This window comes from Pseudomonas sp. QS1027 (assembly GCF_002814235.1).
Taxonomy (GTDB): Bacteria; Pseudomonadota; Gammaproteobacteria; order Pseudomonadales; family Pseudomonadaceae; genus Aquipseudomonas.
Genome location: NZ_PHSU01000017.1, coordinates 115,344 through 171,862, shown reverse-complemented (window position 1 = coordinate 171,862; position 56,519 = coordinate 115,344). Strand labels below are relative to the sequence as shown.

At 58.9% G+C, this 56,519-nt stretch carries 51 protein-coding genes and 2 pseudogenes (2 of these 53 cut by a window edge); 19 read left to right on the top strand and 34 right to left on the bottom strand.

Annotated features, from left to right (window positions below; all coding sequences use genetic code 11):
- Nucleotides 1-592: the 3' end of a sialidase family protein gene (locus CWE01_RS17125; RefSeq protein WP_100941724.1), read on the top strand. 1,889 nt of this gene lie to the left of the window's left edge; 592 of the gene's 2,481 nt are visible here — the last part of the coding sequence; the start codon falls outside the window, past its left edge; the stop codon is at nt 590-592.
- Between the two features lie 13 nt (nt 593-605).
- Here CWE01_RS17125 and CWE01_RS17120 read toward each other — a convergent pair whose 3' ends face one another.
- The 5 genes from CWE01_RS17120 to CWE01_RS17100 form a co-directional block, all read right to left on the bottom strand.
- The gene (locus tag CWE01_RS17120) at nt 606-1,277 is read right to left on the bottom strand and encodes a bifunctional 2-polyprenyl-6-hydroxyphenol methylase/3-demethylubiquinol 3-O-methyltransferase UbiG (protein ID WP_100941723.1); all 672 of its coding nucleotides are present in this window, start codon (nt 1,275-1,277) and stop codon (nt 606-608) included.
- A 79-nt stretch (nt 1,278-1,356) separates the two neighbouring features.
- The gene (locus tag CWE01_RS17115; protein WP_100941722.1) at nt 1,357-2,547 is read right to left on the bottom strand and encodes an FAD binding domain-containing protein; all 1,191 of its coding nucleotides are present in this window, start codon (nt 2,545-2,547) and stop codon (nt 1,357-1,359) included.
- A 146-nt stretch (nt 2,548-2,693) separates the two neighbouring features.
- Nucleotides 2,694-4,922: a molybdopterin cofactor-binding domain-containing protein gene (locus CWE01_RS17110; protein WP_100941721.1), complete on the bottom strand. Its 2,229-nt coding sequence runs from the start codon at nt 4,920-4,922 to the stop codon at nt 2,694-2,696.
- On the bottom strand, nt 4,906-5,388 hold the full coding sequence (locus tag CWE01_RS17105) for a (2Fe-2S)-binding protein (RefSeq protein ID WP_100941720.1): 483 nt from the start codon (nt 5,386-5,388) through the stop codon (nt 4,906-4,908). Before CWE01_RS17105 ends, CWE01_RS17110 begins: the two co-directional genes overlap by 17 nt.
- Nucleotides 5,385-6,656, bottom strand: coding sequence for a cytochrome c (locus tag CWE01_RS17100; RefSeq protein ID WP_100941719.1), 1,272 nt, complete (start codon nt 6,654-6,656; stop codon nt 5,385-5,387). The genes CWE01_RS17105 and CWE01_RS17100 overlap by 4 nt, the downstream gene beginning before the upstream one ends.
- Before the next feature lie 220 nt (nt 6,657-6,876).
- On the opposite strand from CWE01_RS17100, the gene CWE01_RS17095 reads away from it, so the two are divergent.
- The 3 genes from CWE01_RS17095 (at nt 6,877) to CWE01_RS17085 (ending at nt 9,852) form a co-directional block, all read left to right on the top strand.
- Complete coding sequence (locus tag CWE01_RS17095) at nt 6,877-8,094, top strand: MFS transporter (RefSeq protein WP_100941718.1); 1,218 nt, start codon at nt 6,877-6,879, stop codon at nt 8,092-8,094.
- Between the two features lie 115 nt (nt 8,095-8,209).
- Nucleotides 8,210-9,109 (top strand): LysR family transcriptional regulator, encoded by a 900-nt coding sequence (locus CWE01_RS17090; protein WP_100941717.1) that lies wholly within the window; start codon nt 8,210-8,212, stop codon nt 9,107-9,109.
- Between the two features lie 104 nt (nt 9,110-9,213).
- Nucleotides 9,214-9,852 (top strand): DsbA family protein, encoded by a 639-nt coding sequence (locus tag CWE01_RS17085; RefSeq protein ID WP_157815239.1) that lies wholly within the window; start codon nt 9,214-9,216, stop codon nt 9,850-9,852.
- On the opposite strand, the gene CWE01_RS17080 is transcribed toward CWE01_RS17085, so the two are convergent.
- The 4 genes from CWE01_RS17080 to CWE01_RS17065 all read right to left on the bottom strand — a co-directional run bounded on the left by CWE01_RS17080 (nt 9,853) and on the right by CWE01_RS17065 (nt 12,949).
- The gene (locus tag CWE01_RS17080) at nt 9,853-11,316 is read right to left on the bottom strand and encodes a GDL motif peptide-associated radical SAM/SPASM maturase (RefSeq protein WP_100941715.1); all 1,464 of its coding nucleotides are present in this window, start codon (nt 11,314-11,316) and stop codon (nt 9,853-9,855) included.
- Nucleotides 11,317-11,460: 144 nt separating this feature from the next.
- Nucleotides 11,461-12,042: a DUF1842 domain-containing protein gene (locus tag CWE01_RS17075; protein WP_100941714.1), complete on the bottom strand. Its 582-nt coding sequence runs from the start codon at nt 12,040-12,042 to the stop codon at nt 11,461-11,463.
- 52 nt (nt 12,043-12,094) lie between these two features.
- A complete protein-coding gene (locus CWE01_RS17070; RefSeq protein WP_100941713.1) occupies nt 12,095-12,727 on the bottom strand; it encodes a DUF1842 domain-containing protein in 633 nt (210 codons plus the stop codon).
- Nucleotides 12,728-12,760: 33 nt separating this feature from the next.
- On the bottom strand, nt 12,761-12,949 hold the full coding sequence (locus tag CWE01_RS17065; protein ID WP_100941712.1) for a DUF1843 domain-containing protein: 189 nt from the start codon (nt 12,947-12,949) through the stop codon (nt 12,761-12,763).
- A 607-nt stretch (nt 12,950-13,556) separates the two neighbouring features.
- Here CWE01_RS17065 and CWE01_RS17060 point away from each other — a divergent pair.
- Nucleotides 13,557-14,468 carry a LysR family transcriptional regulator gene (locus CWE01_RS17060; RefSeq protein WP_100941711.1) on the top strand — a complete coding sequence of 304 codons (912 nt, stop codon included), beginning with the start codon at nt 13,557-13,559 and terminating at the stop codon, nt 14,466-14,468.
- A gap of 86 nt (nt 14,469-14,554) precedes the next feature.
- On the opposite strand, the pseudogene CWE01_RS17055 reads toward CWE01_RS17060, so the two are convergent.
- The 4 genes and pseudogenes from CWE01_RS17055 to CWE01_RS17040 all read right to left on the bottom strand — a co-directional run.
- Nucleotides 14,555-15,400: pseudogene (locus tag CWE01_RS17055) on the bottom strand (AMP-binding protein); the annotation flags it as partial.
- 238 nt (nt 15,401-15,638) lie between these two features.
- Nucleotides 15,639-16,109: an arsenate reductase ArsC gene (locus CWE01_RS17050; protein WP_100941709.1), complete on the bottom strand. Its 471-nt coding sequence runs from the start codon at nt 16,107-16,109 to the stop codon at nt 15,639-15,641.
- A 101-nt stretch (nt 16,110-16,210) separates the two neighbouring features.
- The gene (locus CWE01_RS17045; RefSeq protein ID WP_157815238.1) at nt 16,211-16,561 is read right to left on the bottom strand and encodes a metalloregulator ArsR/SmtB family transcription factor; all 351 of its coding nucleotides are present in this window, start codon (nt 16,559-16,561) and stop codon (nt 16,211-16,213) included.
- Between the two features lie 233 nt (nt 16,562-16,794).
- Complete coding sequence (locus tag CWE01_RS17040) at nt 16,795-18,201, bottom strand: sodium:solute symporter family protein (protein WP_100941735.1); 1,407 nt, start codon at nt 18,199-18,201, stop codon at nt 16,795-16,797.
- Nucleotides 18,202-18,464: 263 nt separating this feature from the next.
- On the opposite strand from CWE01_RS17040, the gene CWE01_RS17035 reads away from it, so the two are divergent.
- From CWE01_RS17035 to CWE01_RS17015, 5 genes are all read left to right on the top strand, one after another.
- Complete coding sequence (locus CWE01_RS17035; protein ID WP_100941707.1) at nt 18,465-19,106, top strand: LysE family translocator; 642 nt, start codon at nt 18,465-18,467, stop codon at nt 19,104-19,106.
- Nucleotides 19,107-19,208: 102 nt separating this feature from the next.
- A complete protein-coding gene (locus CWE01_RS33320; RefSeq protein WP_157815237.1) occupies nt 19,209-19,652 on the top strand; it encodes a hypothetical protein in 444 nt (147 codons plus the stop codon).
- Between the two features lie 705 nt (nt 19,653-20,357).
- Nucleotides 20,358-21,185: a hypothetical protein gene (locus tag CWE01_RS17030; protein WP_100941706.1), complete on the top strand. Its 828-nt coding sequence runs from the start codon at nt 20,358-20,360 to the stop codon at nt 21,183-21,185.
- A 341-nt stretch (nt 21,186-21,526) separates the two neighbouring features.
- Nucleotides 21,527-23,341: a hypothetical protein gene (locus tag CWE01_RS17025; protein ID WP_157815236.1), complete on the top strand. Its 1,815-nt coding sequence runs from the start codon at nt 21,527-21,529 to the stop codon at nt 23,339-23,341.
- A 780-nt stretch (nt 23,342-24,121) separates the two neighbouring features.
- Nucleotides 24,122-24,565, top strand: a complete 444-nt coding sequence (locus tag CWE01_RS17015) for a hypothetical protein (protein WP_100941704.1) — start codon at nt 24,122-24,124, stop codon at nt 24,563-24,565.
- Nucleotides 24,566-24,866: 301 nt separating this feature from the next.
- On the opposite strand, the gene CWE01_RS33315 is transcribed toward CWE01_RS17015, so the two are convergent.
- Both CWE01_RS33315 and CWE01_RS17000 read right to left on the bottom strand, forming a co-directional pair.
- A complete protein-coding gene (locus CWE01_RS33315) occupies nt 24,867-26,138 on the bottom strand; it encodes a hypothetical protein (protein WP_157815235.1) in 1,272 nt (423 codons plus the stop codon).
- 643 nt (nt 26,139-26,781) lie between these two features.
- Nucleotides 26,782-27,627, bottom strand: coding sequence for a TIR domain-containing protein (locus tag CWE01_RS17000; RefSeq protein WP_100941701.1), 846 nt, complete (start codon nt 27,625-27,627; stop codon nt 26,782-26,784).
- 485 nt (nt 27,628-28,112) lie between these two features.
- Between CWE01_RS17000 and CWE01_RS16995 the strand changes: the two genes are divergently transcribed.
- From CWE01_RS16995 to CWE01_RS16980, 3 genes and pseudogenes are all read left to right on the top strand, one after another.
- Nucleotides 28,113-28,826 carry a hypothetical protein gene (locus CWE01_RS16995; RefSeq protein WP_100941700.1) on the top strand — a complete coding sequence of 238 codons (714 nt, stop codon included), beginning with the start codon at nt 28,113-28,115 and terminating at the stop codon, nt 28,824-28,826.
- 1,103 nt (nt 28,827-29,929) lie between these two features.
- Nucleotides 29,930-30,373: pseudogene (locus tag CWE01_RS16985) on the top strand (hypothetical protein).
- Between the two features lie 125 nt (nt 30,374-30,498).
- A complete protein-coding gene (locus CWE01_RS16980; RefSeq protein WP_100941698.1) occupies nt 30,499-31,044 on the top strand; it encodes a DUF2867 domain-containing protein in 546 nt (181 codons plus the stop codon).
- Nucleotides 31,045-31,317: 273 nt separating this feature from the next.
- On the opposite strand, the gene CWE01_RS16975 is transcribed toward CWE01_RS16980, so the two are convergent.
- Nucleotides 31,318-31,710, bottom strand: a complete 393-nt coding sequence (locus CWE01_RS16975; RefSeq protein WP_100941697.1) for a 4-oxalocrotonate tautomerase — start codon at nt 31,708-31,710, stop codon at nt 31,318-31,320.
- A gap of 103 nt (nt 31,711-31,813) precedes the next feature.
- Between CWE01_RS16975 and CWE01_RS16970 the strand changes: the two genes are divergently transcribed.
- On the top strand, nt 31,814-32,686 hold the full coding sequence (locus CWE01_RS16970) for a LysR family transcriptional regulator (protein ID WP_256579371.1): 873 nt from the start codon (nt 31,814-31,816) through the stop codon (nt 32,684-32,686).
- A gap of 236 nt (nt 32,687-32,922) precedes the next feature.
- On the opposite strand, the gene CWE01_RS16965 is transcribed toward CWE01_RS16970, so the two are convergent.
- Nucleotides 32,923-34,500, bottom strand: a complete 1,578-nt coding sequence (locus CWE01_RS16965; RefSeq protein WP_100941695.1) for an aldehyde dehydrogenase (NADP(+)) — start codon at nt 34,498-34,500, stop codon at nt 32,923-32,925.
- A gap of 18 nt (nt 34,501-34,518) precedes the next feature.
- Complete coding sequence (locus tag CWE01_RS16960) at nt 34,519-35,154, bottom strand: isochorismatase family cysteine hydrolase (protein WP_100941694.1); 636 nt, start codon at nt 35,152-35,154, stop codon at nt 34,519-34,521.
- Between the two features lie 279 nt (nt 35,155-35,433).
- Here CWE01_RS16960 and CWE01_RS16955 point away from each other — a divergent pair, with 279 nt between their 5' ends.
- The 3 genes from CWE01_RS16955 to CWE01_RS16945 all read left to right on the top strand — a co-directional run bounded on the left by CWE01_RS16955 (nt 35,434) and on the right by CWE01_RS16945 (nt 37,527).
- Complete coding sequence (locus CWE01_RS16955) at nt 35,434-35,931, top strand: helix-turn-helix domain-containing protein (protein WP_100941693.1); 498 nt, start codon at nt 35,434-35,436, stop codon at nt 35,929-35,931.
- Nucleotides 35,932-36,062: 131 nt separating this feature from the next.
- Entirely contained in the window at nt 36,063-37,070 is a 1,008-nt protein-coding gene (locus CWE01_RS16950) for an NAD(P)-dependent alcohol dehydrogenase (RefSeq protein WP_100941692.1), read from the top strand.
- A 262-nt stretch (nt 37,071-37,332) separates the two neighbouring features.
- On the top strand, nt 37,333-37,527 hold the full coding sequence (locus CWE01_RS16945) for a hypothetical protein (protein WP_100941691.1): 195 nt from the start codon (nt 37,333-37,335) through the stop codon (nt 37,525-37,527).
- A 92-nt stretch (nt 37,528-37,619) separates the two neighbouring features.
- On the opposite strand, the gene CWE01_RS33880 is transcribed toward CWE01_RS16945, so the two are convergent.
- Nucleotides 37,620-37,751, bottom strand: a complete 132-nt coding sequence (locus tag CWE01_RS33880; RefSeq protein ID WP_256579370.1) for a hypothetical protein — start codon at nt 37,749-37,751, stop codon at nt 37,620-37,622.
- 206 nt (nt 37,752-37,957) lie between these two features.
- On the opposite strand from CWE01_RS33880, the gene CWE01_RS16940 reads away from it, so the two are divergent.
- The gene (locus tag CWE01_RS16940; protein ID WP_100941690.1) at nt 37,958-38,965 is read left to right on the top strand and encodes an Ldh family oxidoreductase; all 1,008 of its coding nucleotides are present in this window, start codon (nt 37,958-37,960) and stop codon (nt 38,963-38,965) included.
- 42 nt (nt 38,966-39,007) lie between these two features.
- On the opposite strand, the gene CWE01_RS16935 is transcribed toward CWE01_RS16940, so the two are convergent.
- From CWE01_RS16935 to CWE01_RS16865, 15 genes are all read right to left on the bottom strand, one after another.
- The gene (locus tag CWE01_RS16935) at nt 39,008-40,588 is read right to left on the bottom strand and encodes an aldehyde dehydrogenase (NADP(+)) (protein ID WP_100941689.1); all 1,581 of its coding nucleotides are present in this window, start codon (nt 40,586-40,588) and stop codon (nt 39,008-39,010) included.
- Nucleotides 40,589-40,837: 249 nt separating this feature from the next.
- Complete coding sequence (locus CWE01_RS16930) at nt 40,838-41,755, bottom strand: dihydrodipicolinate synthase family protein (RefSeq protein WP_100941688.1); 918 nt, start codon at nt 41,753-41,755, stop codon at nt 40,838-40,840.
- 134 nt (nt 41,756-41,889) lie between these two features.
- Nucleotides 41,890-42,918, bottom strand: coding sequence for a proline racemase family protein (locus CWE01_RS16925; RefSeq protein WP_100941687.1), 1,029 nt, complete (start codon nt 42,916-42,918; stop codon nt 41,890-41,892).
- 159 nt (nt 42,919-43,077) lie between these two features.
- Nucleotides 43,078-43,800, bottom strand: a complete 723-nt coding sequence (locus tag CWE01_RS16920) for an amino acid ABC transporter ATP-binding protein (RefSeq protein ID WP_100941686.1) — start codon at nt 43,798-43,800, stop codon at nt 43,078-43,080.
- Complete coding sequence (locus CWE01_RS16915; protein WP_100941685.1) at nt 43,793-44,443, bottom strand: amino acid ABC transporter permease; 651 nt, start codon at nt 44,441-44,443, stop codon at nt 43,793-43,795. Before CWE01_RS16915 ends, CWE01_RS16920 begins: the two co-directional genes overlap by 8 nt.
- A gap of 10 nt (nt 44,444-44,453) precedes the next feature.
- A complete protein-coding gene (locus tag CWE01_RS16910; RefSeq protein WP_100941684.1) occupies nt 44,454-45,119 on the bottom strand; it encodes an amino acid ABC transporter permease in 666 nt (221 codons plus the stop codon).
- Nucleotides 45,112-46,893 carry an aconitase X gene (locus CWE01_RS16905; RefSeq protein WP_100941683.1) on the bottom strand — a complete coding sequence of 594 codons (1,782 nt, stop codon included), beginning with the start codon at nt 46,891-46,893 and terminating at the stop codon, nt 45,112-45,114. The genes CWE01_RS16910 and CWE01_RS16905 overlap by 8 nt, the downstream gene beginning before the upstream one ends.
- Nucleotides 46,894-46,903: 10 nt before the next feature.
- On the bottom strand, nt 46,904-47,722 hold the full coding sequence (locus CWE01_RS16900; RefSeq protein WP_100941682.1) for a transporter substrate-binding domain-containing protein: 819 nt from the start codon (nt 47,720-47,722) through the stop codon (nt 46,904-46,906).
- A gap of 376 nt (nt 47,723-48,098) precedes the next feature.
- On the bottom strand, nt 48,099-48,848 hold the full coding sequence (locus CWE01_RS16895; RefSeq protein ID WP_100941681.1) for an AraC family transcriptional regulator: 750 nt from the start codon (nt 48,846-48,848) through the stop codon (nt 48,099-48,101).
- Nucleotides 48,849-48,922: 74 nt separating this feature from the next.
- The gene (locus CWE01_RS16890; protein WP_100941680.1) at nt 48,923-50,179 is read right to left on the bottom strand and encodes an FAD/NAD(P)-binding oxidoreductase; all 1,257 of its coding nucleotides are present in this window, start codon (nt 50,177-50,179) and stop codon (nt 48,923-48,925) included.
- Complete coding sequence (locus tag CWE01_RS16885) at nt 50,176-50,412, bottom strand: (2Fe-2S)-binding protein (RefSeq protein WP_100941679.1); 237 nt, start codon at nt 50,410-50,412, stop codon at nt 50,176-50,178. Before CWE01_RS16885 ends, CWE01_RS16890 begins: the two co-directional genes overlap by 4 nt.
- Nucleotides 50,405-51,520 (bottom strand): FAD-binding oxidoreductase, encoded by a 1,116-nt coding sequence (locus tag CWE01_RS16880; protein WP_100941678.1) that lies wholly within the window; start codon nt 51,518-51,520, stop codon nt 50,405-50,407. Before CWE01_RS16880 ends, CWE01_RS16885 begins: the two co-directional genes overlap by 8 nt.
- Nucleotides 51,517-52,449 carry a 4-hydroxyproline epimerase gene (locus CWE01_RS16875; RefSeq protein ID WP_100941677.1) on the bottom strand — a complete coding sequence of 311 codons (933 nt, stop codon included), beginning with the start codon at nt 52,447-52,449 and terminating at the stop codon, nt 51,517-51,519. The genes CWE01_RS16880 and CWE01_RS16875 overlap by 4 nt, the downstream gene beginning before the upstream one ends.
- Before the next feature lie 114 nt (nt 52,450-52,563).
- Nucleotides 52,564-53,235 carry a GntR family transcriptional regulator gene (locus CWE01_RS16870; RefSeq protein ID WP_100941734.1) on the bottom strand — a complete coding sequence of 224 codons (672 nt, stop codon included), beginning with the start codon at nt 53,233-53,235 and terminating at the stop codon, nt 52,564-52,566.
- A gap of 99 nt (nt 53,236-53,334) precedes the next feature.
- Complete coding sequence (locus tag CWE01_RS16865; RefSeq protein ID WP_100941676.1) at nt 53,335-54,822, bottom strand: PLP-dependent aminotransferase family protein; 1,488 nt, start codon at nt 54,820-54,822, stop codon at nt 53,335-53,337.
- A gap of 78 nt (nt 54,823-54,900) precedes the next feature.
- Between CWE01_RS16865 and CWE01_RS16860 the strand changes: the two genes are divergently transcribed.
- Nucleotides 54,901-56,519 carry the 5' portion of an NAD(P)H dependent flavin oxidoreductase family protein gene (locus CWE01_RS16860; RefSeq protein WP_100941675.1) on the top strand. Its footprint extends 52 nt past the window's final position, so the window shows 1,619 of its 1,671 coding nt (coding positions 1-1,619); it begins with the start codon at nt 54,901-54,903; the stop codon falls past the right edge of the window.

Sequence of the window (56,519 nt, the reverse complement as noted above, 5' to 3'; positions counted from 1 at the left end):
TCCGCCCATCTACTCCGGCACTAACGGGATCCCCAAGGGGCAGGCCGGCCCGATCCGTGTCGTGCAACCGCAAACTGCCTATTCCGAAGTCACGGCGGTCAACAACCAGGTCAAGCAGCTCATGGACGGCAGCAGTGCGTTCAACAATTCGGTCTGGAAGCACTACCGGCTTAAAGGGGTGCAGGCCATCCCGTCGAGCACGGAAACCGACCCGGATTATTACCTGGCCAATATCCTGGTCGAAAGCAGCCAGCCGGGGATTCAACTCTTTCGCGGCGGCAATAAATTCCCCCAGGACACCCCAACCCTGACCAATATGCGCATGATGAAGAACATCAAGGTGCCGGATTACGATCACAGCACGGGAAGCCAGACCATGGGCGGCTGCATGGGGTGCCACGGCATTGCCCAGAGCTCGCTGAAACAAGGCTTCAGTTTTCTGTTTGATGCGATCAATACCGCGGGCGGCGTCACGGGTTTTGCGAACCCGGAGACCATCGGTTTGCCGGATCCGCAAACCCAGCAGAAACGGGCGTTGAAATACTCTCTCGGCTTTCAGGGCAAGGACCCAGCCGAGGAGACGGGCAAGTAGGCAGCCGTGTGGCTTACTCCCGTTTCTCGGCCACCAACAGCAAGGACTGCGGTACGGGACTTTGCGGGTGCTGCGGCTCTTGCAAAGTGCCCAACCGAAAACCGGCCATGTCCAGCGCATTCAGCCAACTGGACAAGGTACGGAAATACCAGGGCATGGCTTGCCACTGTCCCTTGAATCCATCGAAGGTCTCGTTCCGCCAACCATCCTGATAGTCGCCCGCCGCCGCGGTCCACGGATGCAGGGTCTGGATCACCAGCGCGCCGCCGGGGGCGAGCAGGGCGTTCATGGCGGCAAGCAGAGGAATGATGTCCTGATGCAGCAGGGCAAAGTTGGCGCAGATCAGGTCGTAGTCGCGGCCGATATCCACCTTCGCTTCCACCAACGCTTCATAGCTCGCCAGATGCACCGGCGAAGAGCCCGCCGCCCGCGCGGCTTCGACCAGCGTCGCATCGCCATCCACTCCGACCGTGTCGATGCCGCGTGTCGCCAGTGCCCGCAACAGCCAGCCTTCGCCGCAGCCCAGGTCGAGCACACGCTCGGGCTGGCGGCCCAGCACCGCCAGCAGGATGGCCTGGTCGGTGACCTGGCGGCGGCTTTCGATGGCGCCGCCGCGAACTGCTTCAATCCAGGATTGGGCGTTGTGCTGCCAGCTTTGCAGGAGGGCGGATTCGGGGGCGGGCATTTTGATGTCCGGAGTCGGTGGTTGGTTGGATGGAAGGATAGAACATCTATCCGCCTGCCTGATGGACTTCATCGGTCATTCAGCGCCTGCCAGTGTGAAGGGTCGGACGGTGGAACATCAGGTGATCGCCCATGGCTTGGCCCTGGGCGAGCAGGCGTTGCCCCAAGGCAATCTGTGCCGGTTCCCAGTTCGCCAGGGCGCGATCCGTGTCGTCTGGGGCCTGGCTCAGGCACCGGGCCAGTTCGAGTGCGTTGAATGCCGCCTTGGAGGTGCTGGCGGCGGTGTGCGGCCGGGGAATGGCGGCCGCATCGCCGAGTAGGACCACCCGGCCATCAACCATCCGTGGCATCGCCAAATCGCGGATGCTTTGCACGAAAGGCTGTTCGGTGGCTTGCACCACCTCCCGAAAAGCGGGGGGCAGCAGGCTGTCGGCTTCCCTCCAGACATGCTCGCGCCACGCCGGCGCGAGAAGCCCTTCCGGTACCGAATAGTCGCGCTTGTGCCCATTGGCGTCGGTCATGAGATCGCCGATGAGTGGCTCCTCGACAACCCGATACCAAACCCAGTTGTAGTAGCGTTGTCCGGGACGAATATCGTTGTGTTCACCGGGTACCAGGTAGCCCAGGATGTGCGAGCCGCCGGCGTTTGCGAAACCGAAGTCACCCGCCAACACCTGGGCCGGCAACTCGGGCAAACGGCTTTCTGGCAGGAGGCCGCGCCAGGCAACATAGCCGGCGTAGCCAGGCTGGTATTCTGGCCAGAGCAATTGACGTACCTGCGAGTTACCGCCATCAGCGGCGACGAGCAAGTCAGCCTCGATGCGTTCGCCGTCTTCGAACACGGCCACCACCCGGCCGGCTTCTGGCTGATCGAGGTCCACCAGGATTTTCCCCTGGTGGTAGCGCTCATTGCCGAAGGCCTGGCGCAAGGTTGTGTAAAGCAGTGACCAGGACGTCTGGACTTGCGGGGCCAAGGTTTTGCTTTGGACACGGCCGTCCGGATACAGCACGGTGCGGTACTGCGAGCGAACGCCCATCTCCAGGTGGGTCAATGGAACGTTCAGCTTGCGAAACGCTTCGACCACCTCCGGCTGCAGCACTACGCCGCCGCCTCGACTGTCGAGGTCGTGGGAAGAACGCTCGAAAATATCGACGTCCCAGCCGATCTGGCGCAGCAGATTACCTGCGAAAAGCCCGCCCAATGATCCGCCAATCACCAGGGCACGAGGTGCCCCGGCAGGTCGTTGAGGGTGAGTTGTAAACGTGCCCATGGTAGGTCCTCCTTTTCGACCTACTCTAAGGGCTGGACCGGACGCTGATAATCAGCACTCTTCGCCAAACCGTATTGCGTGAGTTGCAACACCGGTCTGGGTCGAGGCCACCAGACCGCGCTCACGCTCGGTCATGGTGGCCGCATTCAAAGCGACCGGGTCAGGGGCAGTTGCAAAGGCCGTCGGCCAGTGGCGTGGGCCAGGGCATTGCCGAGGGCTGCCGCCATCGGGCCTTGCACGATCTCCGCGGCGCCCAGAAATGGCTGGCCTGGCTGATCGAGCAAATGCACTTCGACACGCCGTGGCAATTGTGGAAAACGCAGGATCGGATAACCGCTCCAGTCATAACTGCGGACGCCTGCGGCATCAAAATCGACGGCTTCGAACAACGTCCAGCTGGTGGATTGCACAATCCCACCCTCTATCTGGTTTCGCAGGCCGTCGGGGCTGACGATCTGTCCGACATCCACGGCCGTGACCACCCGATCAACCACGATGTCACCGGTTTGAGGGTGAACGTTGATCTGCACCGCCAGGGCGCAATACCCCATGATGTTTTTGTACCGCGCGAAGGCAAAGCCGACCCCCACGCCCGGCTTGACGGGCTGGGTTGTCCAGCCGAAGTCGTCCCGCACTCGCTCTATCACCGCTCGAGCGCGAGGGTCATCCAAATGGGCGAGGCGCAAAGCGACGGGGTCCACGCCGGCGCGCGCCGCCAGCTCGTCCATGCAGGCTTCGATCGCGAAGACATTGATGTGCGCACCCAGGGAGCGCATCGCCGAGGTGCGAAATGGCATCAGGGTGATGAAGTTCATGTCGATACGGGTCGAGGCCGTGTTGTACAGGGGCACGGCGTTACGGTCACCGTCGCCTTCCGGTTGCGCGATAGGCACCGATGGGGCCGAGGTGAAGGGTTTGGAGAGCAAGCGTGCCGGTAACAGGCGACCGGCATTGACGATGCGTTCGTTGTGCGGGGTCGTCCACAGTTCGTAGGCCCAATCCTGGATCCGGCCGTCTTGATCCAGGCTTGCCTGCACCTCGGTGATCATGGCCGAGCTGTAGGGCTCCCAGAGGTTTTCCTGCTCGCGCATCCATTGAACCCGCACGGGAGAGCCGGACACGCCCATGGCAATCAGGGCGGCGTCCGCCGCCGCGTCATCCGCGCCGTTATGGCCGTAACAGCCGGACCCTTCGGTATGGATGCAGCGAACCCGTTCCAGGGGTAACCCGAGCATTTGCGCGATACCCGCGCGTAGCGGATAGACACCTTGGGAGTGGGTCCAGACAGTGAGCACGTCATCCTTTAACCAGGCCACCGCGCAGGACGGGCCGATAGAACCGTGCATGAGATAGTGCTTGGTCACCCGTGCCCGATAACCCGATCCCGGGACCGCCGCCGGACTGCCCGTGTGGCTGATGGGGTAACGGCGCGACGGCAAGTGCGGGAGCAACGCATGGATGCTGCGTGCGTCGGGCAGCGCAACGCCTTCGCTCCATTTCGCCTGCGCATACCCCGCGCGCATCGCCTTCACGGCCTGCCATTCGTCCTTCGCAACGACGGCCAGGTAGTTGCCGTCATGAACGACCTGCACCACACCAGGCAGGCTTTGCAAGGCGTCGGGATCAAACGACAGCAGTTGGCAACCTGGCCTGGGTGGCCGGATGAGTCGGGCATGCAGCATGCCTGGCAAACGCATGTCTTGTACGAATGCGGCACCGCCACTGACCTTGGCCGGGATGTCCAGGCGAGGCAATGAGTGCCCGATCAGGCTGAATTCTCCAGGGGCCTTTGTTGGCGATTTCGGCAGCGCATGGCGATGCAGATCCACGCCGCCGACGGCCTCGAAGTAGCTCATGCGCTGCCCGTCGGGCCCTTGAATCAGCGCATCACGGGTCACCAGCCCATCAGGCTCGACGTGCCAACGCCTGGCCGCGGACTCCACCAGCAATTGGCGCACCTGGGCCGCGGCATTGAATAACGCCGTGCCACTGTCGACGATGGTGTGACTCCCCGCGGTATAGCCTTCATCGGGTGTCAACGCGGTGTCGGCAGTCAGCATGTTGATGGTGTCGGGCGCCACTTCCAGACGCTCGGCGGCGATCTGCAACAAGGCGGTTTTCACCCCGGTACCCAGTTCGGCCTTACCGGTGTAGACGGTTATTCCCTGCGCATCGACGCGTATCCAGGCATCCAGGTAAGGGTTGCTGCGCAAGCTGCCGGCCAGGTCTGGAGCCAGGACCAGCGTACCGAGGGTATCCACCTCGGTGTCGGCCCATGCATTGCCGGCAACCGGTAGCAGCGAGAACGCCACCAGCAAGGAACCGTTGCGCAGGAAGGCGCGCCGCTCGAGATCGACGTTAGCGTTGTTCTTCATGGTGTGCTCCCGACGCGGCGACGGCACGGATGGCGTCGATGATTCGCAAATGTGTACCGCAACGGCAGAGGTTCGGCGCCATGTGAGTGGTGATTGTCTGCTCGTCAGGGTTGGGATTGCGCTCCAGCAGTGCCTGGGCGCGCATCAACATTCCGGCGATGCAGTAGCCGCATTGTGCGGCTTGTTTTTCGATAAAGGCCTTTTGCAAGGCGCCGGGCTGATCGGCTGTACCCAGGCTTTCCACGGTACGGATTTTTTTGCCCTGCACACTTGAGCAAGGGGTGACACAGGAGAAGATCGGCTTGTCGTCGACGATCACCGTGCAGGCGCCACACTGGCCAAGCCCGCAGCCATACTTTGCGCCATTGAGCTCAAGCTGGTTGCGCAAGGCATAAAGCAGGGGCGTGTCGGCGTCGATGTCCAGCACGTGGGACGCTCCATTGACATTCAGGGTCATGCGGCTCATTGCGCATCCTCGCGTAAGTCGTCGATAGTTTCTGGGAGGTCGGCCCAGGGATGATCCGGCTCGGCGCGAGCGCGCAGGTATGTCGCCAGCACCGTGAGTTGGGCGTCGTTGAGAAGGGCGGCAAACGCCGGCATGCCGGGGCCTGAAGCGCCCGGGGTCATGGCGATGCCCTCCCGTACCGTCTTCACGAAGTTGCGCGAACTGGCGGAGCGCAGGGCTGAGGTGTCGGCAAGATCAGGACGCCCGTCGATCGAACGCATGGGGGCGCCTGCTCCATGACAGCCGGCGCAGGCCGCCTGGAAGAGGGCGGCCCCTTCATTGCGTGCCGTCGGATCGAGGGCTTGGGTGTCAGGCGTCGGCGAGGGTGTTTCAACTGGAGTGTGCGCACCCAGGCTCAGCAGGTATTCGGCAATGGCCTGCACATCACTGACGGGCATTTTTCCCAGGCCCAGGCTGACCGGTCTCATGGGGCCGGCCGCCGCCCCATGATCGGCCACCACCTCGCCACGCAGATAGTCCACCAGTTGTTGAGTGTTCCAGGGCTTGCGCGCTTGGGCCAAACCCAGCAGGGAAGGCGCCTCCCAGCCATCGACCGTACCGCCGGCCAGCGATTGCCCGGACTTTTCGGCGCCCAAAAGGTTGAGCGGTGAATGGCATCCCGCGCAGTGCCCGGCCCCTTCGACCAGATACCGCCCTCGATTCCATTGTGCCGTTTGCCCCGACTCCGGCTGTGCTTGTGCGCCATGAAGGAACAGCAGGTTCCAGAACGAAACCAGCGGCCGAATGTTCATGGGGAAGTTCATCTGGTTCGGCCTGGCGGGCGAGTCCACTGGCGGTCCGCTCATCAAATAGGCATAAGCGTCTTTCAGATCGTCTTCGCTCATGCGGCGATAATGGGCATAGGGAAACGCCGGATACAGAAAATGCCCATCACGGGATACGCCGTGACGCATGGCCCGCTCGAACGCCTCCAGGGACCATTGACCCATACCCGTGCGATCGTCGGGTGTGATGTTGGTGCTGTAGAGCGTGCCAAAGGGGGTCACCAGCGGGAGTCCGCCGGACAGATACTCGCCACCCGGGCGCGTATGGCAGACCGCGCAATCGCCGGCCTCGACCACCAGCGCTCCGCGCCGGATCTGCTCGGCATTGCGCGGCGCAGGTTGCTTGACGGGGGGCAGGGAGGGTCGCCACATCAGTGCACCGGCTAAAGCGGCGCCACAGACGGCGAGGGTAAGCCCACCTAGCCACAGACCTTTCTTGTTCATGCTTGCTCATCCTTCGCCAGCGTTGTGCTCGAAACGGGAAGGGTAGGCAGGCATGCCGAAGCGGGGTATCACCTCGCCGCGCAACGGTGTGTTGCGCCAACTGCAGCTGCGCCGAGCATTGCGCCTCGCGCATCGTAGTGTTGCTCCGCCGCCTGATTCCTAAGTTGCAAACAGGCACCTAGGCTAGCGACATCCATTCAACCCCTAATGAGGTGTGGCCATGTCCCTTGGCAGCTCCACAACGTCTGATCTGAAGGCGACGCCTGTCACGTCGCCAACCCTGTCCACCACGATGGTCGTTTTGCTTGCGTTCTGTTGCGGCGCCGTCGTTGCCAACCTGTATTACGCCCAGCCCATCGTTGAACTGATTGCGCCCCAGATTGGCCTGTCAAGCGAGCACGCCAGCCTCATTGTTGCCTTGACTCAGCTCGGCTACGCATTGGGTCTGTTCTTTTTGGTGCCCCTGGCCGACCTGATGGAAAATCGTCGGCTGGTGGTTGGCTTCTCGCTGGCGGCTTCCTTGTGCCTGGCCGGTGCCGCGCTGAGCCAGACGCCTTCAACCTTTCTGATCTGTTCGTTGCTGATCGGCCTCACGTCGGTGGCCGTGCAGATCCTGGTGCCACTGGCGGCGCACATGGCGCCGGAAAAATCCCGCGGCCAAGTGGTGGGCAACATCATGAGTGGCTTGCTGTTGGGGATTCTGCTTTCCCGCCCGATTGCCAGCACGCTCACCGAGTCGTTCGGCTGGCACGGGGTGTTCTTTGGTGCGTCCGCCCTGATGGCGATGATCGCGCTCTTGATGGGGGTTGCCCTGCCGCAACGAATGCCCGCTCACCGTGCCAGCTACGGGGCGTTGATCGGTTCGATCTTCAGCCTCGCGCGCCGTTATGCCGTGCTTCGCGAACGCTCTTTGTATCAAGGATTGCTCTTTGCCAGCTTCAGCATTTTCTGGACGATTGCGCCTGTCGAACTCATCCGTCATCACCATTTCAGCCAAACACAGGTAGCCCTGTTTACCCTGGTGGGCGCGGTCGGGGCGATAGCGGCTCCGATTGCAGGACGCCTGGCGGATGCCGGTCATACGCAGCGGGGTAGCCTCATCGCCCTGCTACTGGCGCCGGCATCGCTATTGATTGCGGCACTGCCGGCCTCGGGTTACCTGTGGCTGGTGGTTAGCGCCGTGCTGTTGGACTTTGCCGTTCAACTGAACATGGTGCTGGGACAGCGTGAGGTCTATGCTCTTGATCCGCAGAGTCGCGCTCGCTTGAATGCGGTCTACATGACGAGTATTTTCCTTGGCGGAGCCTTGGGCTCAGTGCTGGCGAGCCCGCTTTACGAACGCTTGGGATGGAATCTGTTCGTCTGCCTGGCTGCTTTGATACCCGCCGTGGCGGCCGTGCTGTTTTTCAGCCGCCTGCGCATTAGTGCGAAGTTGTGAGGCTTGCCAGCACAACCCTTCAAGGCAAACACGCGAGGCTTGTTCAGAATGCATCCAACCAGGTATATCGGTTGAGCCACTGGGTCCAGTCGCTCACAACATCGGAGTTTGGGCCATGGACAAACTGCTTGCGTTGAGTATGTTCGTCGAAACCGTGCGCTGCGGTGGCTATTCTGCTGCGGCGCGTAAACTCGGCGTTTCAACCTCATCAGTCACTCGCCAGGTCGCCAGCCTCGAAACGGAGCTGGGCGCGTCATTGCTCAATCGTACGACGCGTAATACCAGCCCCACCGTCGCGGGACAAGCGTACTTCGAAAAGGCTCTTTTTATCCTGGATGCCCTCGCCGAGGCAGACACGGCCGTTGCCGACCGCAACGCCGTGGCCCGCGGGCGCCTGAGGGTCAGCGTACCGGTCGAGTTTGGCCGGCGGGTCATAGCCCCGCACATAGGGCGCCTGCTTGCCCAGTACCCAGAACTCGACGTGAGCCTGTCGCTGAGCGACCAAATGACCGATCTGTTGAAGGAGCGAATCGACCTGTCCGTTCGCTTGGGCTCCTCATTGGCCAGCGAAGACATTATCAGTAAACCGATCGGCCGGTTCGAACGCTGGATCGTTGCAAGCCCCGACTATTTGGCCGGAGCCGGCATTCCCTTGCAGCCACAGGCGCTTTTGAATCACGAATGCTTGCGCTTCGATTACGAGGGCCTGCATCAGGGCTGGGTTTTTCGCAGCCCGGAAGATTGCATTCGCATCAATGTCCAGGGACGGCTAGAAAGCAACAATGCCGATATCCTCCGTGAGGCGGCCTTGAGTGGCCGAGGCATTGCGTTGCTGGCGGATTGGCTGGTGGCCGAGGATGTACGACAAGGACTTCTGACCCGCGTACTCGCCAACTACGAGGCCAACCCGGGCGAGGCCAATGGCATGATCAACGTGTTGTATTTGCCAAACCATCGAGGATCCAGCCGGGTGAAGGTTTTTATCGCCTTTCTCGAGGAAATCCTCAGCTACTGAGGGGGATGACAGCGCCCACGCAACACTGCATTGCGCTTCGGATATCTACTCGGAGCGGGTCATTTCACCTAAAGTCGGGTCACTGGACATTTCGGTCGATCCACATGAAAAACACGTTCATCGCCTTGGCCTTTGATTTCCTCAATCCCTGGTGTTGGGTCGGTGAAAAACGCCTGCGCCAAGCCATGGCTACCACCGGGGTCATCCTGCCTGTCGACTACCAGGCGTGTCGGTCGCACCCGGCAGCCCAGGTCGGCATGGACTATCGCACCTACCGGGAGAATCGCTTCGGCAGCCAAGCCAAAGCCCATGAAGAAGCCCTTTCCCTTGCCGCCGCGCAGTTCGGTATTTCGTTGGACTTCAGCCGGATCACCACGATGCCGGATACGGAACGCGCGCTTCGGCTCATGCGGTGGCAGAGGGATAGGGGGCAATGCACCCAAACCCTGTTTGAAGGCATTTACCATGCGCTTTTTTGCGAGGGCAAAGACATCAGCGATCCAGCGTCGCTGGTTGCATTGCTCCCGCAAGACACCGAAGAGCGGCACCTGGCGATGAACTTTCTGCGCAGCGAAGACGGCGTCAAGGCGCTTGTGGAGGCCGAACGCGAAACCAGCGCATGGTGTGGGCGCCTGACACCGGCCATCCAGTCCGGCGACACGGTAATCAGCGGCGCGCAGCCATCCGCCATCTTGGCAACGCTGCTCAAACCTCCCCGTAGCCAGCACCTCGTTGCGCCATAGCTACATCAAGGTGCTAGGTGCAATCCCCAGGAGACCCGTCAGGGTATTCATGATGGCCTGTTGTCTGGTGCGGTTGGCCTGGTGTTCCGCTTCTGCGGCAGCCACATCCGCTTGGCAGTGCGGGCAGGTCGACTCGTGGGGATAGATGTATTGCAAACAGCCACGGCACAGGGCCAGTTGCACGGGAATACGTCCTTCATCCGGCGATTTCTGCCCTTGATTGGCCCAGGCCAGTTTGATCACCTGACCGCTATCGCTGACGCTGCTGACTTTTTCACCGGTGTCGATACGCTCGGTGATCAGGTCGAAACGCCCGACCGCGAAGGAGGCCTGCGGGGCGTCCTCGATTTTCACGATTCGTTCTCGCAGCCCTTGTTTTTCCAGGTCCAGCGCACGGTAATGGCAGTAAGGGTTGTTGCCTGGCTTGCCCAGCAAGGAGTGTGAGGTCCAGGTGCAGCCACCGCGGCACACATCGTTGTAGTAACAGCTGCGGCAATAACCCCACAGGTCCTCGACGCCGCGCAGGCGCCCGAAGTGCATGCCTTCACTGTAATGCCAGATGTCGTGCAGATTCATGTTGCGCACGTTCCCGCCGGAAAAGCCGACGGTGGCCAGGGAAGGGCAGCCTTTCACCGTGCCATCGGCCTCAAGTGCCAGAACCGTTTGGCCGGCGGCGCAGCCACTCCAATGCACGCGCTCGTCACCAAAGCCGCGCCAGAGATGTTCGTAAGGACCGTAGTAGCCAATGTTGTTGCCCACGTTCATCAGCAGGCCGCGATCGACCCCCTCCCGGTAAAGCCGCGCCAGCAACGGCATCACCTCAAGCAACTGGCTGGGTTGTAGCAGTAGCTCCGGGTGATCGACGGCATTGCCCATGGCGACTGTGAGCTGGATCTGCCAGTGAGTGGCGCCCAGCTCGATAATGGTGTCCATGAGCGCCGGCAAATCCGGCAAGGTGGCCGCGCCGATCTGCGTGTTGACGCTCACGGCGAGCCCGGATTGTTTGGCGCGGCGCAAGGTGTCCACGGCCTTGTCGAAGGAGCCCGGGACGTTGCGTACCGCGTCATGCAGCGGGGCAAGACCATCGAGCGAAACGCCGACGCCATTGAGGCCGGCTTCGACCGCGGCCTGCATCTTGGCAGGCGTCAGGTTACGTCCGCCTGTTTGTATGGCGCAGTACATGCCGTGATCGTGGATCGCCCGGATCAACTGCGTCCAGTCCTTGCGCAAATAGGCTTCGCCACCGATCAGGGTGATCTCTCGGGTACCGAGAGCCGCCAGTGAGTCGATCACCTCCAGGCATTCGCGGGTGTTCAGTTCATCGGGACGTCGATGGCCCGCGCGTGAGCCGCAGTGCAGGCATTTGAGGTCGCAGGCCAGGGTGATTTCCCAGACCACATGAACCGGTACGTAGCGTTTGAGGTCGGCCTCGCTGAGGTAGCGGGCAGGGCGGCTGTCTGACATGGGAAATCCTTGCGCGCGGGCACGGCGCGATACGAGTCCATCGAAGTGTTCGCGCCTTCCCTAGCGTCGATGGCGCGGTTGGATTTGCCTCTGGTTGGAAAGACCCGGGAGAGACCAGAATCGGCCTCGCCCGGGCAAAACGGACTAGCGTGCTTCCAGGCGCGCGATTTCAGCGTTCAATTGCTCGAGGGCGCTTTGCAGCACACCGTGATGCGCCAGTTGCTGCTCTCCCAGGTGGACAACGGATTTCAGCTGCGCCAGATCGCCACTGGCTTGTGCCTGCTGCACCGCCACGGCGTAGAGCGGCAGTACGGGATGCCTCACAGGCTCGTGCTGCTCGACGGCGGCCTGGCTGACAGCGGCGTGCCTGACGTAATGCTCTTGGCCATGCTCGACGTAGTTATAGTCGACAAACTCGCTGGCCCAATCCGCGCCGAGGATCCCCTTGAGATGAAACGTCTCGGCGATCTGGCTGGGCGGTCTGCTTGGGCCACCCTCCAAGGTGAGGACAATGTGGTTCTCCACCGAGGCTGTCAGTTTGGCCTCGGAGTAATTGCCCCAGACCTTGGCGCGGAAATTAACCGTTGGGTAGGTACTGGCGAACACACTGGCAATTCCGGTGACGGTCTTGCGAGCGGTATCGACCAGCAGATCGAGGGTAAGTACCGGCGCACCCAGCAGTGGGGTATGGGTGATGAGGCGGGTATGAAAAAGTCCAATCGACATGGTGCAACTCCCTTGATTGTATGCGGACAGTTCAGTCTGATCGCGCCGCCAGTCAGCGCCGCTCCAGCCTGCTGATTTCGCCCTTCGCGGCTTCCAGTGCGCTCTGCAACTGGGGTTGCTGCTCCAGTTGCTGTTTGGCGAGGCCGGCCAGGTGTTTCATCTGGGCCAGGTCGCCGCTGGCAATGGCGCTCTGAATCGGCGCGGCGTACAGGGGCATAATCGGTGGGTAGGGCAGAATGACCGGGCCAGGGCCCATGGGTGGGAAGAAGCGGGATTGCACCGGTTCATTGAGGTGGGCGGGGACGTTGTTGACGCTGACCCGGTGCTGGCCATCCTGGTAGTGGTAGCTGGCCACGCCTTCTTTCCAGTCACTGCCCACCACCAGGTGCAACTTGAAGTTCACGGCAGTGTTCGCAGTGGGGCCGCCGTGGTTGCCTTGAGCGGTAATCAGGATTTTGCTGACGGCCGGTGACATGACCGTCATGTAGGTGTATTCACCCCAGACATCCGACTGTAGATCGAGCGGCGGGTTGATCGCCTGGGTGACGATGGCAGTACCACTGACACTCTGCTCGGGCGTAAAGACCAGCAGATTGAGCGTCAGGCTTTGTGCCCCGGGGGCCGAGGTGCCAATTCGATAACTGAGTGGGAACAGGCCGACAAGTTGCTGAGTAGAACCAGACATAGTTATTGCCTCCATTGCATTGAGAGAAAGGCCCTAAAGCTTCTCTAAACGGGAAACTTCCTTGGCCAGCTTTTCATACGCGGTTTGCAGGTCTTTCGAGTGCGGCGTCGTTGAGTCACGTTGCTTCAGCAAAGCCTTCATCTGCTGCAGATTGCCCTCCTCGATCGCGCCTTGGATGGCGGTCCCGTAAGGAGGTAAAGCGTGGGGCGTTGAACGATTCATAACGATGGATCCTTCCGTGGTGTTGCCAAACCCTCCTTCCGGGAAGGGGGGCACCCTTATGCACGCTGACCCCGTTTCGTGGCGATGTTTTGCCCGTCGACAATGGCCGCTTGCAATTGCGCGTTAGCGAAGGCACCGGTGGTGGGCGACGATTCAATCGCGCCGTTGAGTTGCCCACGCTGACTGTGTAATGTTCGGGGGCGTGTTGATGACCGGATTGTGATGATCGGCGGCCAGGAGGGGATGTGAAAAAAACGTGCGAATCGATTGTACGTTGGTCATCTTTCTATCCTTGAGAGAAAACAACGAAACGCAGGGATCAACTCGTCACTCAGGGCGAGCGAATACAGGATCGCAAGCACAAACCATCCCTGATTTTCTTGGGTACTAGCTGTCAGTAACAGCAGGTTTTCCGATACTCGCAGACTGGCATTTCGCCAGTTACGTAACCCTAGATATGAATTTTCGATCGCGCCAAAAAAAGCGCCGAACGGTCATGTCAGTTCATTTTTCAGGAAGCGTGCGCTGTGAGCCGTTGTTTCAAAGGGCGCCCTATAGACCGCAAGGTACACGACAATCGCCAGCTCACCTTAGAGGGCATCAGCCCATGGACAGTAGAACTTTACGCAACCTGATGCGCATCGTGCAGACCGGCTCGTTGTCGGCCGCCGCGCAGCAGTCCAGCTTGACGGTGCAGGCCTTGGCCGCGCAGTTGAACAAGGTCGAGGAACAATTTGGTTTTCGCCTGTTTCGACGGTCCAACAAGGGCCTGACCCTGACCCCGCAGGGCGCGGAGCTCACACCCTATATGGACAAGGTGTTGGTCGCCACGCGGCAGATGGACGAAAAAGTCACCGCGCTGAAGGGGGCCGGACAACGCACGCTGAAGGTGGCGTTGAATACCACGCTGTCGGAGGACTTCAATCGGAGAATGATCGGGCGTCTGATTGAGGCGTTTCCCGACCATCAGCTGGAGTTCAGCTACGCCGAGTCGATGGAAAACCTCAGCAAGCTCAAGAATGAAGGCTTCGATCTGGCGGTGCTGATCGGCCCGCAAAGGCCCGGGTTGCCGAGCATCGTGCTGCCGGGTGTGCATATTCAGGTGGTGGGCGCTCACTGCGGTCATGAGAGCGATACGTTGGCGTTTCTGGGCGACAAATTCCTGGTTCGTCCGGCGGATGATTGTCCGTATTCCCACAGTTTCTCGCGCTTTCTCGACGCGGGCCTCGGAAGCCATGAGTCCGCTCAGCGAATGGTTTACTCCGGCAGCGAAACCCTGACCCTTTCGCTGATCACGCAGATGGACGGCCTCGGCATGGTGTCCCGCGAGGCGGCCCAGCGTAATGGGTTGAGCATTTTTCCCGGTTTCGAGGATCTCCTCGAAGTGCGGCTGGCGGTCAATAACCCGGATTTGTCGGACCAGGCCTTGAGCAAGGTGATCGACCTGCGTCTACCTGAACGAGCCGAGCACCCTGTACGCAGTCGTTCCAATCGCAGCCTCGAGAATGCGCTTCAGTGAGCACAGGTGTCATTGGCGCTGGCCTTCAACCACAGACGCAGCTCCGTCTTGAGGAGCTCGCCGTAGCTGTTCTTGAGCAGTACGTTGCGCAGGTCTGTCGGGTAGATGGGCGCGTCGCCATAGATGATGGTCTTGATTTCCCCGCCGTTGTAGCCTTGACGGCGGGCGTGCTCGACCATGCTCGTGAACATGGCGGGGGCCACGAACAACGCGATATTGCCGAATCCGCTCGCCAGCCCGAACAGTTCGTCGACCTTGAAGTCGCGAGATTCCGGGACGACATGGCGCGCGGCCCGACGCACATGGATCAGGCTGTAGAGCCCGGCACAGTGGGACATCGGCGCGGCATAGACCACGGCCTCATCGGCGTCGATCGGATCGACATCGGGCGAACAGCCCTGTGACATGACCGTCAAGTTGCCGTGGCTCAGCATCACCCCTTTGAAGCGATCATTGGGGCCGCAGGTGTAGAACAGCCAGGCGAGGTCATCGGCCTGCCGTGGATAGGGGGTGTGCGGCGGCGAAGTGATCGAGGTGAGGGCCCCCATGTCCTCTCGATCCAGCTCTCGACATACCGGGGGCAGGGCCCCGGGCGCGAACATTTGACCGCCATCGGTAACGATCAGCCGGGCCTGGGCGTTGCGTACGATCCAGGCGGCCTCGACGGGATGCAGCTTGCAGTCGATCGGCACCGCCACGGCGCCGGCCCACCAGATGGCATAGAGCAGTTCGAGGTACTCGCAACAGTTCTTCATGAACAGGACGACCCGGTCGCCGGGGGCAATACCATGCTCGTCGATCAGATAGGCGGCCCGGTGCCGGACCAGGTCGACAAAGGCGCGGTAGTTGGCGACGGGCCGCCGTCCCTCGAACAAGGCCGCCCGTTTCGGGTGGTGAAGGCCCGCTTCGTCCAGCCAGTTGGCGATATTCATGCTCGGCTCCTGAGTGGCTGAAGGATATGCGCACACTAATCAGCCTGATGGGGCCAACGGCTCTGCATTAGCGGTCTCCGCCGCATTGAGCGGCATAATCCATGAGGGGTGGATTGGCGTCCATGAGAAATAACTTCAGGCATATCAAGCGTTGTTTGAAGCGCTGCCCAATGTATTCTGGCGTCGACTTTTATATGAAGACAGCTTCCCTATGGGGAGGCGTGTGGGCCGTCCTCCATCAGCGCTCACCAATCCGGTCCAGCGCCTGCTTCAACTCGGTTGGGTTGAGCGCTTTGAGATTGAGAGAGAAAAGCGCGGCGAATCGCTGACGGATATGCGCAACCGTCGCGTCAAATGCGGCCTGGACCTCTTCATCCGTGCCGCTGACCTCGGACGGATCGGACAGGCCCCAGTGGCTCTTGATGGCGGGGCCGAAGTACACCGGGCAGGGCTCGCCGCCGGCCTTGTCGCACACGGTGATCACCAGGTCCGGCGGATTGTCGGCAAAGCTTTCCGAGCCCTTGCTATAGAGTCCCGAAGTGTCCACGCAAAGCCCTTGCAAGGTGCTTACCGCGCGAGGGTTCAAGTGCCCGCTGGGGAAGCTTCCGGAACTGACGGCCGTCATCCCTTCAGGCGCCATCAGGTTGAACAGGCCTTCGCTGAGCACGCTACGGCAGCTATTGGCGGTACACATGAACAGAACTTTCATCGTTGTCTCCTGGGCTTGGATGCTCAACCGCAGGGCCTGGGGTATGAGCGGGATGGGAAGTGTGAGAGGGCGGCCAACCTTTGATTGTCTCAGGCGCGGGCTCAGCAGCAAGCGGCCTGGCGAACAGGACGGTCTGCCATGGAGGTAAGGCGGTCGGTGCTCCGGTCGACCCAGGCTCGATTGGCCTTGAGGGTCACCTGGAGAATGTCCTCGACCCACTCCGGCAACTGCGGGTGCAGGCGGTAATAGATCCATTGCCCTTGGCGGCGATCTTCCAGCAGTCCGCAGGTGCGTAGCTGGGCAAGATGACGAGAAATTTTCGGCTGGCTATCGTCCAGCGCCCAGATGAGTTCACAGACGCAAAGCTCTCCCTGTTCGCAGAGCATCAGCATGATCCGAGCGCGGGTCTCGTCACCGAGGCACTTGAAGACAGTGGCGGGGGAAAGGCTCATGGTGGCGTCGCGCAATACATATGAATATTCGTATATTCGAATATACATATTTACTGGTCTTGGTGAAAGGGGAGGTTCAATGACGACATCGGCGTTGACCATGTCGATCTTGCCGGAGGCGATGGCACAGCGGGCGGTGGCGCCGTCAAGACGTGTGGTGCAAGCATTGCTGCGCTGAGAGAGATCAAGCCCGGGGCGGCTCGATCTCTCGGGGTTTGACTAGCGCGCCGGGATCAAGGCAGTTCAAGGGTTTTGAGGGGCGAGCCATTCGTGCCGCGTGGCATCAGGTGGCCGATGCTCATGATCACCAGCGGCGTGAACAGCGCGATATAGGCATTGTCGATGCCCCACGGATTGCCGGCCAGGAACCATCCGACGGTCGCCACCAGGGAGGCGATAATGCTGATGAACGCGGCTTTCGGCGTACCGAATTTGGGCGCGTAGAACACCATCAGCACCAGCACCGCCAGGGACGCGCGTAGGGCTTTGCCGAGGAAGGCGATCATCAGCACCTTGTCGGAGGTCAGGGCCAGTGCGATCGGCAGCAGGCCGACGACGACGGTTGCCAGCCGGACAAAACGCAGGGATTTGACGTCGCTTTTTTCCGGGTTGAACCAGGGCTCGTAGAAGTCCCGCAGCAATAACGTGGCCGAACCCATGCTCACCGCCGAGATGGTGCCGAACAGCGAGCCGGCCAAGCCCGCCACCACCAGGCCCGCGGTCAATTGATCCATGCTCGCAATCAGGCGCGGAAAGGCTTGCAGCGAATCCACCTGGGGAAACAAGGCGGCGCTGCACATGCCGATCAAGGCCGCGCCGATACCGAAGGGAATCATCAGGCCCGCGCAATAGAAGCACGCCCGTTGCGCCTTGCCCGCGTCACTGACCGTGTTCACCGCTTGAATCACATATTGGGTGGAGAAGATCGAGCCGATGCCGGCGATCATCCAGGCGATGATCTGACCCCAGCCGATGGCGGTCCAGTCGAACATGCTGGGCGGCAGTTGAGTGCGCAGGGCGCTGATGCCGCCGACCTGTTTCAAGCCGAACCACAGCGCCAGCCCGACGCCGAGGTACTTGAGGCTGGCGTGGACGAAGTTGGTATAGATAACCGAGCGCATGCCGCCGATGCTGACGTACAGCACCGACACCACACCGACAATGATGATCGCCAGCGTGCGATCGACCTGCAGCACACTGGCCAGCACCGCGCCGCCGCTGGCATAGATGGACACCGCGACGATTTCCAGGGCGAAGATGGTGATGATCGAGGTGGCAAAACGGGTTTTCTGCCCGTAGTTGCGCGACAGCACGCCGGAGATAGTGTTGTCGCCCAGGTCCTTGTATTTGCGCGCCAGCAGCCAGGCGAACAACACAAAGCCCAGGGCCAGGGCGAACAGGTTCCAGGCGGCGGAGATGCCGGTTTTGAAGCCGGTTTGCGCGGTACCGATACTGACGGCGGTGCCGATGAATTCCGACAGCATCAAAAAGCCGATCAGAAACGCCGGAAAGTGCCCGCCGCCGGTGGTGTAGTTATTGGCGCTACGCGAGTGTCGACGCACACCGAAGCTGATCAGCGCGAGGCTGAGCATGTAGAAGGCAGTGATGGAAAGGACGATCCAGGAGGAGTGGGACTGCATGTTCATTACCCGATCAACGTGAGGAAGGTTGAGGGGAATGCTGCAGGAGCGCGTTCGCAGGCTGGGTTCATGGTGATGCTCTTTAAGTATTGTTGTTGTGCGTTTTAGCTTCCTACCTTTGGTTTGTGGTGTCTAATATTGAGTAAGTATTGCTGAATACCTTAAAGGTATCGGCGTGTGCCAAAAGACGTTGAACTATTGGGGATGAAACATTCTGATTACCCTTGTAGGATCGGTCCTTCAACTCCCGACGAGTCAGAAAAATGGATGTTCACTCGGTTCTTGCCTTCACCCTGGTTGCGGGTATTGCCATCGCCAGCCCGGGTCCTGCGACATTGATGGCATTGAACAACAGCATCACCTACGGTCCGCGCTCCACCCTGTGGTCGTCACTCGGTAACGCCAGTGGTCTGTTCTGTCTGTCGGCGGCGGCCATGCTGGGTCTCGGGGCGCTGCTGGCCAGTTCCGAATGGATGTTCAACGCGGTGAAGATTGCCGGTGCCGGTTATCTGTTCTATCTGGGCGCCAAGCAGTTGTTGAAAAAGGCCCCGGTGCTGGTAGGCGAAGCTCAAGGCCAGCCAACCCGCCACAGGCCGTCGCGCAGCAAACTGTACAAGTCGGCGTTCCTGACTGCGGCGACCAATCCCAAGGCGACGATGTTTTTCACCGCACTGTTCCCGCAGTTCATTGATCAGAGCGCCGCACTGCTGCCGCAATTTCTGATCCTCACGGCGATCTTCATGGCCCTGTCGCTGACGTCCTTGAGTTTGTATGCCGCACTGGCCTCTCGCGCCAAAGGCCTGCTGATTCGTCCCGTATTTTCCAAATGGTTGAACCGGGTGGTGGGGTCGACCTTTATTGGCTTTGGTGCGGCGGTACTGAGCATGCGTCGGCAGAGTGTTTAGGAGCGAAAGGTGTCGCCCATGGCCGGCGGAAATCGGCCAGGAGCGGACAGTGGAGATAATTATGGAAATGGGTAGCGTCACCTAACCTACAGGGAGATAACAATGAGAAAATTTGCGTTTTCTGTGGTTTTAGTCTGCGTTGCGTTATCTGGTTGTACACGTAGTGCTCACTTATATCCCGCAAATGATATTGCTACTGCTACAGGTGTCCTTACGGCAGATTTTAAGTCTTATGGTTCAGGCCACGGAGATATTAAAGTTATCATGCCAGACGGAGAGTTATTGATCGGTGAGTATTCTTTAGTGCGCGGCGGTACTATTGGCTTTGGTAATGTGTACGGTTCGGTTTATGGTTCTTCTGGTTTATCTTCGTTTTCTGGAAACTCAAGCTCATATGTAATGCCCGGCGGCAGCCCTGGTACTGCATCACTGTTTGGCGATAAAGGAACAAGCATGTTGTGTGAATTTTATAATGATAATTTCAGTGGTCATGGTAACGGTGGATGCAAGAGCTCCAGAAACGCACTATATCGCCTACAATTTTAAATCTCACAAGTTGTTTGTTGGACTGGGTGACTGTGGGGAGGCTGCGGTTAGCCGAGGCCAGATTCTGCGTAAAAATGAATCTGTCCCACTTTTCTCACCGCACAATAAGCACCTACCAACCACAGGAGTCAAAACAATGAGCTTTCAAGAAAAAGACAAGTCGCTGCAAAAATAAAATCTCGAACAGCTTACACAGCGTCTAACCATCAACATGAACAAAGAAACCAGAGTAGCTCACCTGCCGCCTGATCACAAGAATCGAGTAAATCCATCCGTGACGGTCATCTCTCAATAAATCAAAGAACGCATTGGTCGCGACAAAATTCGCGATGTCGTTATCGATGAGTATCAGAAGGCGCTGACAATGCCGGGGATAGTGGTTGAGCGGAAAGACAACGACCTTACGGTGATTGTTCTCCCCACCCGGAAAAGCTCGAATGACTATAAGTCTCTGTCTGAGCTAGTAAGGAAGAACAATTCGGAAATCGCAGAGGATCCAGATCTCGCGGAACCATATTTCTGACTCAAGGAGTCTTTGGGTCGATTGCAGTCGTCCGCCCGATGATCGCTATCGACCCCAAAGCAGGTGCTCGTATCTACCCAATCGACCAATTAAAATTAGATGACTGCTTGAAGCGATTGCATGCTTCCCAAAAGCGCCTTTGTATGGCACGGTCTTCAAGTCATTTCCACTCAAGAGGACGTATGGAAAAGCTCAGGAGTTTCGTCGGCAATACGCTTGGTACGGGCGCGGTAGCGGTTGGCCTGTGGGTTGCTACAGTGGATCATGTAGCAGCAGCAACCGCCTGCTTATCGGCTGGCGTGCTCATTTTGTTGATTGCCAACATCAATCACTTTGAATTCATCAAGGGGTTCGGTTTTGAAGCCCGGACTAAAAAACTGGACGAAAAAATAGAAGAAGCCGACAGGCTTTTTACGCAGTTGAAACTAGCGAGTCAGCTATTCGCTGATATTTCTGTGCAAGTAATGTCACGTACAGGCCGTTGGGCAGGCCCCATTCCAAAGAGTGAGACTCAGGATCTCGTTACCCGCATTGAGACGTTACTCAAATCGTTCGGAGTCGACCAAATCGGCATTAATAAAAGCCTTGACCCGTTCCACCGAATAATGCTTCGAGGCTTGGCAATACCCTGTATCCATGCATTTTTTTCTGAACTCGATCGTCACGCACAACTTGTGAACATTGCTATGGGAAAGCGCTCAGCCGATGAGCAGGCTAGGACGGGGTTGCCTATTGTGGCTGATGACCCTCAATACAAAGCACTCCAAAATGATTGGCAGGTGATGCAGCAATTCATAAAAGAGATGCGACAAACCTTGGATAATTCTGACCCTTTTGCTTTAGGGCCACTTCTAGAGCAATCGGTAGCAGACGCTCCAGGTTGGACAGACTATGAGCGCAGCGCATTTCTTGCGTCTATCAAAAAAAATATCGACGAATGGAAGTTCTATGTAAAAAACTTACGCTTGAATGACGTTCCTGCGTGGCTGGCTCGGGAATGGGGGCACTAGGGCACCTCTGTAATAGGGGAGTATACGCTCGTGATTACCAGAATCGATCCATACTTGACTATCTTTCGAGTTTGCAAACCACCCTAAATGCCTGTTTAAGCTCGATGCCGACCAATGGTCAAAACTTAGGGATTTGAGCAGAACGAAAATTAATTCGCCGTCATAGATGGACTGGGAGTGAAGAATTTTTAGATTGCTCCATAAGGTTATACGTCTATAGTGACTTTAGAGGTCTCATCAGTTGAAGATGATTTGTTGCCAGTTACCAAAAAGTCAAATGCACTAAGATTTAGACAAATATTTATTTTTTTTGGACAGCGCTATCATTGGGGGTGACTCATATGGGAAAAAATGTATTCGTGCGTGGCTATGCCCTGGAATCTTACGAACGATTGATTTTGCAAAAATATAATATTTTTTTTGATGGATTGTGGGAGTTTGAGGATTGTTATTATGTGTTGATTGGTGAGGCGAGCACGAATCTACCTGATCAAGAACTTGCTAATTTGATTTCTTGGTTTGATGAGTCATGCAGAGTAATCGGAACTCCTGTGAAAATTGTTAAAAAGCTTCCTGTGGGGGCAGTGTCAGTTCCGGCGAGGTCAAGCTCTCAGCTTTCCCAGTACCACGGAGTGCCATTTACCACCCCTGAATTTAACAAGCTTCTTAAAAATGTGCTTTCTAAAGATTTTCCAAGGGTCGCTGCATATTGTGATCATGGCGGGATCAAGCTGATTGTAGAGTCGACTATAACAGCAGAACAACGTGCTGAGGTTGATATTGCATTAGCAAATTTAGGTTTTGATGTGGAAGCTGAAATTGTCGTTAAGACATCTGGTTGGGCGGAAGACGCTAGCGATAATATATATATCGAGGGAGATACAAAGAAAGCGCTTCCAGCTGCTTTACGCTTGGCGCTCGAAGCGGATGAAGATTTCTGGGTAGACAGCAGGCTTTCTCTTTTTGCGGAGGGAAGTATAGACAGGTGTCATTTTTTGGATTCTAAGCTTGCCATGGAGGCTTGCTCTTGTTTTGTAAATAGCATGGCGTTGATACCAGGCAACTTAAGAGGCTACCTAACTCTTTATAAAGTCGTATGGATTGCTCTACCCTTAGAGGGGTTCAGTGAGGCGGTGTTTGAAGGGTTTAATGTAAACGAGGGTGAGTTGTTGGAGCTAGCCGCCAAGGGGCGGGTAGGCTTTGTGTTGCCTGGCAAGATTCCGATGTATTCTATTGGTTTTCTTGCTAAATTATTAGAGGTCGCACCAAAGTCGATAATTTTTTCTAAAAGGCTTGCTGCGGCTTCAATTGCAGAATCAAGGAGGCGAAATCCGTTGCTGTTCCCCAGCTTGAATAACGTTGAAAGACGGGCTGTTCTAGATTTGCTATCTGCTACGAGCGGTGTTGGAGCAAACGAGTTACCAGGGATTTTTGTCCAGCACTTCTCTGAGGTATGGCCTTCGCTGGAGTATAGTTTTAACGATCTCGGGGCATTAGGCATGTTGCGAAATGGCTTGAGTCAAATAGCCACGGGTATCGCGAAAAAGTACCATGCCATTGATCTAGCGCCAGCTATTCAAGTTTCTATGGCGTCAGTTGAGTGGGCGGCGGCGCTAGGAGCAGTATACAACCCTATTAAAACTCCGGATTTTGATGAAGGGCCTTTTGCCGAGTTTTGCGGTAGTATCATGACGGGAGTAAAGCAAGATAGTATTGTTGCACCCGTATGTGATATGAGCGCCCTAATAGAGGGGGTGCTCTGCTTGGATAATGATGCACCTATAATTGAAGTTTCGGAGGTTTTTGACGGCTCTGACATGTCATCATTGCAAAAGTTGATTCAAGAAAAATCTGTTTCTAACACGGATTTTTCTGAGTATGTAAAATCACTGAATGGCAAAGTTAAAAGATTTGAAAAAAATCAAGCAAAAGTTCAGCTGTTGGATTTGGTTGGGCTGGCGGGAGGTTTTGCAGCAATTGCGTCAACGAGTGGAGTAGCTAGTTATGTGCCTATAGGTGCATGGGTTCTCCAGAAAATTTTTATGCAATCTGATTCATTTGTGCACGGCCCGGTATTGGATTGGGTTAGAGCTAAAACATACATGACCACCCAGGACGTAGTTTTAGTTAGTCGTTTACGTAAAAAAATGGATTGATTGGACGATTTAGATAATACCGTACCAGTTTGATCGATTCTCGAAGGTCAGCCCAATAAAAAACTGCTGTTGGTAAGTAAAACGTCATGAGATAGGCTGTTTTTGGCCGATTCTGTTGAAAAAGTCGACCAGGGCGACGGTCCATGCATTGAGCGATGAAAACGTAATTTTTGCACGCTGCTACGTGAAATCTGAGTCCTGCACCCTCTGCTCAGGACACGGATTTCAATCTCAGACGCTTATTTTTCTGTCGTGAAAACCGAAACCGACTTTTTCAACAGAGTCGGCCGATAGCAGCCGATCACGTAAGGCTGCTCTCAATAGACCGGGCCGTTGCGTACGGTGAATGAGTGGGGAGAGCTTTTCAGCTTCCTGGCGGGCAATTCGCTAATCATCCCAGTCCAGTTCCCTGTCGGGCGTTTTGTCTTGTTCGGGGACGTCTGGTACTCTCCCTTAAAGTCAATTCGCGAAATAGCCTTCCAAAAAAACTCATATTTCCTACGCGTTTCAGGCATGAGAGAATATTGCGTGCGCCAAACGTCGAGGCTACTGTTCAAGTGTCGCTGCAAATTCAGCGACACGGGTGTGGAAACCCGTAAAGGAATCGGCGCACATTGCCGCATAAGCGGCTTTTTTGTCTTCGCTTTATGGCGGGCTGTGCGTGGGACACCTATGGTGTGCCGGGTTCCTATTCTCCGGTTTTCCACCCCGCGCACAGTTCGCCACCCTTCGCGTGGAAACGAAAATGGCGAACTCCTAAATTTGAATAGGGAGGTCACCATGACCAAGAAAATTACCCCCGATCCGCCGACCGTTCGCAAAGCCCTCAGCACCGCTGATAGGGCGACGTACCTTCGCAAACTCTCTGATACGCCATCCAACGAGCCCGAGCCAGCCCCGGCCGACACGCTACGTTTGGTCGATACCCTCGCGCTCACGAGCTCCAAACCCGTCATCCCCGAAGCCCCCTACAAACCCACGCTATTCGCCATCCAGCCCGGCATCACCGCCCAGGACGCTCTGGTCTACGTTTCCAATCTGCTCGAAACCGCGGAACTCAATGGCGACGAAATCAGCCTGCACACCAACCCGGTAGAACGGGCGTTGTTCTGGGGCATGCTGCATTCGGTGGAGGTGGCGCGTGCGGTGGTGGATGCCTTGTTGGAGGGCGAATCCCCGTCTAATCAGCTATCGTCAGCGTTGGGCAACCCTCCGAATGGTTGAGGTTGCCAGCCAATAAAGCGCCCCCCGTTCCCAAGGCGATGAGTACGGGGCGAAAAGGGGATGTATTTATTGAGAGCAAATAGATACGTCTGCCTTTTGGGGGGGAATCCTGAAATTGCCTTTTTTTAAGTGATGTGTTCTGTCTGCAAAGGCTACGTTTTGGCCGGTTGTGACTGTCAGCAATCGGCCAAAAGCTGACATTCATACACCCGATGATTGACCGTATTGCTCGAGCATTCATTCCCGCCAACGCCTTCGATTGCTATTATTGGGGCTCACGAGCCGAACCGCAGTTAAACCGTCACTTGTTAATAATTAGGTACTCATAGTAATAAAGTGCCTTAATAAGATGATGTAAATAATGCATTTCGCGAAACTGAATTAGTATCATCCGCATAAAATTTAAAAAATTTATCTCTACCTTGTTTTCTTGGCGTAGCCCCTCTTTGCTAGGGTAGCAAGTGATCATCTGCGTTGAATCATCATACTCAAAGGTATAGTGAGCAATTGAATTTCTAATATCTGTATCCAATAGCCCCTCATCAAGTTTGTACCAACAGTCATCCAGGTATTTCAGTTTTTCGGAGAGAACTTTATTTGCGAATTTGTCGAGACTGGAAAGCGCCGGACCATCTTTGCTTGGCAAGAAAGAGTTATGGTCGCCACGATGAATTAGATTGTTTATTCCGGCCACCAAAGCTAATTGTCTCCCAACTATCTCCGATAGGTCCTTATACATATCTTTGCAGCTATCAAATCCTAGTTTGGAGATTTTTGCAGAGCTTTTCTTGCTCTCCTGACCTGTGCAGAAATCAAGAAATATGGCTGGTCGCAAATAAAGTTCAAGCTCAAAAATACGTCCATAAAGACTTAGGCAGTCGCGCTGGAGACCATTGAGGAATCCTGTCTCTTTTATATATCTATAAAACTCATCAAACTTCTCGCGGCGAGTTTGTGCAAGGTGAATTATTATTTCAGGATAGCGACCGGCGACTTCGCGGACAGTTTCCTGCTCAAGAAAAGCCAGTGAAACCCTTGAAAGTACGGTATAAAGTAGAGCATTAATATCCTGAGGCGCTAAAGAATTAGTATGTTCTCCCTCCAGAAACTCTATTGCCTTTTTCCTGAAAAGTTCTTTATTGTTTCGAGGGTACAACTTAAGCAGTTGCTTAACTTCGTTAAATCTTTCGCCAAAATAATTCAAAAAGTCGAGTCTGATTCGAAATATTTCTACAGCTGGGACTCCATTGATATGGATTTTGTCTTTGTCGACCATTCCGCATGCTACCAAATATGGGGTTTTACCCATCACGTAGGTTTGGCTCCAGATTGGAAAATCTAAATGCAAATCAATGAAAAAGCGCTTTTTTTGTTCGAGAGAATCTCGTTCGAATGGTATTTCTTTGGCATTACGCAAAGCGGTACCAACCATATCTTTAATATCTATCTCAATAGCTACGCCACACCCTTCACATAGAAAAGATAGAGGTTGAAATCTTCTATTAGACATGCCTATGCGGCAATGAGTCTCAGCCCCACAGGTATCACAAACGATCATTGTATTTGTATTCATTGGGATATTACTTGTCCTTAAGATTATCTAGAGCAGAAGAGAGAATTATCGAAGCCCTTGGAAAGCACTTAACAGTACGGCCTGACTTGGAGATTTATTCGGAGATGAAGTGCTAGGCTTCTCAAAAAGACCGTTGAATCTCTGCATTTGACTAAAATAAGCCGAACGTATCAGGCACAAAGTGAAGTAAATACGCTTTCGTTGTTTATTTCGCTGGCCACATTCTGCCTTCCTGCCCGTAATTATTGGTTTTTACCACATCCTTGGATCGCCCCTCAATTATATGGCGTATCCGTCTCACTGGTTTTGGCTTAAATCGGCCCGGATCTGCCCGTCTGCTTTTGGCCCAAGCTGTGTGAAAACGTTTTTGAGCAGGTTTGACAGTCAGGACTGGAACGAAAATCGCGTTCCTACGCAAATTCCCGGTCTGCTGAGTAACCAAACGCTGGCAGATTTTACATAGCAACGCAGACTTCAAAACGGCACATGCGTTTTCACACAGCCTGGGCCGATAGCTGCCTGTCGTCATTGGCAGCTGTCGGACTAACCACCGCCGGGCGCTCGGCGTGTCGGAGAGTCTGTCCCGGCAGCACTTCACCGCGCTTTTCCTGTACGGCTCTCACGGTGCCTGACAGACGTAGATCTAGAAGCTTGTTGATATCTCTATATTGTGAATTTCAATGTATTCAATTAGCTTGCGGTAAGATTTGAGAAGAGTAGCCCTGCTGGACCAATTATTTTCCTCATCTAGCACTTTCGGATTTATAAAGCTTCCGTTGTGCTTGATAAAGTGCTCGCTATCTTCCAAGCATAGCTTGGTATGATCCCAATCATCTTCGAATACTGCGTTGAAGGAGGATAAAAAATCAGATATTAATTGATTTAGCTCTGTATGTGTTTTAAATCCACCAGATTTTTGGATGGCTAAAGCTCGTGATAAATTCAATATTTCTTCCAATACTTCACGATCTGTACGAACATCGGATTTGTTTCCGCTGGCTAATGGTTCCTGCTTGGTTATTTCTCTAACTTGTTCTTCTAGCACGGGCCAGAATGTTTCAAATACAGTATGAAGTACTGTCTCCTCTAGTGTGTTTTCCTTATTTGCCTTATTGAGATCAGAAACGAGCCGCTTGAAGTCTGACTTGTTAAAAAGTGTGGTCTGAAACTGCGTCAATGGGCCATTGATGTCAGAGTTATCTAGCTCAATCAAAATAGGGCATACCAATGACTGTTCAACCTTCTTTGAAATCGCTCCCGCTTCAAACATAAGCCATTGGCTGAATAGATTTTCTCTGGTTACGCAAAAAATCCCAGCCATGGAATCGTCTAGTTCCCTAGCTATGTCCGATGACCACCGCGTACCTTTTTCAATGTCGCTCGGTGTAAAATATGGCTTTACCGTTTGCAGCACTGTAGGCAACCAATTCCTAATGGCTTCTGCTACTTTTTTGCTGGTGTCACCCGACCAACTTATAAATACTTTCATAGCGCCTCATCGTTGAAGTAAGAAATCTAAAAAATAGATGCAATAGCAACATGTGAAAATTCACGGCCGCTCAGCCGATCTGGATTTTGCGTAGAAACGGGACTTTCAGTCCAGAACATGGCCCCAATCGCGCTGAAAAACGTTTTACACTGCCTCGTCCGGAAGCTGCCGGAGGCACAATACTGTGCCGCGGTGGCGCGCTGCAATGGCCGCGCGAGCAACGCAAATTTGTCCTTTACTGGCCGACGCGCCGAGTAGCTGATGCTGAACGGCGGCTTCTTCCCGAAAATGTCCGGTCCACCGTGGCGTATGCTAAGAGGCGAATGACGTACTGCGCTTTGACTTCAGCGGGACGTTGATGGGCTATAGCAGAGGGTCGATGCCTTCCAGTCGGTCCACAAGCGTCGGTTCGGCCATCCAGGTGGCGTCGCTGGTACACTATTTCTACAGCGGCCCTTTAGGCCGCCCATAAGCTGGGTCGTGAGATGGATATCAAAGAATTTTGCATCGCTCACGGGTTCGATATGAGCAAATGCGCAGTATCGTCAGGTGGTGGCAGCTTCGAAATGACGGAGCTGAAAACTTCACCTGTCGAGTTCTTGAGCTTAGCGGAAGACGATTTTGAACGGGGTGGTTTGTCGGCCCTTGTCAATGCAACGACTAATGCAAAACGAGCGATTGTCTGTCAGCTTGATCAGTTGCTGATCTCGTTTGGTTATCCATCACTCAGATGGAATGTGCCGAAGAAAATAGAGCGACTGAAAGCGCTCGGCTTATTGGCGCCAAGCCTTTTGCGCAAAGTTGTTAACATGCGGAACATCCTTGAGCACGAATACGAAACCCCTGAGCTTGAAATAGTTGAGGAGGCGCTGGATATTGCGAGTCTATTTGTAATGTCCGCTTCTGCTATGTTCATCCCTTTTGATGATGTCTTGGAGTTTTTGCTGTCTGACCATGCTGCTGGGGGTAGCCCTGTAACGCATATTACGGTCGGATTAAACCGAGAGTATCGTGGTGTTTTCTATACTGTCTATGCATATGAACCCGGCGGATATGGCGGGCGATGTGTTGGTCAATGTGAAATTCCATCAGGACACGAGCTTTTCGAGGCTATGGTCAAGCTGTCCGCATCGCTGATGCTTCGATACAAGGTCAACCAAGCTTTTAGAGATTTCGACACCGCCTACGCGCATCTATGAGCGCCAAAAAGGGGACCAAAAAGGGACAGACTTATTTTTCTAAAATCGCGCATCTGGCTTAGCGCGATTATGGTCTCACTTTCGCATATAACTCTTCCGCCTTCCCGGTGTCAGGCAATAGTCCCTATCACGAGATCCGGTGCAAAAGCACGCACATTCACTAAAAGAGTAAGCAAAGCGCTGAAGGGAGGAAGTGGCCTGTTCACGAGAGTCGCCTGAGATGCCGAGGTAGGCCACGCAACTGCGCTTCGATCCACTGATTGGGCGGTAATTGCAGAGAAAAAGATCCTCATCGCAACGCGCGATACCACCCGTACTGCCAGAATAAGGCGTGCTGCCGGCGTACGCCTGCTGGGATAGCGCAGCGAGCGCCAGAGCGATGAGGCAAAGTAGGGGGAGCGATACGGGCACTTCGAGCATCCTTGCGAGTGATGGCGCGATGCTATCTCTCAAGACTGTCCTTGGACAAGGAATTTGCCTAGAGCTTTTACCTTCGTTGGATGTTCCGGTCAGTGCCGCTATAGCTGCGGACCCGGTCGGAGGCAAAGGTTTGCGGTTCTCAGGCGAGGTTGGCCTCGAAGCTGACGCGCTCGAACGGCAGCTATTGGCCGATAGCATCCGGTCACGCAAGGCTGCTATCGACAGACCGGGCCGTTGAGTACGGTGAATGAGTGGGGGAGAGCTTTGCAGCTTCCTGACGGGCGATTCGCTAGTCATCCCAGCCCAGCTCCCTGTAGGGCTTTTTGTCTTGTTCGGGGGAAGCCCGTCTGGCTCTCCCCCCCAATGAACACGCGAAATTACCTTCCAAAAAAACTCATATTTCCCACACGTTTCAGGCATGGGAGAATATTGCGTGCGCCAAACGTCGGGGCTACTGTTCAAGTGTCGCTGCAAATTCAGCGACACGGGTTTGAACGCCCGGAAATGAATAGGCGCACAGCGCCGCGAAAGCGGCTTTTTTTGGCTCGTGTTATGGCGGGCTGTGCGCAGGAGGCTTCGGCCTGCCGGTTCCTATTCCCGGTCGTTCAACCTGCGTACGGTCCGCCACCTTTTGTTTGAACGCGGAAAGTGGCGAACTCCTGAACTCGAATAGGAATGCCGCTATGGTCAAGAAGATCACCCCCGATCCGCCTGTCGTTTGCAAAGCTCTCAGCACTGCGGATAAAGAGACATACCTGCGTAAGCTCCCGGACACGCCATCCAACGAATCCGAGCCAGTCCCTGCAAACACCCCCCGTTTGCTCGAAACCCTCGCATTCACCAGCTCCAAACCCGTCACCCCCGAATCCCCCTACAAACCCACGCTATTCGCCATCCAACCCGGGGTAACCGCCCAGGACGCCCTGGTCTACGTTTCCAATCTGCTCGAAACCGCGGAACTCAATGGCGACTAAATCAGCCTGCACACCAACCCGGTCGAACGGGCGTTGTTCTGGGGCATGCTGCATTCGGTGGAGGTGGCGCGTGCGGTGGTGGATGCCTTGTTGGAGGGCAAATCCCCGTCTAATCAGCTATCGTCAGCGTCGGGCAACCCTCCGAATGGTTGAGGTCGCCAGCCAATAAAGCGCCCCCCGTTTCCAAGGCGTTGAATATGGGGTGAAACGGGGGCCGTCACGCAAGCGTGCCGGTCAGCTCGGCGTTAGACCTCAGAAACGAATCATAGGCCGCCTACATGTCAACCGAACACCATCACGCAACCTCGGTGTCGCTTCCTCCAGAGTCGGCGATTGCTAAAGCCTACGCATCGATGAATCTCGCCGATGCTTACTCGATCGAGCTTCCCACCGGAGCGTCAACCAATCCTGAATTGTTGGCGAGGTTCATCTTCGCTCACCAAGCGCCTTGGGTCAGCAGACTCATGGCGGTTCGAGACGCGATCGTCGCCGGTTTCGGCCTCAAGACAGCCAAGCATCTCGCCTCACTGGATGCGCAGAGCGGAGCGGGCCGACTCGGCATCTTCAAGCTCTACAGCACAAGTCCAACTGAAGTTGTTCTTGGTGAAGACGACAAGCACCTGGACTTCAGGCTCTCTGTTCTGTGTTCCGGTCAGTCGTCGCCGGGAGCTAAGCGTCACTTGACCCTGTCGACTGTGGTTCATTGCCACAATCGCTTGGGTCGTCTCTATATTTTTCTCATTGCCCCGTTTCATCGCTTGGTTGTTCAGTCCAATCTTCGTAGCGCGGCACGGGTCGGCTGGCCGTCGGCGACGGAGGCGTAAGCCAAAGTCCAAATCATCATGCGCGGCCGACTGAGGTCTCACCCTTCCTCAACCCGGACCGCAACCGAATTCTGCCGCTGCGCGGCATAGGTTGCGGCCTGTTAGCTCGGCGTTGAACGCCAGCTTCCGGGGAGCATGACCGACGGCAAAGGGCCGATAGCGGTCCTGCCGTGACCGGCTGCTCCCGACCCATGGAGGTCATCCCACTGAAGTCATCAGACAGGTATCGATACCTATGTAAGCTCGAATTGCGCCGGCCACGATGAACCGGGGTCAAGGGTGGTGGAGTCTGTACTCCTGGCTCAAACCGCCATAGCCGTAGGCACTGGCACGGCAGTCGATCACATGGATGTTTGAGTGAGGGTGAACATTGCCTATTTCTTTGGCCAGCAATTCGAAAGCCTCATGGTGGTAGCGCGCTTTCTGGGCCTTGGTATTGGTTTCATCCGTGATAGTGACTTCCAGGCGGAACGAGTTGCGTCCTTGTTCGGCCAGCGAACGGCTGTCGATGAACCACTGTTCAGGAGGCAGGAACTGCACCATCACCAGGGTCTGTTCCGGTCGCTTTTCCAGTAGTTCACAGGTCAGAGTGGTGAGTTTCGGGACGATGCTGTGGACCAGTTCAAGGTTCGGCTCGCCAGAAATCTTGAGTGTTATACCGGGCATGTTGAACTCCTTTGCGGGCAATGAATGTCCAGCGCAGAGTAAGAAGTTGCGTTGTTGCTGAAAAGCCGGAAGATGTGCATCTATCTATCGGGAAAACAGCAGGATGAGCATGCGCCCCTTTGACCTTGATCTCTTGCGATCTTTTACCGTTGCCATGGAATCCGGCAGCCTATCGGAGGCCGCGCCGCGACTGTGTCGGTCGCAATCAGCGTTGAGCGAACAATTGCGCAAGCTCGAAGCGTTCACCGGGGTAACGCTGTTGGAACGGGGAAAAAAGGGTGTCCGGCCTACGCCGGCCGGGGAGCGCCTGATGGTGCATGCACGAGAACTGCTGGCCTTGAGTGATCGCGCCCTTGAAGACGTGCGCGGAGTGACGTTTGCCGGCGAATTGAGATTGGCGATCACCGACTACTTTTTGCCTGGCTCGATTGCCGAGTTGTTGAAGCAACTGCGCCTGAACTATCCACGCCTTCGACTGCATGTGTCGGTGCGAAAGAGTCTGCAAATAGAAAGCGGGGCAGATACGGGTAACTTCGATATCGGCCTTTCAATGCGCATACTCGACGGCCGCAGCCTTCCCGAGGGCATCCCGGTGCGTCGGGAAGCATTGCATTGGGTATCTGCTTCGGGGTTTGAGCCGAGGAACGAAGAAGATAACGCGTTGCCACTTTTGGTGCTGCCACAGGGATGCAGCCTCCAACGCCTCACCCGAGAGACGCTGGAGGCACACAACGTGCCGTATGTGATTGCCCATTCCGCGTCCGGAGTGGCAGGGCTGCAATCAGCACTGATGGCAGGGCTGGGCGTCGCTTGCCTGAATACCTCGGCGGTGCCGATGGGCGCAGAGATTTGCCGGCCGGCCTTCCCGTTACCGCCTTTGCCCGACGTTGAGTTCAGCCTGTTACCTGCGCGTGCTGGCGAGGCTCATTTGGTCGGTGCTGTGCGGGAAATGCTTGCCAGCAAATTGGGCGGATGAGTGACACATCTCTGAAGTGAAAACGCCGGGTTTGGGACTCAATGGTGGTGGTCATGAAAGAGGCTGCTTCTGGCGGGCGATTCGCTGATCATCCCAGTCCAGCTCCCAGTAGGGCGTTTTTTCTTGTTCGGGGAAGTCCGTCTGGCTGAAAAGGGGACGTATGCCTGGTCATAAAGTAGCCCGCGAGCTTGCGACGTGCACAAGTCGCGGAGTGCTTGTTTTTATGCGGTCGCGAATCAAGCTTTCGACAACTCGCCATCGACGACGCGCCAGAGATCGCGCGGGTTGTCATGCTTCAACGCTTCGGGCAGCAGGTCGTCTGGAAATCCCTGGTAGCAAACAGGACGCAGGAAGCGTTCGATCGAGCTCATGCCGACTGACGTGAAGCGGCTATCGGACGTCGCAGGAAACGGTCCGCCATGAATCGACGCATATGACACTTCTTGCGGATGTGCGAACGCATTGACGACGATGCGGCCTGTGCGACGTTCAAGAATCGGCAACAGGCGCGCGGCAAGCGCATGATCGGGTTGATCGATCTGCATCGTCGCGGAAAGTTGCCCACGGAACTGCTTTGCGATCGCGATGAATTGCTCGATATCCTTCACGCGCACCAGCAGTGCGGCAGGACCGAACACTTCCTCCGATAGCGTTGCATCATCAAGCATGTGTGCACCGTCGACTTCGAAGAGCACCGATTGCCCGTCCCACGCGCCTTGTGATTCACCGCCTGCGGCGATGCGCCGGGCGCCTGCTTCGGCCTGCCGCTCGACATTCTTGCGGTACGCGTTATTGATGCCGGGCGTCAGCATGGTGCGCGCTTGCATGGCTTCGACGCGGGCAATCATTGCGTCCTTCAGTTCACTATAGCCGGGGCCATCGATAGCCAGCAGAATCGCAGGCTTCAAGCACGCCTGGCCGACGGTGACCAGCATACGTTCAGCGAACCCGTCACCGATCACAGCACCGCGTGCGGCGAGCGCCGAGGGCAGCACGAATGTGGGGTTGACGCTGGTCATTTCGGTGAAAACGGGAATCGGATCAGGACGCAGTTGTGCGCGCCGGAACAGCGCCATACCGCCAACTTCCGACCCTGTGAAGGTCACCCCCTTGATGAGCGGATGGTCCACCAGCGCCTCGCCGATTTCATTGCCGCCACCGCGAACGAGCGAGAACACGCCCTCGTGCAGACCCGCGTCTTTGACAGCCTGCTGGATCACGCGCCCCATCATTTCCGATCCGCCAGGATGAGCGTTGTGCGCCTTCAGAATGACCGGGCAGCCAGCCGCCAGCGCCGACGCTGTATCACCGCCTGCCACCGAATAGGCGATCGGAAAGTTACTCGCGCCGAAGATTGCAACCGGACCCAGCGCAATCTTCTGCAAGCGATGATCCATCCGTGCGCGCGGTTGACGGTCGGGTTGAGCGGGATCGATGGTCGCCTGTCGAAAGCGCCCTTGACGGACGACAGTCGCGAACTGGCGAAACTGAATCGCAGATTTCGCCGCTTCGCCCTCGAGTTGCGTCACCGGCAGGCCGCTTTCAAGTGAGATGCGTTGCGCCAGTTCGGGCGCGATCGCATCAAGGCCGTCAGCGATACGCTCCAGGAAGGCGGCACGCTCGGCGAGACTCGTATTGTTGTAGCTGTCGAAGGCGTCGTCGGCGAGTTGAGCGGCACGCTCGACTTGGGCGACGCCGCCGAACGCGAACGACGGTTCAATCTCGGTATTGGTTGCAGGGTTCAGCGCCTTCATCGTGCCAGCGGTTGCGGACACTTCCTGGGCGCCAATAAGCAAGTTGCCAGTGAGTTTCATCGTGGTTCTCTTCAAGAATCAGGCGGCGGTGCCAGTGTTGAGGGCAGCGATGAGATCGGCTGTCGTCAGGATTTCGTGGGCGAAGGTGGGGCCGTTCAGTTCATGTGCGGCATGCATCATTTCCTTCTTGAACGCGGCCGTTGCGTCGCGCACCAGCGTGACGTGGTAGCCCAGTTCCATCGCAAAGCGACTCGTTGACTCAATGCAGGTATTGGCAAGCAGACCGATGACGATCACGTGCGTGATGCCTTGCTGCTTCAGTTGGAAGTCGAGATCGGTGTTGGCAAAGCCGCTTTGGCCCCAGTGTTCCTGAACGATGATGTCGCCGTCCTGCGGAACGAAATCGGGATGCCATTCACCGCCCCACGTGCCCTTGGCAAAGGTGTGGCGTTGCTGCACGAGACGCTGGGTCGGGTTCGGATGATCCCAGTTGTCGTAATCGCCCGGCTGCCAGCGACGATGCGGCACGTAGAACACCTGGATATCCCTCGCACGGGCGGCGGCGACGGTGTTGCGCAGGTTCTCCAGCAAACGGACGTCATCAGCGACTTCCTTGAGCATCGGGAACAGCTTGCCGCCGTCCGAGAGAAAGTCGTTATACGGATCAACCAGCAGCAGACCAGTACGTTCCGCGCGATATACGGGATGAGTCATTTCGTTCTCCAGTCAGAAGAGAGTTGCGAACAGTGTCGCGTTTCACACTCGACCCCGGACCGCGTTGGTCGGACGTTCGGGGTGTCTCACACATCGAATGCGCTGAGCAAAAGCTATCACTATGAAAATCATAGTGTCAATGGGTACGGGTTCCTGACGCTGAATTTGTCGTTTGCGACAGAGTGAGCCCCGTCGTCATTAGAGACGGGTATCCGACCCGTGCACATCCGATTTGGATCGTGTTACTATGAAATTAATAGTAAGTCTGGGAGGCAAGTTGTGACACTTCAAACAGAAGCACCCGACACGGTGTGTCCGGTAGCGCGGTCGTTGGATATCGTCGGCGATCGATGGACCCTGTTGGTCATTCGCGAGCTGTTCATGGGCACCAGTCGCTTCGAAGAAATTCAGATTCAGACGAAAGCGACGCCGCAGATGCTGACGGCGCGCTTGAAGTCGCTGGAAGCGAACGGGATGGTCGAACGTCATCCGTATAGCGAAAAGCCGTTGCGCCATGAATATCGTCTGACCGAGAAAGGCAGGGCGTTCTATCCCGTCATCTATGCCTTGAGGGGATGGGGCGAAACCTGGTCCAAGGACAAGAGCGAGGAGATCGCCGTGCGTTTCGTTCATCGTGCATGTGGCCACGATATGGGCCTGGGGTCTGTATGCCCCGGATGCGGGGTTCAGGTTGAACGTAAAGATCTGGAAGCAACCATGAGCGATCAATTTGCAGCCGAACGCGCAGAGCGGCGTGCGGCGTTCAAAAGTAAGTAAGGGGTTGCGAAGTTTTCGCAGCTCGATCCGACCTGCACCCTTCGACGATACAGGTGCTGCGTGAACGACCACCGCAGCTATCGCGGCGGGCCCCTCATGCGTGCATCAATCGACCATCAGGAGTTGTTTTCATGAAAGCCATTACCTTGCGCCAGCCCGCCGGCCTGGCAAACCTGATACTCACGAATCTTGCCGACCCCGGTGAGCCGGCGGCGGGTGAGATCCGCGTGCGCATCCACGCGAGTTCGCTCAACGCCCATGACTTGGGTGTCGTCACTGGCCGCTTGCGCACCGACGATGGTCGCATTCCGATGTCGGATGGCGCGGGTATCGTCGACGCAATAGGCGACGGTGTAACAGAGTTCGCAGTGGGCGATGCCGTTGTATCGACCTTCTTTCCGTCCTGGCTCGACGGTGGCCCGACGCTCGCGGATTTTTCGACAACACCGGGTGATGGTGTCGACGGATACGCTCGCGAAATCGTCGTTCGGCCCGCGCAATGGTTCACGCATGCGCCCCAAGGCTACAGCCATGCCGAAGCTGCGACTTTGACCACTGCCGGGCTGACCGCGTGGCGTGGACTGGCTGTAGACTACTCGCTTAAGGCCGGCGACACCGTGCTCGTTCAAGGCACGGGTGGCGTCTCGATCTTTGCGCTGCAGTTTGCAAAGCAGATGGGGGCAAAGGTGATCGCCACATCATCCTCCGACGAGAAACTGGAGAAGGCCCGGGCGCTCGGTGCCGACCACCTCATCAACTACAAACGCGATACCGACTGGGCCTCGAAGGTACTCGAGATCACCAGTGGTCGGGGTGTCGACAACATTATCGAAGTGGGCGGCCCGGACACGCTTGGCCAGTCGATCCGCGCTTGCCGCATTGGTGGTCACATCGCACTAATCGGCGTATTGACCGGCCTCGCCGGGCAGGTGCCGACGGGTGAACTGATGCGTCGTCAGCAAACAGTGCAGGGGCTGATCGTTGGCAGCCGCAGGCACCAGATCGACATGATCCGCGCAATCGACGCAAACGGCATCAAGCCTGTAATTGACCGCACGTTTGCACTCGACGAGATTGCCGACGCATTCCGTCACCAGGCAGCCGGCAAGCATTTCGGCAAGGTTTGTTTGTCTATCTGACAGGAAGGGCGCAGCCCACTCTCTTAAAAGCAAGGTCAATCAGTGCTGGAGACGTCCAAGGTGGGAACCCTGGTTGCACTCCAACTCACCATCCCGTCTAGAGTCTCCCTCTAATCAGCTATCGTTAGCCTTGGGCAACCAGGCGATTGGTTGAGGTCGCGAGCCAATAAAGCGGCCCCCGTTTCCAAGACGTTGAGTGTGGAATCTTGGGAACAACAGGAGTAAAAAATACCTTACCTGCCTCAACCCAGAGGATGTGCCAATGGTTATTACGGTCAAAGAACGCGATGAGGATCACATGTCCCATGACGCCAATAACGCAGGCGTCAGGATGTGGGATGTCTACCAGGGCGATGTGCTGGTCGGCGTTTATCACAGTGAAGCGGATGCGTTGAAGTACAAGGCTTTGCTGGAGAGCGGTCGATTGGATAGCCTCAAGGCGCCTCCAAAAGGCTGAGGCCAACACAATGACAAAGCCCAGCTCGATGCTGGGCTTTGTTTTTTGAGGACAAAAGGGGAGGTGGGCCAGATGAAACGCCGATCACCCGATCAAACCCTGTTATCGCCCTGGGCTTGCCGCGCGGCTTTTTCCTTCTTGTGGTTCTTCATGTCCTGCCTGATACCCCAGGCGATGAGAGCGATGCCAAAGAGGGCCATCAGAATGATTTGTTCGGTAGGCATAGCCTGCTCCTTGCAGAAAACGCTCATTGAACGTGCTACCGATGCTCCTGCCAAATTGGGTGGGTTACAGAATGTTTCGATGGGCGGCTAATACGGTCGCTATTGTGCAACCGGGTATGCCGAATTCGTCACCGACCCCGCCTAAAGCGATCAAGCCGTGAGCTTTGGAATGGACCAGTCTGGACAGTCTGTTCAAGGAGCTGATTATGATCCGACTGTCCCTGGCTGAAGCTCGTGAGCTGGCCGAATCGATCCTGCTGCACAACGGTTTCAACCTCGCCCATGCCCAGGCGGTGACCGATACGGTGATTGCCGGCGAGCGCGATGGCTGTGCCTCCCATGGCCTGTATCGGGTGCTGGGCTGTGTGAATTCACTGAGGAACGGCAAGGTGGCCGCCGATGCCGAGCCGCAGGTCATCGATCAGGCGCCGTCCATCGTGCGTGTCGATGCGGCGGGTGGTTTCTCCCAGTTGGCATTCCAGGCGGGCTTGCCCTTGCTGCAAGAGAAAACCCGAGCCAACGGGATCGCAGCCCTGGCGATCAATCGCTGTGTGCATTTCTCCGCGCTATGGGTCGAGATCGAGCAACTGACCGCTGCCGGCCTTGTTGCGTTGGCCTGCACGCCCAGCCATGCCTGGGTCGCACCGGCCGGTGGGAATCAGCCGGTGTTCGGCACCAATCCCATCGCCTTCGGTTGGCCGCGCGCAGGCAACAACCCCTTTGTCTTCGACTTCGCCACCAGTGCGATTGCCCGTGGCGAGATCGAGCTGCATCGGCGTGCCGGCAAGGCCATTCCCGAAGGTTGGGGCGTGGATGCCCAAGGGCAGCCGAGTACCGATGCCAACGTGGTACTCGATAGCGGCGCGATGCTGACGTTCGGCGGGCACAAGGGCTCGGCGTTGGCGGCCATGGTGGAGTTGATCGCCGGGCCGTTGATCGGTGACCTGACCAGTGCCGAATCCCTGGCCTATGACGCCGGCAGCAAGTCATCGCCGTACCATGGCGAACTGCTTATTGCCTTCGATCCGCAGCGCTTTCTCGGCGCGGCTACAGAGCAGCATCTGGCCCGCGCCGAAGCCGTGTTCGAAAGCATTCAAGGGCAGGGCGCACGCTTGCCATCGCAACGGCGTTATGAGGTACGTGCGCGCAGTCTGGTGGAGGGTGTGCAGATCCCTGAGGCGCTGTACAACGACCTGAAAGCGCTGCTGGCCTGAGTGAATAAGGGCGCCATCGATCCACTCGATGGCGCCCGGTTTTTACAGCGGTGTGCGTTGGCTGTGGCCATCGACCAGACGATTGATGCCTAGCGGGTTGGCGTTTTGCAGCGCTTCGGGCAACAAGGCATCCGGGCAATTCTGGTAGCACACCGGGCGCAGGAAGCGCTCGATGGCCAGGCTGCCGACTGAGGTGCCCCGGGCATCGGAGGTGGCCGGATAGGGCCCGCCATGGACCATCGCATCACCCACTTCGACACCGGTCGGATAGCCGTTGAACAGCACCCGCCCAACCTTTTGCTCCAGCAGCGGCAGCACCTCGCCGTAGCATTGCAGATCGCCGGCCTCGGCAATCAGCGTGGCCGTGAGTTGACCGTGCAAACCCTGTAGCGCTTGTTGCAACTCGGCGTTGTCGGCCACTTCAACGATGACCGTGGTCGGGCCGAAGACTTCTTCCTGCAACAGCGGATCGCCATTGAGCAGCAGGCGGACATCGGCCTTGAACAGTTGCGGCTGTGCCTGGCGGCCCTCCTGTGGCTTGCCGGCCAGATGGTTGACACCTGAATGATCGAGCAGGGCCTGTACGCCGTTGCTGTAGCTGCGCAGCGTGCCGGCGTTGAGCATGGTTTGCGCCGGTTGTTCGTTGATCAAGGCACCGAGCAACGCGGTGAACGCCGTGAACCTTGGCGAAGCGATGCCGATCACCAGGCCCGGATTGGTACAGAACTGACCGCAACCCTGCACCACTGACGCCACCAGTTCACGGGCGATGGTTTCGCCGCGCAGTTGCAAGGCTTCAGGCAGCACCAGCACCGGATTGATGCTGCTCATTTCGGCGAACACCGGAATCGGCTGGGGTCGTGCGGCGGCCATGTCGCAGAGTGCGCGTCCCCCGGTCAGTGAGCCGGTGAAGCCGACGGCCTGAATCGCCGGGTGCTTGACCAGGGCCTCACCGACCCCGGCACCGTAGATCATGTTGAACACGCCCTTGGGCATGTCGGTTTGTTCGGCGGCGCGGATGATCGCATCGGCCACCTGTTCCGCCGTTGCCATATGCCCACTGTGGGCCTTGAATACCACCGGGCAGCCCGCGGCCAGCGCGGCTGCGGTATCGCCACCGGCAGTGGAGAACGCCAGCGGGAAATTGCTTGCGCCGAACACCGCGACCGGGCCAACACCGATTCGGTACTGGCGCAGATCGACCCTTGGCAGTGGCTGACGTTCGGGCAACGCGCGGTCGATGCGCGCGCCATAGAAATCACCCCGGCGCAGGACTTGCGCGAACAGGCGCATCTGGCCGCTGGTGCGTGCCCGTTCGCCCTGGATACGGCCGCTGGGCAGGGCCGTTTCCCGGCTGACCAGGGCGACGAAGTCATCATCCAGGGCATCCAGTTGCGTGGCGATGGCCTCAAGAAACGCCGCGCGCCGGCTGGCTGACAGTGAGCGAAACGCCGGGTAGGCAGACGCGGCAGCCCGGGCGGCGGCGTCCACTTCAGCGGCGGTGGCCTGGGTGAAAACGAAGGGCAGCGGCTCACCGCTGCTGGCGTCATGGCTGTGCAGGGTGACGGTGCCGGCGGCGCTGCGCGCACCGCCGATGTAGTTGTGGCCGATGATTTTTGGCATGAAAACTCCTGTCAGGAGGAAGGGCGGTCTGTTGTAGCGCTGGCGCGTCGAACGCAAACCTGTGGCGAGCGGGCTTGCCCGCGCTCGGCTGCGAAGCAGTCGTAAAACCTGTGACTGCGTTCTGTCTGACACAATGAAGTCGCTAGTTTTAGGGCCGCTTCGCGGCCCAACGGGGGCAAGCCCCCTCGCCACACGTGTGCATCCAGCTGACTTTGATTGAGCTCAGGCCGGGGGCGGCAGGTTCGAGTTTCAGAGACCCACGTCCGGCAGCGACGGCCGGTTGGCCATTGCCTTGGCCATGATCTGCTCGACAAACACTCGGTCGGCTTCCGGCAAGGCCAGGCGTGGCGGACGGGTCAGGGCGCTGCCGCGACCGGCGATGGCTTCGCACAACTTGATGCATTGCACCAGGTCGGCACGGGCGTCGAGGTGCAGGATCGGCATCAGCCATTCGTAGATCGGCATGGCCTCGGCAAAGCGCCCGGCCTTGGCCAGGCGGAAGATGGTTTCGCCTTCAATCGGGAACACGTTGGACATGCCCGAGACCCAGCCCTCGGCCCCCACTGCGATGCTTTCCAGCACCACATCGTCGAGGCCGGCAAACAGCACAAAACGGTCGCCGACTTCATTGCGCACGTCGATAAAACGCCGGGTGTCGCCGGAGGAATCCTTGAAGCACACCACGTTGTCGCAGTCGGCCAGGGAAATCAGGATGTCCGGGGTCACGTCGTTTTTGTAGATCGGCGGGTTGTTGTAGACCATCAACGGCACGTCGGCGTTTTTCGCCACGTAGCGGTAGTGCTCGGCGGTCTCGAAGGGCTTGGAGCCGTAGACCAGCGCCGGCATCAGCATCACGCCGTCGACGCCGACCTTGCGCACCGCGTTGGCGACCTTGGCCGCTTGCACGCTGGTGAACTCGGCCACGCCACAGATCACCGGCACGCGACCGCGGGAGGCATCCACCGCGACTTCGGTCACGGCGATCTTCTCTTCGGCGGTCAATGAGGTGTTTTCCCCCACCGAGCCACAGACCACCAGCCCCGAGACGCCGTCACGGATGACGTTGGAAATCACCTGGTGGGTCTTTTCCAGGTTGATGGTGAAGTCGTCGTTGAATTGAGTGGTGACCGCCGGGAAGACGCCGCTCCAGTTGATGCGTTTGCTCATGATGCACTCCAGTGGTTTAACGTATTTCGTATACGATATTTTAAGTGAAAAATTTAGACCAGTGTTTTTTCGTCGGACGCCGTCAGGGCGCCCCCGGTTTTTCTCAATCAGCCGTCTAGCGGTGGCGTTGGCGCTCAGGCACCGGGCCAGGTGTCCGACAACCGGTAGCCTTGGGGCCAGGGATCGGCGGGGTCGAGCAGCAACTGGTGGGTGCCGGTGATCCAGGCTCGCCCGGACAGGCACGGGTAGATCGCCGCACGTCCGGCCAGTTCGGTCAGGGAATCGATGCGGCAATGGAATTCCGAGCCGATGATCGAGCGACCGATAAAACGCTCGCCGACCTGCAGCACACCCTTGGCCTGCAACACCGCCATGCGCGCCGAGCAACCGGTGCCACAGGGCGAGCGGTCGATCTTGCCGGGGCGGATCACCACGGCGTTGGCCCCGGTGGCGACGCCGTTCTCGTAGACCAGCGGCGCGGCGATCTGGCAGAAGGAGATATGCGACCAGTCCGGGTTCAGCGGGTGGACGAAGCCCAGTTGCTCGTTGGCGGCGCGGGTGATCTTCAGGCCGATCTCGACCATGTCCCTGGCTTCATCGGGCCGAATGGCAAACCCCAGGCGCTGGGCATCGACGATGGCGAAGCTGTCGCCGCCATAGGCGGTGTCGACCTGGATCGAACCCAGGCCCTCGACTTCGATCCAGGCGTCGAGGCGGTCGGCGAACGACGGCACGTTCTTGATTTCCACCCGCTGGACCTTGCCGTCCTTGCACTCGGCCACGGCTTCGATCAATCCGCCTGGCGCCTCAAGCACCAGTCGGGTCTGGGGCTCGGTCATCGGCAGGATGCCGCTGTCGAGCAGCACGGTGGCCACGCACAACGAGTTGGACCCGGACATCGGCGGGGTATCGGCCGGCTCCATGATGATCCAGGCCATCTGCGCCCGCGGGTCCTTGGCCGGCACCAGCAGGTTGACGTGGCGGAACACCCCGCCGCGGGGTTCGTTGAGGACGAAGTTGCGCAGGGTTTCATCCTCGGCGATCCAGCGCGACTGTTCCCACACGGTGGCCCCGGGCGGCGGGGCGACGCCGCCGACAATCACATCGCCGACTTCACCTTCGGCGTGGCAGCTGACCACGTGGACGATTTTTGAAGAACGCATTGCAAACTCCTCCTGTGACTGTTCGCGGACCTTGTAGGAGCCAGCTTGCTGGCGATGGTCGTCAACGATAACGCGTGGCATCAGACTGATCGCAGTGTGGCGACATTCATCGCCAGCAAGCTGGCTCCTACAGGAGCGTGTTTTATTCAGGGATCATGTTTATTTCACGGACTTGAGGAACGCCGCCGTTTCCGGCTGCACGGGGTTGCCGATGACCTGGTCGGGCGCGCCGATCTCGTGCACCAGGCCGTTGCGAAAGAACGCCACGCGATCGGACACGTCGCGGGCAAAGCGGATTTCATGGGTCACCAGGACCATGGTCATGCCGTCTTCGGCGAGCATGCGCATGGTGTCCAGCACTTCACCCACCAACTGCGGATCAAGGGCCGAGGTGGCTTCGTCGAACAGCATGTAGTCCGGCGACATGGCCAGGGCCCGGGCAATCGCCATGCGCTGTTGCTGGCCGCCGGAGAGCTTGCCGGGGAAGGTCTTGAGCTTGTCGCTCAGGCCCACGTGGGTCAGTTGCCGGACCGCCAGCTCCTCGGCCTCCTGCTTGCTTTTGCCGAGCACCTTGCGCGGCGCCAGCATCACGTTTTCCAGCACGGTGAGGTGCGGGAAGGCGTTCCACTGCTGGAACACGATGCCGATCCTCTGGCGCAGGCGGTTGAGGTCGGTGGCCTTGTCATGGACCTCGATGCCGTCGACGCGCACGCTGCCTTTGTGAATCGATTCCAGGCCGTTGATGCACATCAGCAGGGTCGACTTGCCGGAGCCTGAGCCGCCGATGATCGACACCACCTCGCCCTTGTTCACCGTCAGGCTGACGCCCTTGACCACTTCCAGGTCGCCGAAGGATTTGTGTACGTTGTCGATCTCAATCATTTTCTTGCCACCTTCTTTCCAGACGAGCGCCGAGGCGGGCGACCACCAGGCTCATGACGTAGTAGATAAGGCCCGCGATGCACAGCACCAGCAGCGGTTCCTGGATGCGCGTGACGATGGTTTGCGAGGCACGCAGCAGTTCGACGATGCCGATCCACATCACCAGCGCGGTGTCTTTCATCACCCCGAGTACCAGGTTCAGCCAGCCGGGGAAGGCCACCCGCGTGGCCATCGGCAGGACGATCCAGCGCAGGTCCTGCAGGAAGCTCAAACCCAGGGAGCGACTGGCCCGGCGCAGGGTAAGGGGCACCGAGAGCACGCCACCACGGACGATCTCGGTGAAGTACGCGGCGGTGTAGACCCCGAGCACGATGCAGCCGACGCTGAAGGCGCTGATGTTCAGGCCGACGATGCTTTTCAGCGAATTGAACAGCACGAACTGGATCAGCAACGGCACGCTGCGAAACGCGTCCAGCACCCAGGCCAGGGGCAGGCTGGCGCGGGGCAGCAGCGCCCGCAACAAGCCGAACAGCAGCCCGGCGACAGAGCCGAGGAGGATCGCCCAGAAGGTCAGTTGCAGGGTGACCCAGGCACCGCTGAGCAGGAAAAGCAGGTCATTCCAGGAAAAACTGGTGGAAAACATGGTCACCTCCTCAGTAGCGGAACAGTCGCCAGGCCATCAGCCGGGCTGCCGCGACGATCGCCTTGGCAATCAGGTAATACAGCACCGCTGCAATGGCGAAGAACTCGAAGGTGCGGAAGGTCTTGACGTTGTATTCCTGGGTCACCCCGGTGAGGTCATTGTTCAGGCCGACCACCACCCCCAGGGAGGTCATCAGCACCGCCCAGACCATTTGATTGCTCAGCGGATAAAAGACGATGCGCAGCAACTGCGGGACGATGATCATCCGGTAGGCCTGGAACGCGCTCATGCCCAGGGAGCGCGCGGCGCGCACTTGGGTATCGGGCACCGCCTTGAGGCCGCCGCGAAAGTTTTCCGCGAGATAACCGGCGTTGTTGAAGGTGATCCCGGCCAGCAGGGCGAACCATGAGCTGACATGCAGGTCCAGCGAGCCGAGGCCGAAGTAGAGGATGTAGATCTGGAACAGCGAAGGGGTGTTGCGGGCAATCGACACCCAGCCGTTACCGATGCCACGCAGCAACGGATTTCTGGTTTCGCGCATCACCGTCAGGGCCAGGGCGATCAGCACCCCGAAGATCATCGACAAGGCGGCGGTCTCGAAGGTGACCAGGGCGCCGTTGAGCATATCCGGCAAGGCGCGCAGGGCCGCGCGCCATTGGAAGGTGTAATCAAACATGCGCGGGGTTCTCCTGTGGGACGGCCGGTGCCAGCCAGGCCGGCAAGCGTCCGCTGGCGTTGGCGGTGCAGGCGGCGTCGACGCATTCGGCCAGGCTGGCGAAGTGCACCTTGCGGCCCACCAGGCCGGGGGCGTAATGGGCGTATTTGCCCGAGTTGGTCATCAGGGTTCTGGCGGCCGGCGGGATCACCGGTTCGCCGAGCATGCACCAGCAGGTATCGGTGACCAGGGTCGCGCCGAAGGCTTCGATCACCGCGCCATGCCCGGCGGCGCGCGCCTGTTCCAGTACCGCGCGCCCGCAGGTGATGGCGAGGACCACGTCGGGGTGCTTGCGTCGACCCTGGCACAGGCGGGCCAGATGGGCGAACTCGCTGAGGGAAAAATGCGGGTTGCCCAGGGACACCACCTCCACCCGTGGGTCGCGGGCACTGTTGAGTTCACGCCAGCTCAGCAGCAGGTCTGGCAGACGGATCTTTTCCACCGGCAGCACAACGCCCGGTTCCAGCACCTGGGTTGGATCGAGTGCTTCCGGGGTCACTCCGGCGATATGAAACAGCGGCGCCGCGGAGGTGGTGGCAAAGGCTGCGCCAAAGGCTTTCAGATCGTCGAGGCTTGGCTGGCGCTGTTCCAGCCCGAGCACCAGCGGAATCCGGCTGCCGGCCAGGGCACCGATGTGATAACCGAGCAGCGGGTAGAACGAATCGTCCAGTTCGCCCAGGGCGGGCAGCTCGATTTGCAGTTGGGCCTTGCGCTGGGCGTCCAGATGGCAACCGATCAACGGCGCGCGACCGGTCAGGGCAATGCAGATATCCAGGTAGTCCGGGTACTTCTGGGTACGGGCGCCGAGCACGCTGTTGGCGTAGACCACGGCGTTGGATTCGGCCCAGACGATCTGTTCGCCGGCCTTCGGTGCGCTGTCGAGCAGGTAGGGCGCACAGGTGAAACTGAGCTGCGCGCCCATCGCCATATAGGCATCGCCCAGGGCACTGGCGGGGACACCGAGAGCCGGATCGACGCCCAATTCGCGCCAGCGGCGCTGGTCCACGGAAATGGAATTGAGGGTGGTCGGGACGCGAACGCGCGCGCCCCATTGCACCAGTTGTTCGGCAAAGCGCAGGCTCGCCGGTCCCGTATAGATACAGCCGTCGATATGCGCCTGGGTCACGTCCAGCAAGGCGGGTGCACCTTGCAGTTCGGCCATTTGCAGGATGATCCGCATGGCCACCTGGGCGGCCTTGCCATACTGGCCGTCCAGCAGGGCCAGATCGTGTTCGCTGAGTTCGACGCTGCTTGCCGTAGCTTGTGCCTGCACCTGTGTGGTCGGTGCCTGCCAGTGATCGCCGGGTGTCGCGTCGAAAAGTGTCAGGGAGGTGCCTTCGACCCGGGCAAAGGCCTGGCCGCGCAAGGCGGCGAACGCCTCCCGGCCGATGCACAGCACCGGCAGGGAACGCTCGAAAATCACCTGGGCCACCAGCACGCCGAGGGTGAGGATTTCATCCGGTTCAGCCAATACCAGCGCTGCCGGCGCATGACCATTGCTGATCAACTCCATCATGACGCTGCTGCCGGTACAGGAACCACGGCCGCTGGGCAGCGCCAGCACGCGGCCGGCCAGGTACTCGCCACTTAAGGCGTGATGGCGGTCGATCACCTCGCCACTGAACGGATCGACTCCGCCCCAGAAACTCAGGCCGACATCGGCGAACAGCAAGGGGCCTTGGGCGGCTCCTTCAACCAGGCTGCGTCCTATCAGGGAAGTGGGCGTGCTGGGCATTCAGGTTTCCTCAGTAGTAGACGTGGGGCACGGTCAGATCGGTCGGCGGAATCTCGGTCCCGACCCATTTGACGAACAGCTCCTTGTAACGTCCGGTACGCACCTGTTGGTTGATAAACAGGTTGAGGTAGTTGATCAGGCCGTACTCGTTACGCTTGGCCCCCAGCGAGACGTAGTCGATCACGTACGGCGCGTTGCCGGCGACTTTCAGGTTCTTGTATTTGCCTGATTTGAGCGTAGCGGCTGCCACGGTGTTGGTGACGACGGTGGCGTCGATATGGCCCTGGGCGACGGCCAGGATGGTGTCGTTCTGCGACTGATAAGCGCGGAAGCTGCCGGTGCCCCAGCTCTTCTGGTCTTTTTCCAGGGCGAGGGCTTCAAAGGTGCCGCTGGTATTGCCGACCGGTTTGCCCTTGAGGTCTTCGTACTTGGTGATGCCGGTGTCGCTGCGGGTCAGGACCACCATCTGGAAGGCGAAGTAGGGCAGGGACAGGCCAACGGTCTTGGCTCGCTCGAGGGTGTCGGAGGTGGAGGCGACGATCACGTCGGCCCGGCCCGAGACCAGCGCCGGGATACGATCCGGAAACGGCGTCTCGACAATCTCGGCATCGACCCCGAGGACTTTCGCCAGGTCGTTGCAGTAGTCGACGTCGAAACCCACCGGTTTGTTGCTCTCGTCACGGGAGCCCATCGGCGGGAAGTCCAGGGTCACGGCGCAACGCAGCTTGCCCGAGCCAATGATGTCGTCGAGCTTGTCGGCCTGGGCCGTGGCGATAAAGGACGAACTGAGAACCACACTGAGCGCTGCGGCAAAAACGGGATTTTTCATGGAGACCTCGTTATCGGTGAGTGGTGTTGGCTGTCGTATTATGAATTTCGTATACGATATTAGATTAGCAATGACTGTGCCTGTTTCAACGTCAGAACATGAATTCTTCGTTGGCCCTCGGGTTAGAGGGGTTGTCAGGGAACTGGGGGTCAGGTGCTCGCCGATAGAGGGGGAGAGGGTGTTACAGAAGGGAGCATGTTTTCGCGGCAACGCCCTTTAAAGGAACACCGCCTCCAGCCAGCGCCGACTCAATGTCATTGTGGGAGCGGAGCTTGCCCGCGAAGCTTTTGGCGGCCTCAAGGGCCTCTTCGCGGGCAAGCTCCGCTCCCACAGTGAAACCACACAACAGTGTTATGTGGTTTCAAGGGGGGGAGGCTCAGCGACGGCTGTCGCGGTATTGGCTGGGCGCCAGGCTGGTCAGGGCGCGGAACTGGCGGCTGAAGGCGCTGTGGTCGGTGTAACCGCAGCGCAGGGCGATCTCGGTGATCGGCAAGTCGGTGTCCAGTAACAGACGCGAGGACTCTTCCAGGCGCGCCTTGTGAATCATCTGCCGTGGGGTGAGCTGGAACACCCGCTTGCAGTGACGCTCCAGTTGCGCCACCGAGAACCCGGCAATCGCCGTCAGTTCGGCCAGGCTGATGGGCCGGGAGAAGTGGCTGCGGATATGCGCATCCACCGCCGCGAGTTTCGGGAAGGCCGGGTGGCTGGACTGCGGCAGTTGCAAATCCCGGGAGATCCCGGCCAGGCCGACGATATGACCTTGGGTATCCAGTAGCGCGAGTTTATGGGTCAGGCACCAGATCGGCTGGTTGCCGTAATAGAGGTGCAGCTCAAGCTGGTCGGCCAGCTCGCGACCGCTCGACAGCACTCGCCGATCCTGCGCGGTGTAGAGCGGGCCGAAGCGTTCCGGGAAGACCATGTCGGCGGTGCGCCCGAGCAGCTCGGCACTCTCCTTGAAGCCGCAGCGCCGGGCCAGTGTCTGGTTGACGAAGGCGTAGCGGGCCTCGCAGTCCTTGATGAAGAACACCACGTCCGACAGGGTATCGAGCAGTGGCGCAATCGGCTGCAAGCTGCTCAGCAGGGTCGGCAGGTCGCAGGGTTTGAAGTGGCTGAGCGAGGCATACATGGTGCTGGAAGCCTGGGGACGATCTTCTGGATCATAGAGGCTCGGCGCCGGGCCCGGAAGCCCCGGGCCGGCATTCAGGCCGGGGGCGAGTCGTCCAGGCACAACAAGGTCTCGATCCGCGCCGGGCTGAAGGGCGGACGCGGCGCCGAGGGTTGCCAGCCGAACAACTGCTGCACGGCGCCGCCACAGACCCGGCCCTGGCAGGCGCCCATGCCGCAGCGGGTGGCCAGTTTGGCTTCGCGCCAGTCGGCGTGTGGCACCAGTGCGGCGTAGGGCACGTCTTCGCAGCGGCACACCAGGGTGTCGGCCTGGGCCAGTGACTTGAGTTGTGGCTTGAGGCGGAAGGTGTGGTTCAAGACCTTGGCAAACCCCTGCCAGCGTGTCCGTAGTGGCCACAACGCCTGGGCCTGTGGACGCTCACCGACCGCCGCGTGCCCGGCAATCGCACCTTCGACCAGGGACAGCTCACTGCCGCCGAAACCGGTGCATTCGCCCGCCGCGTAATGATCGGCGCGGCTGCCGGCCTGCCAGGCATCCACCGCCAGGGCCTGGCCATCGAGTGCGTAGCCCAGGGCCTGGCCGAGCTGGGTATTGGGGATCAGGCCGAAACCGCAGGCCAGACGATCGCAGGCCAGCTCGACGATTTTGCCCTGCTGTTGCAGGCGCACGCCTTCCAGGCGATCCGTGCCCAGGGCGGCGAGTACATGGCTGTTGGTTCGATAGTGGTGGTCGAACAGGCTGAACGACTGCAGCAGTTTGTCCGGCCAGCGCGGCAGTTGCGCGGCGAATCCGGCGACGGCGTTGCTGCTCGCCTGCTCGGCGATACGCAGCACCCGGGCGCCGTTGTGTCGGGCTGTCGCGGCGCTGGCCAGCAGCAAGGGGCCGCTGCCGGCAATCACCACACGTTCCTCCCGCACCGGCAATCCGCCCTTGATCAGCGCCTGGAGTCCGCCCACACCGGTGACGCCTGGCAGGGTCCAGCCGGGGAAGGGCAGCAGCAATTCGCGGGCGCCGGTACACAGGATCAGTTTGTCGTAGGCAATCACCCAGCCGCGTTCATCGTCCTCGACCAGCAGCTGTTTCGGACCGGCGCAGGCAATCACCCGGGTGCTGGCATGGCGTTGGATATTGCTGTGGTTCTCCAGTTGCTCGCGCAGACGATGGGCCTGCTTCGGCAGCTTGGCCTGCGGCCCGTCGCGCCAGATTTGTCCGCCGGGCAGCGGGTTGTCATCGAGGATGACGATGCGTGCGCCGCTGGGTGCCGCGGCGAGGGCGGCGGCCATACCGGCGGGACCGGCGCCGATGATCAGCAGATCGGCGTATGCGCTCATGCTTGGGTCTCCACGCGCATGCCGTCACGACAGAGGGTCTGGCAGGCCAGACGACGGCGCCCGTCGATGCTCACCCGGCACTCCTGGCAAATACCCATGCCGCACAGGGGCGCACGGCGCTGGCCGCTGACCGAAGTGCGGGTGCAACCATCGCCGCCGAGCGCCAATGCGGCGGCGACGCTGGTCCCTTCGGCAACCCTGAGGACGTGGCCGTCCAGCAGTAATTCAGGCATAAACCGGCTCCCCGAGAAAACGTTGCGGCAGATAAGGCAGTGCGGCCAACGGCGGTGTTTCATCGAACAGTTGCGCCACCAGCAGGTCGGCGGTGCCGGGTGCCGTGGTGACCCCCAGGCCTTCGTGGCCGACGGCCAGCCACAAGCCCTGGCGTTGCGGATGCTGGCCCACCAGCGGCAAACCGTCGGGGCTGGCGGCGCGAAAGCCGGTCCAGGCGCGGATGCCATTGAGTTGTGCCAACCCGGGCATGTACTCGATGGCGCGCTTGAGCATCTTGGCGAGCATCCAGCCTTCGACCTGCGGATCGCGGGTGCCGAATTGCCGCGAGGCGCCTATAAACAGTTGCCCGGTCGGACGCGGCTGGATATTGCACGCCGCCGAAGGGCCGCTGGCGTTGTGGGCACTGGTGACGTAACCGAGTTCCACCAGGGTGTGGGTGACTTTTCCGGGGTAACGGTCGGTGATCAGCAAGTGGCCCTTTTTCGGCACGATCGGCAATTCCGGGCACAAGTCGCTGGCCTGGACGCCGTTGGCCAGAATCACCGCATCGGCCTTCAGCCAGTGACCATCGTCGAGGCGCACACAGTTGCCGTCGACTTCACTGACCCGCGCACGACGCTGGCGGATATTGGCGCTTGCGAGCATCCAATGGGCCGTCGCCGGGGCATAGAGAATGCCGTCGCCATTGATCAGCAGCCCGCCTTCCAGGCCTTCGCGCAACTCGGGTTCACGTTGGCGCAAGGCGCTGCGGCCGATCAACTCGCAGGCCACGCCTTGGGCCTGCAAGTTCAGGTATTTAGCCTGGGCGACGGCCATTTCTTCGGCATTGGCTGCCAGCCACAGGGTGCCGTTGCTGCGGTAGGCGCAGCCGTCGGGCAACACCGCTGCCGTTTCGCGCCAGCGTTGCAGGGAGTATTGGCTGAGGGCCAGTTCGGCCGGATTGTCGTCGAGCACCAGCAAATGCCCCATGCCCGCCGCCGTCGCCCCGGGCAGGCCGGCGTCCAGCACCAGAACCTGCACGCCGCGACGGGCCAGCGCCTGGGCACAGGCGGCACCGACGATGCCGGCGCCGATCACGATCACATCGGCCACCCGGCCCTCGTTCACGGGCGAATGCCCCAGGCGAACGGGTCGTCCTGTTCGATGATCAGGCTGGCCTCGGCGCTGATAAAGGCACGGCCGCGAATGGTCGGCACAATGCGCTCGCCCTGATGCTCGTAGGAACCCTCGAACTCGCTGCCGATCACACTGGCCTGACGCCAGATCTGCCCCGGTTGCAACTTGTCGTCGGCCGCCAGGCACGCCAGTTTGGCGCTGGTGCCCGTGCCGCAAGGGGAGCGGTCGTAGGCCTTGCCGGGACAGAGGACAAAGTTGCGGCTGTCGGCGTGTTCGTCATCGGCGAACAGCTCGATATGGTCGATCAACCCGCCATCTTCACCGCGAATACCCTGGGCCTCCAGGGCTTGCTGGACAGCGAAGGTATAGGCGGTCAGTGCCTCGAGGTTGTCGCCGGCGATGTCCAGGCCATGTTCGGCGATCAGGAAAAACCAGTTGCCGCCCCAGGCGATATCGCCAATGACCTGGCCGATGCCCGGCACCTCCAGCGCCAGGGCTTTCTGGTAACGATAGGCCGGGACGTTACGCACGCTTACCGAATGGTCTTCGTGCAAGGTTGCCTGCACCGTGCCCACCGGCGTCTCGATGCTGTGGGTGCCAGGACCGATCCTGCCCAGGTGCGCCAGGGAGGCCACCAGGCCGATGGTGCCGTGGCCGCACATGCCTAGGTAACCGGTGTTGTTGAAGAAAATCACTCCGGCACAGGCGCTCGGGTCCACCGGCTTACAGAGCAGGGCGCCGACCAGCACATCGCTGCCCCGTGGTTCGAGCACGCAGGCCGCGCGCCACTGGTCGTGTTCTTCGGCCAGCCGTTGCCGGCGCTCGGCCATGCTACCGGTGCCCAGGTCAGGAAAACCGGCGGTCACCAGGCGGGTGGGTTCGCCGCCGGTGTGGGAGTCGATCACGCTGATGCGTTTCATGGGAGGGCCACGTCCGTTCCGATAAGTGACGGACAGAGTGGCCTGGAGAGGGGCGCGTCGGCTTGAGGGTTTTAGCCTGTGCCGATGACGAAATCAGCACAGTGCGCGACACCGTCAGTGGCTGTGGGGCAGGTGTTCGAACAGGGTCTTGCAGACGCCGGCGATATGCTCGTCGAGCAGCGTCACCGCGCGATCCACATCGCCTGCGCGACAGGCCGCGAGAATTTCCCGGTGTTCGTGGTCGGCGCGTTCCTTGCCGGCGGAAAGGCTCATCTGCATGCGCAGGTAGCGCTCCAGCTTGTCGTTGACCGAACGGATCAGGCCCACCAGAAACGGTCGTTGCGCCGGTTCGTAGAGGCAGGCGTGCAGTTCCCAGTTGAGTTCGGCCCAGCGGCCCACATCATCTTCACCGATAAACTCCTGGCAGATGCGTTCGGCACGGGCGAAGGTCTCTTCGGTCATGTTCGGAATCGCCAGGCGCAGCACCTTGTCTTCCAGCAGCATGCGCACTTCGAACATCTGCGCCAGTTCCGCATCCGACACCCGCGTGACCATCGCCCCGCGATTGCGCTGGAACATCACCAGGCCTTCGGCCTCCAGGCGCTTGAGGGCTTCGCGCACCGGAATCTTGCTGACGTTGAACTGCCGGGCGATATCGTCCTGGCGAATCGGCTCATCCTCGGCGAAATGCCCGGCGACAATGGCGTCGCGCAGATGACGGGTGATGATTTCCGACGTCGAAGGCGAGTTGCCGAGGTCGGGAGCGTTGAGTTTTGGTAGGGCCACGGTTCTGATCGTTCGAGATGAGTTGTGCAGATGGTATACGAAATCTTCTGGCTGTTCCTGGGTGATGGTGCGGACGGTCAAGCCAGTGGCGCGCGACATCTAGCGGGCGATGGCTTGCGCCGCCTGCGCCAAACGCCGCGTGGCCTCTCGGATTTCATCGCGATCCAGTGAGGCAAAACCCAAGCGTAATGCATTCTCCGGTTGATCCGTGGGCGAGAACTGGCGGCTGTTGCGCACCACCAGGTCGAACTCCAGGGCCTTTTCCACCAGTTGGCCGACGTTTATCTCGTCCGCGAAACGCACCCACAGCGCCAGGCCGCCTTCGGGCTCCTGCACCGCAATGCGTTCGCCAAAGCCCTCCACCAGGCAGCGATGGAGGATTTCCCGACGCTGCCGGTATTCCTTTGAAACGCGGCGCAGGTGCTTTTTCAGTTCACCGTCATTGATCAGGTCCACCAGCATCTGCTGCGACACCGCATCACCCTGGCCCAGGGTCAGCGCGGCGTTGCGGTTCAGCACCTCGATCACGTTGGTGGGCGCGACCACATAGCTGCAGCGGAAGGTCGAGCCCAGGGACTTGGACAGCGAGCCGATATAAATCACATGGCGCTGGGCGCTGTCGCTGGCCAGGGGCAGGTAGGGGCGACCGTCAAAGTGATACTCGTAGTCGTAGTCTTCCTCGATCACGCAGAAATCATGCTGCCTGGCCAAGGCCAGCAGTTGTTGTCGGCGCCCGGCATGCAGGCTGACAGTGGTGGGGAACTGGTGATGGGGGGTGAGATAGATCATCCGCACCTTGTGCAGCCGGCACAGCGCGTCGATCTGATCGACCCGGCAGCCTTCGCTGTCCAGGTCCACGGTGACCAGGCGCGCGCCCAATTTACGGAAGATCTCCCACGCCGGCGGATAGCTCAGGCGTTCCACCAGCACCACGTCACCGGGTTCCAGCAGCGCGCTGGCGGTCAGGTACAGCGACATCTGTACGCCCTGGGTCAGGCAGATATGCCCGGCCTCGACGGTCAGGCCGCGATTGTTGCGCAGCATCTCGGCCAGCGCCCGGCGCAACGCATGACTGGTGCCGTCACAGCCGTGGCGCACGGTATTGGAGACGAAACTCTTGCGCAGCGCGTTGCGGTAATAGCGATGCAGCACGGCTTGCGGCAGCAAGCGGTGGTCACAGGCGCCGTTGTCGAAGAACAGCGCGCCAGGATGATGTTGCAGTGCCGTCGCCTGCTCGCCCGGGGTGAAATACGGCACCGCGGGTTGCGCCCGCAGTGCCAGCGCGAAGGCGGGCGGGGTGCTGCGGGCGATGGCCGTGGGGGCCAGTTGCGCGTTGACGAAGGTGCCCCGGCGCGGTTCGCTGACCAGCCAGCCTTTGGTCAGGGCTTCCTCGTAGGCCAGGATCACGGTCTTGCGGTTGACGTCGAGCAAGCGCGCCATTTCCCGCGTGCCGGGCAGCAAGGTCCCGGGCGTGAGGCGTCCGTCGACAATCGCGGTCACCAGGCCTTCGACAATCTTGCGGTAGGACGCTTGAGTCTCGCTCCCCTCCAGATTGAGCAGGGGACGCCATTTACGCATCTGGACCATCTGAACTATCCAAAACTGGAGGTTTTAATGGTCCTAGTCTAACGCAACAATTGGCTCTCATTCACCCCCGAGGTCCTTATGAACGCACGCCATGTCATTGAGTTGTCGCCCTCGGGCAAAACCTTCGAAGCCGGTGACGAGCTGCTGCTCGACGCCATGCTCGCCAGCGGCCTGTCGGTGCCGTTCTCCTGCCGTCGCGGGGCGTGCGGCTCGTGCAAGGTCAAGGTCGTGGCGGGGCAGTACCGTGACAAGGTCCTCGCCGCGGACGCTCCGGCACCTTCCTACCCGCTGGCCGCCGATGAAATGCTGTTGTGCCAGAGCCATGCCTGCGCCGATATGCGCCTGGAAATCCCCGGCTGGTCGCTGGACACGCCCACGCTGGAAATCCCCGTGCGGGTCCTGGGCAAGCGTGCACTGAGCTCCGATATCACCGAGCTGGTGCTGATGCCGGAAACCCTGGAACCGGTTGAGGTTCGCGCCGGCCAGTACGTCCGCTTTCGCCTCGACGATGGCGACAGTCGGTGTTTCTCCATTGCCAATCTCCCGGCGCAAGAGGGCGGCCAATTGGTCTTTCATATTCGTCGGGTCAGCGGCGGACGGTTTTCCGAGCAGGTCCTGGCGACCTTGGATGTCGGTCATGCGTTGACCCTGGAAGGTCCGTTGGGTGCCTGTACCTGGCAGCACGAAGACGCTCGTCCCCTGGTGCTGTTCGCCACGGGAACCGGTTATGCCGGGATCAAGCCGCTGCTGCTGACCGCCTTGGCCCGGGGCGCCGAGGTGACGTTGTACTGGGGCGGCTCGCAGCCCGAGGATTTTTACGACCGCGAGTTCCTGGACCAGGCACAGGCCGAGTCCCCCGGCTTTTCCTGGCACCCGGTGCTGTCGTCGGAGGCGCGGGTGCAGCAGGTTGCCTTTGAGCAGGCGCATCCCTGGGCAGAGGCTCAGGTCTATGCCTGCGGTAACAGCACGATGATCCGCGATGTCCGCGAATACTGCCTCGCGGCGGGTGTGCCGGCTCACCGTTTTGTCGCCGAGGCCTTTGTGCCCAGCGGTGTGTCGCTGCCCGAGTCGACGCTCAAGCCGCTGGATCCGGTCTGGGAAAAAGTCGGTCCGCGTTATTCCCTGGACGGCATGTTGGCCGCCCGCGAGCAATCGGTCCGCGCCCTTGCCTCGATCGCCAGCCAACTGCGGGTCGGGATGACCACCGCCGAGGCCCTGGAGATGGCCAATCAGCAGTTGCAAGCCATGGGCTCGTCCCACACCTGGCATCCGACCTATATCCGTTTTGGCGACGATACCGTGCGCACGCCACGCCAGGGCATCGATCCGCAACGCCAGCTACGCGCGACCGATATCGCCGTGGTCGATCTCGGCCCGGTGTGGGACGGTTATGAAGGCGATTATGGCGACACCTTCGTCTTCGGCGAGCATCCGCTGCACCAGGCGTGCGTCAAGGCCTTGCACGAGGTGTTCGACGAAACCCGCGAGGCCTGGCACCAGGGGCTGACCGGCCGCGAGCTCTATGATTTCGCCGAACGCAGCGCCGACTCGAAAGGCTGGAGACTGGAGCGCAACCTGGCCGGACACCGCATCGCCGATTTCCCCCACGCCTTGTTCGGGCAGGAGAAGCTGGCCGAGCTGGAGATTGTGCCGAGCGAGATGGTCTGGGTCCTGGAAATCCAGCTCTGCCATCCCAC

What these genes read in the sequence shown, in the direction of transcription:
- CWE01_RS16900 (WP_100941682.1), bottom strand. Translation starts at nt 47,722, where the DNA reads ATGAAAAATCCCGTTTTTGCCGCAGCGCTCAGTGTGGTTCTCAGTTCG.
- CWE01_RS16890 (WP_100941680.1), bottom strand. Translation starts at nt 50,179, where the DNA reads ATGAGCGCATACGCCGATCTGCTGATCATCGGCGCCGGTCCCGCCGGT.
- CWE01_RS17025 (WP_157815236.1), top strand. Translation starts at nt 21,527, where the DNA reads ATGGGAAAAAATGTATTCGTGCGTGGCTATGCCCTGGAATCTTACGAA.
- CWE01_RS17110 (WP_100941721.1), bottom strand. Translation starts at nt 4,922, where the DNA reads ATGAAGAACAACGCTAACGTCGATCTCGAGCGGCGCGCCTTCCTGCGC.
- CWE01_RS16885 (WP_100941679.1), bottom strand. Translation starts at nt 50,412, where the DNA reads ATGCCTGAATTACTGCTGGACGGCCACGTCCTCAGGGTTGCCGAAGGG.
- CWE01_RS33315 (WP_157815235.1), bottom strand. Translation starts at nt 26,138, where the DNA reads ATGAATACAAATACAATGATCGTTTGTGATACCTGTGGGGCTGAGACT.
- CWE01_RS17065 (WP_100941712.1), bottom strand. Translation starts at nt 12,949, where the DNA reads ATGAATCGTTCAACGCCCCACGCTTTACCTCCTTACGGGACCGCCATC.
- CWE01_RS17070 (WP_100941713.1), bottom strand. Translation starts at nt 12,727, where the DNA reads ATGTCTGGTTCTACTCAGCAACTTGTCGGCCTGTTCCCACTCAGTTAT.
- CWE01_RS16950 (WP_100941692.1), top strand. Translation starts at nt 36,063, where the DNA reads ATGAAAGCCATTACCTTGCGCCAGCCCGCCGGCCTGGCAAACCTGATA.
- CWE01_RS17085 (WP_157815239.1), top strand. Translation starts at nt 9,214, where the DNA reads ATGAAAAACACGTTCATCGCCTTGGCCTTTGATTTCCTCAATCCCTGG.
- CWE01_RS16905 (WP_100941683.1), bottom strand. Translation starts at nt 46,893, where the DNA reads ATGCCCAGCACGCCCACTTCCCTGATAGGACGCAGCCTGGTTGAAGGA.
- CWE01_RS17075 (WP_100941714.1), bottom strand. Translation starts at nt 12,042, where the DNA reads ATGTCGATTGGACTTTTTCATACCCGCCTCATCACCCATACCCCACTG.
- CWE01_RS16920 (WP_100941686.1), bottom strand. Translation starts at nt 43,800, where the DNA reads ATGATTGAGATCGACAACGTACACAAATCCTTCGGCGACCTGGAAGTG.
- CWE01_RS16925 (WP_100941687.1), bottom strand. Translation starts at nt 42,918, where the DNA reads ATGCGTTCTTCAAAAATCGTCCACGTGGTCAGCTGCCACGCCGAAGGT.
- CWE01_RS33880 (WP_256579370.1), bottom strand. Translation starts at nt 37,751, where the DNA reads ATGCCTACCGAACAAATCATTCTGATGGCCCTCTTTGGCATCGCTCTC.
- CWE01_RS17100 (WP_100941719.1), bottom strand. Translation starts at nt 6,656, where the DNA reads ATGAACAAGAAAGGTCTGTGGCTAGGTGGGCTTACCCTCGCCGTCTGT.
- CWE01_RS17040 (WP_100941735.1), bottom strand. Translation starts at nt 18,201, where the DNA reads ATGCAGTCCCACTCCTCCTGGATCGTCCTTTCCATCACTGCCTTCTAC.
- CWE01_RS17105 (WP_100941720.1), bottom strand. Translation starts at nt 5,388, where the DNA reads ATGAGCCGCATGACCCTGAATGTCAATGGAGCGTCCCACGTGCTGGAC.
- CWE01_RS16865 (WP_100941676.1), bottom strand. Translation starts at nt 54,822, where the DNA reads ATGGTCCAGATGCGTAAATGGCGTCCCCTGCTCAATCTGGAGGGGAGC.
- CWE01_RS16975 (WP_100941697.1), bottom strand. Translation starts at nt 31,710, where the DNA reads ATGCCCGGTATAACACTCAAGATTTCTGGCGAGCCGAACCTTGAACTG.
- CWE01_RS17060 (WP_100941711.1), top strand. Translation starts at nt 13,557, where the DNA reads ATGGACAGTAGAACTTTACGCAACCTGATGCGCATCGTGCAGACCGGC.
- CWE01_RS16995 (WP_100941700.1), top strand. Translation starts at nt 28,113, where the DNA reads ATGGATATCAAAGAATTTTGCATCGCTCACGGGTTCGATATGAGCAAA.
- CWE01_RS17050 (WP_100941709.1), bottom strand. Translation starts at nt 16,109, where the DNA reads ATGAAAGTTCTGTTCATGTGTACCGCCAATAGCTGCCGTAGCGTGCTC.
- CWE01_RS16970 (WP_256579371.1), top strand. Translation starts at nt 31,814, where the DNA reads ATGAGCATGCGCCCCTTTGACCTTGATCTCTTGCGATCTTTTACCGTT.
- CWE01_RS17090 (WP_100941717.1), top strand. Translation starts at nt 8,210, where the DNA reads ATGGACAAACTGCTTGCGTTGAGTATGTTCGTCGAAACCGTGCGCTGC.
- CWE01_RS16945 (WP_100941691.1), top strand. Translation starts at nt 37,333, where the DNA reads ATGGTTATTACGGTCAAAGAACGCGATGAGGATCACATGTCCCATGAC.
- CWE01_RS16980 (WP_100941698.1), top strand. Translation starts at nt 30,499, where the DNA reads ATGTCAACCGAACACCATCACGCAACCTCGGTGTCGCTTCCTCCAGAG.
- CWE01_RS16935 (WP_100941689.1), bottom strand. Translation starts at nt 40,588, where the DNA reads ATGCCAAAAATCATCGGCCACAACTACATCGGCGGTGCGCGCAGCGCC.
- CWE01_RS16930 (WP_100941688.1), bottom strand. Translation starts at nt 41,755, where the DNA reads ATGAGCAAACGCATCAACTGGAGCGGCGTCTTCCCGGCGGTCACCACT.
- CWE01_RS16960 (WP_100941694.1), bottom strand. Translation starts at nt 35,154, where the DNA reads ATGACTCATCCCGTATATCGCGCGGAACGTACTGGTCTGCTGCTGGTT.
- CWE01_RS16910 (WP_100941684.1), bottom strand. Translation starts at nt 45,119, where the DNA reads ATGTTTGATTACACCTTCCAATGGCGCGCGGCCCTGCGCGCCTTGCCG.
- CWE01_RS16940 (WP_100941690.1), top strand. Translation starts at nt 37,958, where the DNA reads ATGATCCGACTGTCCCTGGCTGAAGCTCGTGAGCTGGCCGAATCGATC.
- CWE01_RS33320 (WP_157815237.1), top strand. Translation starts at nt 19,209, where the DNA reads ATGAGAAAATTTGCGTTTTCTGTGGTTTTAGTCTGCGTTGCGTTATCT.
- CWE01_RS16965 (WP_100941695.1), bottom strand. Translation starts at nt 34,500, where the DNA reads ATGAAACTCACTGGCAACTTGCTTATTGGCGCCCAGGAAGTGTCCGCA.
- CWE01_RS17030 (WP_100941706.1), top strand. Translation starts at nt 20,358, where the DNA reads ATGGAAAAGCTCAGGAGTTTCGTCGGCAATACGCTTGGTACGGGCGCG.
- CWE01_RS17035 (WP_100941707.1), top strand. Translation starts at nt 18,465, where the DNA reads ATGGATGTTCACTCGGTTCTTGCCTTCACCCTGGTTGCGGGTATTGCC.
- CWE01_RS17045 (WP_157815238.1), bottom strand. Translation starts at nt 16,561, where the DNA reads ATGAGCCTTTCCCCCGCCACTGTCTTCAAGTGCCTCGGTGACGAGACC.
- CWE01_RS16915 (WP_100941685.1), bottom strand. Translation starts at nt 44,443, where the DNA reads ATGTTTTCCACCAGTTTTTCCTGGAATGACCTGCTTTTCCTGCTCAGC.
- CWE01_RS17000 (WP_100941701.1), bottom strand. Translation starts at nt 27,627, where the DNA reads ATGAAAGTATTTATAAGTTGGTCGGGTGACACCAGCAAAAAAGTAGCA.
- CWE01_RS17015 (WP_100941704.1), top strand. Translation starts at nt 24,122, where the DNA reads ATGACCAAGAAAATTACCCCCGATCCGCCGACCGTTCGCAAAGCCCTC.
- CWE01_RS17080 (WP_100941715.1), bottom strand. Translation starts at nt 11,316, where the DNA reads ATGTCAGACAGCCGCCCTGCCCGCTACCTCAGCGAGGCCGACCTCAAA.
- CWE01_RS17115 (WP_100941722.1), bottom strand. Translation starts at nt 2,547, where the DNA reads ATGGGCACGTTTACAACTCACCCTCAACGACCTGCCGGGGCACCTCGT.
- CWE01_RS16895 (WP_100941681.1), bottom strand. Translation starts at nt 48,848, where the DNA reads ATGTATGCCTCGCTCAGCCACTTCAAACCCTGCGACCTGCCGACCCTG.
- CWE01_RS16875 (WP_100941677.1), bottom strand. Translation starts at nt 52,449, where the DNA reads ATGAAACGCATCAGCGTGATCGACTCCCACACCGGCGGCGAACCCACC.
- CWE01_RS17120 (WP_100941723.1), bottom strand. Translation starts at nt 1,277, where the DNA reads ATGCCCGCCCCCGAATCCGCCCTCCTGCAAAGCTGGCAGCACAACGCC.
- CWE01_RS17095 (WP_100941718.1), top strand. Translation starts at nt 6,877, where the DNA reads ATGTCCCTTGGCAGCTCCACAACGTCTGATCTGAAGGCGACGCCTGTC.